Below are 47,591 nucleotides of genomic sequence, written 5' to 3' on the forward strand. Positions count from 1 at the left end.
CTCGCTACTCGCTACTCGCTACTCGCTACTCGCTACTCGCTACTCGCTACTCGCTACTCGCTACAGCATATCGACGGCTTTTTCTATCGCCGCTACGAGATTTTCAACATCATCCAGATTGTTATAAATACCAAATGAGATCCGTACTGTCCCTTTGACATTGAGTGCATCCATTAATGGGTGAGCACAGTGGTGTCCAGCACGTACTGCGATACCTTGCTGATCCAGCAGAGTAGCAATATCTTGATGGTGAACACCGTCCATCACAAAAGTAATCACGCTTGCGTTGGGCTGATACCCCAAAACCTGAATATCATCCAGTTTACTGAGTTCAAGATAAGTCTCGTGCTGTAGCTGGTGGATATGATTTTCGACATCTCGTTGAGCAAAACCACTTAACCATTCTATTGCGGTACTTAATGCTATCGCTCCTGCTACATTTGGCGTGCCCGCTTCAAACTTCCCTGGCAGTTCAGAAAATGTGGTACCAGAGAAAGACACGCGCTCAACCATTTTGCCACCGCCATGCCAAGGGGGCATTGCTTGGAGCAATTCTAGCTTGCCGTAAAGTACACCGATGCCTGCAGGGGCGTAGAGCTTGTGTCCTGAGAACACGTAGAAATCAGCCCCTAAAGCCGCAACATCAAGGGGTTCATGAACAATACCTTGCGCTCCATCGACCACAACAATCGCATTCATCTTGTGTGCATTCTCGATCACTTCTTCAATGGGCTGACGAGAACCAGTCACATTAGTTATCTGAGCCAGAGCAACAATCTTGGTTCGTTCATTCAAAAGGGCGTCAAAGGCAGTAAGATCAAATTCACAATCTGATGTCATTGGTACTTTCACGACTTTAGCACCAGTTTGTTCAGCCACAATTTGCCAAGGCACGATGTTGGCGTGATGTTCCATTTCACTGACTAAGATCTCATCGCCAGGTTGAAGCGTGCTTCTTGCGTAAGTTTGTGCGATCAGGTTAAGTGCTTCGGTTGCGCCGCGAGTCCAAATAATCTCTTTTGAAGAGCTTGCGCCGATAAACTGAGCGACCTTATCTCTGGCGGCTTCAAATTGACTGGTCGCGTTGGCTGTTAAGCTATGACTACCACGGTGAACATTGGCATTTTGTTTGGAGTAGTATTGGCTAATGGCATCAATAACCACCTGAGGTTTTTGTGTCGTTGCCGCGCTGTCTAAATAAATCAACGGTTGTTGATTGATGGTTTGTGATAGCGCAGGAAACTGCTCTCGGATGTGATTGATATCAAGCATCTATTCTTACCTAAAATCTTGGAAATTGTTGCTAGCGTTATGCTGAGCGGTATCGTTATTTTATCGCGACTTGTTAATCGTTGCTGACTAATCTTGATGATTCCAGCTATTTTCTCGTTCTTTAACCTGCGTAAACAGCTTTTGGTTAACAGGAACTTCTATCTGATGTTTGAGTGCTGTCTTTATTAGGTGTCCGGTAATGAAGTCGATCTCTGTCTTGCGCTCATAAAACATATCTTGCTGCATGGAAGAGTTGTTTTGAGCCGTGGCTTGAATAACGTGTTTTACGCTTGTTTCTAATTCGTCGAATGAACAAGTAATGCCTTCCGCCTGCATCACTTGCGTGAGTTCTTTAATTATAGAACTCAGAGCTTCGCTAAATCTTTTGTCAGCAAGCTCTCCGTTTTTGATTTGTTCCAGCCCAGTCAGTGGGTTGATCGCACAATTTATGGCGAGTTTAGCCCACAGCGCCGTTGTTATTTCTGGATTCCAACTCACGGCAGGGAAGGCATGTTCCAACACATCAACTAAAAAAGTGCACTGTTGACCCTTGAGGTTAAAAGCACCCAATTGAGTTTGTCCGAACCCTGTATGAGAAACATTATTCTTGTCGGGTTTGAATGCCGCTTGTGTGGTTGTAGCCAATACTACTGGGTGAGTATCAATTTGAGTTGCTATCTGAGCGACCGCCCCCATACCGTTGTGCATGAACATGAGAATGGTGTCAGGGTCTAGGTGTTGAAGCAGTGGAGTGGTTGCTTCTTCTACTTGCCAAGCTTTGACCGTGAAGATCACTAGGTCACTTTCTGATAGCTTCTCGATATTGTTGTTACTGAAGGAAAGTGAAGCTTGTCCATCAAGTGATAAGTCAATTGAGTGGTCCGTGGAACGACTCCACAAAGCCACATTATGACCTGCTTGAAGCAGTTTTATTGCCCATAAAGAGCCTATAGCCCCAGGGCCAACAATAGTGATGTTCACAGCAATACCGAGATAAGAAAGTGGTGCTGCAAGGATAGCGAGGCATTAAATGAAAGCAATAAAAAATGGCACCCGAGGGTGCCATTTTGGAAACTTTCTTAGAAGTTCGATTAGAACTTGTAAGTTACTGCGAAGTAGTGACCTACGCCTGAAGTAGAGAACTGGCCGTATTGTGGGTTAGCACTATCAATTTGAGCACCATCTCTTAGACCGTATACATCTTGGTATAATTTAAGACCGTAACCTACAGCAAATTGGTCATTGTGCCAGTAAATACCATTGAACATAGCTCCGCCGTTGCTCGACTGGTTGTATGAACTATCACGACCAAACTCGTAATCGATGTAACCTTGGTAAGCAATGAATGAACCGTTATCGAAGTTTACGAATGGCTTAAACCAGTTTGTAGAAAATTGGTAACCGTTCCAATCTTTCGTATTTAGATCGTACGTAGCGTAAAGATTGAATTGCATTTTACCAAACCAAGGTACCATTACGTCTGAACCGATACCTGTTTTAGTTGCGTAACCACCGTCAGCTTTGCCATCGATAGTTGTGTAGTTTGCAACGTATAGTTCTTGTACTGGACCAAAAGAAAGGTCTTTACCAGTTAGGCCATCGATAGACATACGAGGCGCAAATTTAACAAACAGTTGATCGTCTTTTGCTTTATCGCTGCCGCTATCGTTAGTTAGGTTGAATACATCAATGTAACCGTAAAGATCGAAGATACCAGAGCGTCCACCAAACTCCATTTCAAGATAAGTATGATCTTTGTCTTGAGGCTTCTCATCGATAGTGTGCATGATATTAAACTGCATCCAGTTGTAATCATTCTTGTGAGTATCGCCGTCAGAATAATCAGCCGCCATTACTGGAGCAGAAGCTGCTGCAAGTAGGCCAAGAGTTAAAAGTGATTTACGCATAATGGAACTCTCTATGTTTGAAATAAGTAACCCGCTAATCCGTGCGTGTTTATATGTCCGAATGCCGAGCATAATAGCGATTTTGTTCTCAAATAAAAGTGAGACAGAGTGAAAACTATGATTATTATGGTGAGCGTGATCACACTAACGATCTAAATGATGGAACTTTAATGTTGCTATGCATCTTGATGAATCCCTACTTCTATTGATTTTGTGAAATTCGATTATTTTGTGTATAAATTGGTGAAATACCGCTCTAAGCAAACGATTCTACCAAAAATCGTGACATGCATATCAAAATCAACAGTATTCCTTTCCAAGGGTTTTCGTGCTGAAAAGTGACTAAATCAAATCGCCCTCCATCCTGTATTTGATCTATTTTCGACCAAATTCGTAATGGTGTTGGAATCAATTGATGAACAATTCATGTGATGACTAGCCTGACTTTTAAATCTGTTTGTTTTTTCATCGCTGATAATATTGAGACCGTTCATTGCACCAATTTTGAGGCAACATTTAAAGATCTGCTCCTGAGCTTATCTTCTGTGTGACGAACTGGTCGAACTTTTTGGAGAGAAGACCAATGAAATATTCACCTATACTCGCTGTAGCGATGTCAGCCCTATTCATTGTAGGGTGTAATGATGACGATCAACCAACAACCCAGCTGCAAGCTGTTCACGCATCGCCAGATGCTCCACTAGCTAATGTGTTAGTTAATAGTCAGGCTCGTTGGACTGGGGTTGATTATGCTCAGGCGTCGGGTTACGCCTCGGTAAACCAAGGGCAGACAACTCTACAGGTCGATGTTCAACTCCCTGGAGATGGTGTGGCGACAGTGATTCCGCCAAGCCAGTTCGATTTAAGCGGTGATTTAGATTACACGGTGATGGTGATCGGTGATGCTGACGGTTCCAACAACCCAGTTGAGGCTCTCGTTGTGACACGACCTGCAGCTGGAACGGCGACGAGTTCGAGTTTGGATGTGCAAGTTGTTCACGCGGCAACTGGAGTTGGTGATGTGAATCTATACGTTACAGCGCCGAATGATCCTCTAGGCGCACCGATTGGAACTTTGGGATACAAAGGGTTCACTGATGTGCTAAACATACCTGCAGGACAATATCGAGTGAGATTAGAAACCGTGAGTGGAAGTGCTATCGCGTTTGATTCAGGAGAGATCACTCTCCCTGCTGGTAGCGAGCTGACCATTGCAGCCGTGCCAAGAGCGGATTCAACCAGTACGTCTCCGGTGAAGCTGATGGTAATGGATGGCAAAGGTTCATCTATAATTTACGACATGGCAGAATCTGCAGAAGTGAGAGTAGGGCATTTAGTTGATGGTGCACCCTCTGTGGATGTGTATGTAAACTCGGCTAAGTTTGCTCCTCTTGATGCTCTAATGTTTAAAGAAGTTCGTGGCTTCTTAGATTTGGCAGCAGGCAGTTACGATATCGATATTTATGAAACAGCAACCACCTCTCCAACATTCATTGATGTTGACGGTTTAGCGGTGTTTGCCGGAATGGATTACAGTATCTATGCCGTGGGGACGGTAAGTCCTTTCAATTTGGAAGCGCTAGTTGTTCCAGAAAATCGACGCTCTGTTGCAACCAGTGCAGTATTGAACATTACTCATGCTGCAGCTAATCCAATTGCAGCTTCGGTTGATATTTATTTAACCGAGAACGTGGGAATTTCTGGAAGTACGCCTGCGTTGAGTAATGTGAAATTCAAAGACTTCGCGAATGGTATTTATGTAGCTGCGGGAACTTACTATGTGACGATTACGGTGGCTGGCGATCCATCTACTGTTGCTATTGACTCCGCGCCTGCGAGCTTAGTTAACGGTGTTGTGTATCAAGTAGTGGCGATTGATGATTCGATGGGAACGGGATTTAACTTAATAGTAAGTGAAACCACAGATTAATCCGTTAAGCGTCTGCAAATAGAAAATAGAAAATAGAAAAGAGAAGAGGGTAGCTCAATGCTCCCCTCTTCTCTTTTGCTTTTTTTTTCTTTTATTCGTGGTTGTTTTTCGCTTTTTCTAATAAATCAGTGAAAAAGTGGCGTAACGAATAGAGCATGATCAAACTCGGAATCACCATTAATGACGTCAGTATAAAGAAGGTTGACCAATCATTGAGGTAATCGACGAGCTCGCCACTGAATGAAGCCAGTGTTGTTCTACCGAAATTGCCTAAGGATGCTAATAAGGCATATTGCGTCGCTGAGAAAGCTTGGCCAGTCAGTAAGGTTAAAAAAGAGACAAATGCTACCGTCGAAAAGGCGGTTGTGAAGTTGTCGACAATGATAGTTGCCAAAAACAGAGTTTCACTAGGGCCTGCCTGAGCGATCCACGCAAACATTAGGTTGCTGGCTGCCATTGCGATGCCACCAATCATTAGTCCGCGTACAATACCGAATTTCACATTGAAGATACTGCCGAGCAAGGTGAAGAATATCGTCGCGCCCCAACCGATTAACTTAGAATAGTGGCCAATCTGTTCATTGCTAAAGCCTATCTCTTTATAGAAGGTGATAGACATTCTACCCAAGAAGGCTTCACCTATCTTAAATAGGAACACAAACAGTAGAAGGGTGATGGCAACTTGAACTCCGTTTCGTTTGAAGAAATCATAAAACGGTTCTAGCACTGTAACGCTGAACCAAGCGACGACTTTTGAACCCACAACTCTGTTGTGACGTTGTTGTGCTTGCTCTTGTAATGCTTCACGTTGTGTATTGGGTTCTCCGACAAAAAGAGTAAACAGCATTAACACGACAACTACACCAGCCATGCCGTAATACACACCATTCCAACCGATTGAGTCAGCATTGATAAAAGCAAGATAACCTGGAAGAGAATAGCCAGTCCACCATCCCATCACGGCCATTGCGGATGCTTGTGGCAACTTTGATGCTTCCGATTTTGGAAATGAATCAATACGGAAGGCATCTATTGCGACATCTTGAGTTGCTGAGGCGATAGCTATTCCGAGAGCAAGCATAGAGGTGAACATCAAGTCATTGGCTGGGTTTACTCCAGCAATGAACAGGGTACAGATCAATACCAAGCTTTGGCACAAGAATATCCAACTGCGTCGTTGGCCTAATATCGCGTGTAAAACTGGCAGTTTGACTCGGTCTACCAACGGTGCCCATAAAAAGTTAATAGCATAGACAGCAAACACACTGCCGAAATAACCGATCGCAGCACGAGTTAAACCGGCATCTTTTAGCCAACCAGACATGTTGGATCCAATCAGAACCCATGGGAAGCCACTCGAACAACCGAGCATAAACACCCAAAGTAGACGTTTGTCTAAGTAGCTGCGGAAAGTTTGCATCCAAGAAAGAGAGGGGGTGCCTGATGACATGGGGCGTCCTTGTATAGAAAACGCCCTTAAGAATAAGGGCGTTACATTGGATTACTTAAGAAGGGTCACTTTAGTGATGACGATTGGGTCGACAGGAATGTCTGACATGCGGCCCATTCGCTTGGTTGGAATTGTTGCCATCTTCTGAACAACGTCAAAACCATCGGTTACTTTACCAAACACAGCGTAACCAGGATTACCGCCTTTCGCGTTTAAGAAATCGTTGTCTGCAAAGTTAATGAAGAACTGGCGAGTTGCAGAATCTGGTGCATTGGTGCGAGCCATTGCGATCGTTGCAGTATCATTCTTCAGGCCATTGCTGCCTTCATTTTTGATAGGCGCATAAGTTGCTAATTGCTTCATATCTTGATCGAAGCCACCACCCTGAGCCATAAAGCCCGGGATCACACGGTGAAACTGAGTGCCTTCGTAGCTACCGTCAGCAACATATTTCAGAAAGTTATCAACACTAACCGGTGCTTGCTCTTGGTTTAGCTCGATAGTGAAGCCGCCTAATGTTGTTTCTACGTTCACTTTAGGACCAGCCCAAACGCTCACGCTCACCAGCATCAATGCGATAGAAGATAGAATGCGCCCCATTAGAAACGTTCCTTCATGTAAGTTTGCAGCTCTTGGTCATTGGCAATCTCTTTAAGAACTAAGTCGATAACATCGTTTAGTACCATTGCGATATCGTCATTTGATGCACTTAATGCACCTGTGCGAGTTGCTGTACCATTGAATGTCTTAACTAGCTTGCCTTCAGGCGTTTCAGCGGTTACTTCAAGAGTTACTTTACCATCCATTTGGTTTTCCATGATGGTGTGCTTGACGGTAACAAGCGCTTCTTGAATCTCTAAAACAATTGAGTTTTCACTGTTAACGCTTGCACGAAAACCTTGAGACTCCAATTGTTGAGCAATAGCGTTTTCTAGAGAAATACGCATGTTTTGCTTAGCGTGAATTGGCTGAATGTTTGAACGGCCACTATCAACCAATGCAACATATTGAGCGGCACGAACATCTTTACTGGTTAGTGTGTATGTTTTGCCTTGTACAAGGTTGCTTGAGCTTAGTGAAGCTTCTGGCATTACGTTGATCTGTTCTTGCTGAGGGGCTGAACATGCTGTCAAAGCCAAAATAGAAGCAGCCAAAATCAGTTTTTTCATTCCTTTATCCTTTCTAAATTCACACCAGGAGCTCGGTATCTTAAATTCTTGTGACGTCGTTTCTGCTTATTTATTAAAATTCGCAGGTTCTCTTGTTGCTTGTAATATCTCAAATTTCTGGTTTAGTTCAAGCGTTTCAACGTTTGCTTCACCAAATAGTCTTGCTAGTTTGACATCGTATCCGAGGTGTCGGTTACCAATAACAATTAATTTGCCTCCGTTGCTAAGAACATGCTTTGCATCACAGAACATTTGCCATGCAATGTGATCTGTAATCGCTTGTTGTTGGTGGAACGGAGGGTTACACATAACTAAGTAAGTGCTGTTTTTCTTAAAACCATCTAAACAGTTATTGGCGATGAACTGGAAATTACCTTCTTCGCCAAGGTTATCCTTAATATTTTGGCGCGCTGATTCCACTGCCATAAAGCTTTCATCAACACAGGTGATACGCGCTTGTGGGTTTAATTGCCCAGCTTTTACACTCAATACACCGTTGCCACAACCTAGGTCGATAATATGACGCAGTTCAGGATCTTGAGGGATGTGCTCTAGCATATAGCGAGCGCCTTGATCGAGTGCCTCGCCTGAGTAAACGTTCGGTAAATTTTTCAGGCGAATATCTTCACCGTCTACATCCCATTCAACAAAAGGCTCGACCGTTTGAATCGGCTGACAATTTGGTGAAGAGATAACCAAGCGATGTTTCTTCTTCGCTAGAGAAGTTTTGGTTTCGCCTAGGTATTTTTCGAAAATATTAAGTGTAGATGTGTGGATGTCTTTTACTTTGTTTACACCGATGACTTGGCAGCCTTCTGGCAACGCTTGGCGTAGTTGGCTCAATTGCCATACTAGATGACGGTTTGTTTTCGGTAGTTGCATGATCACAAGGTCGATACCGTGTGGGATATCATCCATCGTATTCAGGAAGTTCACACGGTTACTTTGATTGCGCTGCAAGTTTTTTAGCGCACCGCGATGAGAGATAAACGAGTCGCTCATCATGGTGACATCATGATCTTTAGAGAACCATGCCGACAGGGCACCAAAGCTATCGTTCATGATCAGGATGTGTTTACCCGGTTCCAGATTCATCTCTTCAACGTGACTAATAATGTATTCGTCGCCCGCATCCCAAGCTTGAAGGGTTTCATTTGAACGGTTGGGGAAACGATGTAAGGTCAAAGTTCTATCGAGAAGAGTAAGTTCGGTTTTCATAGCTTGAGATACTTATGTAAGAAATAACAAAGATATTGTCTCAAATGCAGCCTGAACAAGATAGAAAAAACTCAACCAAACCTAAGTCGTTCGTTATGAAATACTCAGACAGTCGACCAGTTAGGGTTTATACTTCCCCCACAGATAATGCCAATACGTTATTAAGGAATCATAATGATCCAAGAAGTTATCGAAACAAAATTGCACAATGAGTTTTCACCAAGTCATTTAAACGTGGTCAATGAGAGCTACATGCACAATGTTCCGGCTGGTTCTGAGAGTCATTTTAAAGTGATTGTTGTCAGCGATGCGTTTGAAGGCTTGCGCCTTATTGGTCGTCATCGAGCGGTAAATAAAGCACTTTCAGAAGAGCTAGCGAATAATATTCACGCACTATCTATTCACACTTATACAAAAGATGAATGGATGAAGCAACTCGATAACGTGCCAGACAGCCCTATGTGTATGGGCGGTGGTAAGTAATAAAACTAACTGATAGAAGAGGTGGCTATGCTGCCTTTTTTATCGCCAGGCTGATGTGTTTTTAGGGTTTATATCACTCAAATTGATGTCAAAGTAGGCGTCTTTAAATACCCACAATGAGTAATGTTTTTATTAACAGTGTTTCAACATAACTCGTAAAATATTAGTTTGTGACAGAGTATTAATCTCTTGTTTAAAACACGATTCAAAAGCCATTTTATCTGTGCGGCTCGTCAAATTTATACATATTTGAGAGTCCATATGCTTCAAATCTCACCAAATTAAGGCCGTATTCAAGTTATTGGTCATGGCATCAAGTTGTCAAAAAATGCTAGAATACGGCACCTGATAAATCTCACATAATCTTTGTGATGAGTTTATTGATGTAATGTTGCGATTTTGGTATCTCTAATTTACCAAAACCGGACACTGTAATGTCGTGTCTAAGGGCGATTTTAAAACGTCCCGAATTTACGCAATTAAAAGAATCTTTTTCCCGATAAAGTAGTGCAAGTGCGTATGATTACAATAAAGAAGGGTTTGGATCTTCCTATCGCAGGAACTCCATCCCAGGTGATTAATGATGGTAAGTCCATCACTAAAGTCGCCTTGCTTGGCGAAGAGTACGTTGGTATGCGTCCTACGATGCATGCTCGCGTTGGTGATGAAGTGAAGAAAGGCCAAGTTCTTTTTGCAGATAAAAAGAACCCAGGTGTTGTATTTACTTCTCCAGCAAGCGGTAAAGTTATTGAAGTGAACCGTGGTGCCAAGCGTGTTCTTCAATCAGTAGTGATTGAAGTAGCAGGCAATGAGCAAATCACGTTCAATAGCTATGAAGCTAACCAACTAGTAAGTCTTGACCGTGAAACGGTTAAAACTCAGTTAGTTGAGTCTGGCGCATGGACCGCTTTGCGAACTCGTCCGTTCAGCAAGGTTCCAGCAGTTGATTCTGAAACTCAGGCTATTTTCGTTACTGCTATGGATACTAATCCGCTAGCAGCTGAGCCAGAATTAATCATTAACGAGCAGTCTGATGCTTTCGTTGCTGGTTTAGATCTTCTTTCAACTCTGACTAACGGTGAAGTGTACGTTTGTAAAAAAGGTACTAGCTTACCTCGTTCAGCTCAGTCTAACGTTGAAGAACATGTTTTTGATGGCCCACACCCTGCAGGTCTTGCAGGCACGCATATGCATTACCTATATCCGGTAAATGCACAAAATGTAGCGTGGAGCATTAACTACCAAGATGTTATCGCATTCGGTAAGCTTTTCCTTACTGGTGAGATTTACTCTGAGCGTGTTGTTTCTCTGGCTGGTCCAGTGGTGAATAACCCACGTCTAGTTCGTACTCAAATTGGTGCTAGCCTTGAAGAGTTGACAGACAGCGAGTTAATGCCAGGCGAAGTTCGTGTGATTTCTGGTTCTGTACTTACGGGTACTGAAGCAACCGGTCCACATGCTTTCCTTGGTCGTTACCATCAGCAAGTTTCTGTTCTACGTGAAGGTCGTGATAAAGAGCTATTCGGCTGGGCTATGCCTGGTAAGAACAAGTTCTCTGTTACTCGTTCATTCCTTGGTCACCTGTTTAAAGGTCAGTTGTTCAACATGACAACGACTACAAACGGTAGTGACCGCTCAATGGTTCCAATTGGTAACTACGAGCGCGTAATGCCTCTAGATATGGAACCTACATTGCTGCTTCGTGATCTATGTGCAGGCGACATTGATAGTGCTCAAGCACTTGGTGCGCTAGAACTAGACGAAGAAGATGTAGCATTGTGTACCTTTGTATGTCCAGGTAAGTACGAGTACGGTCAACTACTTCGTGAATGCCTAGATACGATTGAGAAGGAAGGGTAATTTTCATGGGCCTTAAAAAGTTTCTTGAAGACATCGAGCATCATTTTGAGCCAGGTGGTAAACACGAGAAGTGGTTTGCGCTTTACGAAGCAGCAGCGACAGTGTTCTACACGCCAGGTCTTATTACAAAGAAAAGCTCGCACGTTCGTGATAGCGTTGATTTAAAACGTATCATGATCATGGTTTGGTTCGCGGTATTCCCAGCAATGTTTTGGGGTATGTACAACGCGGGTGGCCAAGCTATCTCAGCACTTAACCATATGTACGCAGGCGCTGAACTAGCATCTGTTATCAGTGGTAACTGGCACTACTGGCTAACCGAAATGCTTGGAGCCTCCTTAGGAGCCGATGCAGGTGTTGGCAGCAAGATGCTACTTGGTGCGACATACTTCCTACCTATCTACGCAACGGTATTCATCGTTGGTGGTTTCTGGGAAGTTCTGTTCTGTATGGTGCGTAAGCACGAAGTAAACGAAGGTTTCTTTGTTACTTCTATCTTATTTGCGCTTATCGTTCCGCCAACGCTTCCTCTATGGCAAGCAGCACTAGGTATTACCTTCGGTGTTGTTGTGGCGAAAGAGATCTTCGGTGGTACGGGTCGTAACTTCCTGAACCCTGCACTTGCTGGCCGTGCGTTCCTATTCTTTGCATACCCTGCACAGATTTCAGGTGACGTAGTTTGGACTGCTGCAGATGGTTTCTCTGGTGCAACTGCTCTTAGCCAATGGGCTCAAGGCGGCGGTAGCGCACTAATGAACGTGACATCAGGTGAAGCAATCACTTGGATGGACGCATTCATTGGTAACATCCCAGGTTCTATCGGTGAAGTATCAACTCTAGCACTTATGATTGGTGCAGCGATGATCGTTTACATGCGTATCGCTTCATGGCGCATCATTGCTGGTGTAATGATCGGTATGATTGCTGTGTCTACGCTGTTCAACGTGATCGGTTCTGATACTAACGCAATGTTCAGCATGCCTTGGCATTGGCACCTAGTTCTAGGTGGCTTCGCATTCGGTATGTTCTTCATGGCGACTGACCCAGTATCAGCTTCATTTACCAACAAAGGTAAGTGGTGGTACGGCATCCTAATCGGCGCAATGTGTGTAATGATTCGTGTAGTTAACCCTGCATACCCAGAAGGCATGATGCTTGCGATTCTATTCGCAAACCTATTTGCTCCTCTGTTTGACCACGTTGTAATCGAGAAGAACATTAAGCGGAGACTAGCGCGCTATGGCAAGTAATAACGATAGCATTAAAAAGACGCTGTTTGTTGTTATCGCATTGAGCCTAGTGTGCTCAATCATCGTTTCAACAGCTGCAGTTGTTCTTAAACCTAAGCAGCAAGCTAACGCAGTTCTGGATCAGCAAACTAAGATCCTTGAAGTTGCGGGTATTGAGCTTGCAGGTGATATCCCAGCACTCTACGCAGAGAACATCGAACCTCGTCTAGTTGATTTCGCTACTGGCGATTTCGTTGACGGCGATGCTGCTGCATACGACCAACGTAAAGCGGCAAAAGATCCAGCTCAGTCAATCAAGCTTTCAGCTGAAGATGACATCGCTAAGATCATTCGTCGTGCTAACACGGGTACTGTATACCTAGTGAAAGATGGCGCTGAGACTTCTAAAGTTATCATCCCTGTTCACGGTAACGGCCTTTGGTCAATGATGTACGCATTCGTTGCGGTAGAAACTGATGGCAACACAGTTTCTGGTATCACTTACTACGAGCAAGGTGAAACTCCTGGACTTGGTGGTGAAGTTGAGAACCCAACTTGGCGCGCTCAATTCGTTGGTAAGAAATTATTCGACGAAAACCACAAACCTGCTATTCAGGTTGTTAAAGGTGGCGCTCCTCAAGGTTCTGAGCACGGTGTAGATGGCCTTTCTGGTGCAACACTGACTAGCGTTGGTGTTCAACATACATTTGACTTCTGGTTAGGTGATATGGGCTTTGGTCCGTTCCTAGCAAAAGTTCGTGACGGAGGTCTGAACTAATGTCTAGTGCAAAAGAAATTAAAAAGAGCATCTTAGCGCCTGTGTTGGATAACAACCCAATCGCGCTACAGGTTCTTGGTGTGTGTTCTGCTCTTGCAGTAACCACTAAGCTAGAAACAGCATTTGTTATGACTATCGCGGTAATGTTCGTTACTGCTCTGTCTAACTTCTTCGTTTCTTTGATCCGTAACCACATTCCTAACAGTGTGCGTATCATCGTTCAGATGGCAATTATCGCATCATTAGTAATCGTGGTAGACCAAGTGCTTAAAGCATACCTATACGATATCTCTAAGCAGCTATCTGTATTCGTTGGCCTAATCATTACTAACTGTATTGTAATGGGTCGTGCTGAAGCATTCGCAATGAAGTCTGCGCCAATCCCATCGTTTATCGACGGTCTTGGTAACGGTCTTGGTTACGGTTTCGTTCTTATCACTGTTGGTTTCTTCCGTGAGCTTCTAGGCTCTGGCAAACTATTTGGTATGGAAGTACTACCTCTAGTGAGCAACGGTGGTTGGTATCAGCCAAACGGCTTGATGCTTCTAGCACCTTCAGCATTCTTCCTAATTGGTTTCTTGATTTGGGCAATTCGTGTGTTCAAACCAGAACAAGTAGAAGCGAAGGGGTAAGGTAGTCATGGAACATTATATTAGTCTGCTAGTTAAATCGATTTTCATCGAAAACATGGCGCTTTCTTTCTTCCTAGGTATGTGTACATTCCTAGCGGTTTCTAAGAAAGTTAAAACTTCTTTTGGTCTTGGTGTTGCGGTAGTTGTAGTACTTACAATCGCTGTTCCTGTAAACAACCTTGTTTACACACACATCCTGAAAGAAAACGCGCTTGTTGAAGGGGTCGATTTAAGTTTCCTTAACTTCATCGCATTCATCGGTGTTATCGCGGCACTTGTACAAATCCTAGAGATGGTTTTAGACCGTTTCTTCCCACCTTTGTACAACGCACTAGGTATCTTCCTTCCACTGATCACAGTTAACTGTGCAATCTTTGGTGGTGTATCTTTCATGGTAACTCGTGATTACAACTTTGCTGAATCTGTTGTTTACGGCTTCGGTTCAGGTGTGGGTTGGATGTTAGCTATCGTTGCTCTTGCGGGTATCCGTGAGAAGATGAAGTACTCTGACGTACCTCCAGGTCTTCGTGGCCTTGGTATCACGTTCATTACTGTTGGTCTGATGGCGTTAGGCTTTATGTCTTTCTCTGGTGTTCAACTGTAGGGTAAGCACCCAGTAATAAGGAATAACAAATGCAAAGCATTATTCTTGGCGTAGCGATGTTTACCATTATTGTATTGGCTCTAGTTCTAGTGATTCTTTTCGCTAAGTCTAAGCTAGTACCATCAGGTGACATCACTATTGCTGTAAACGGCGACCCTGAAAAGGCGATCGTTACTCAGCCTGGTAGCAAGCTACTTGGTGCCCTAGCTGGCGCTGGTATCTTCGTATCTTCTGCTTGTGGTGGCGGTGGCTCTTGTGGTCAGTGTCGTGTAAAAGTTAAGTCTGGTGGTGGCGACATCCTTCCAACTGAACTTGATCACATCACAAAAGGTGAAGCTCGCGAAGGCGAACGTCTAGCATGTCAAGTTGCTATGAAAACTGACATGGAGATTGAACTAGACGAAGATATCTTTGGTGTGAAGAAGTGGGAATGTACTGTTATCTCTAACGATAACGAAGCTACTTTCATCAAAGAATTGGCTCTAGCTATCCCTGAAGGTGAAGAAGTTCCGTTCCGCGCGGGTGGTTACATTCAGATTGAAGCTGAACCACATCACGTGAAATACGCAGATTACGATATTCCTGAGGAATACCGTGGTGACTGGGATAAGTTCAACTTGTTCCGTTACGAGTCTATCGTTAAAGAGCATTCGATCCGTGCTTACTCTATGGCTTCATACCCAGAAGAGAAAGGCATCATCAAGCTTAACGTGCGTATCGCAACTCCGCCGCCAAACAACCCTGACGTAGCTCCTGGTGTGATGTCTTCATACATCTGGTCTCTTAAAGAAGGCGACAAATGTACTATTTCTGGTCCATTTGGTGAGTTCTTTGCTAAAGACACAGACAATGAAATGGTATTCATCGGTGGTGGTGCAGGTATGGCGCCAATGCGTTCACATATCTTCGACCAACTTAAGCGTCTTAACTCTACTCGTAAGATGTCTTACTGGTACGGTGCACGTTCTAAGCGTGAGATGTTCTACATTGAAGACTTCGACGGCCTAGCAGCTGCAAACGAAAACTTCGTGTGGCATTGTGCTCTGTCTGATCCTCAACCTGAGGACAACTGGGACGGTTACACTGGTTTCATCCACAACGTATTGTACGAAAACTATCTGAAGGATCACGAAGCTCCTGAAGACTGTGAGTACTACATGTGTGGTCCACCAATGATGAACGCGGCTGTGATCGGCATGCTGAAAGATCTTGGTGTAGAAGATGAAAACATCCTACTAGATGACTTCGGTGGTTAATCCATTTAAGTGATTGATATTATGGCTGACTCTTACGAGTCAGCCATTTGTTTTTCTAAGACTACTCGTGACAACAAACTGGCTTATATAAGAAAGAGTAAGGCATTTAAAATACCTATTTTTCCTTATATAAATCCTCAACATTAGACAGGAGTAAGCAAGTGAGAATTTGGCTTGTTGCATTAACTTCTTTTATTTTTCTTGCGGGCTGTGAGCAGGCAAGAGAGCAAGTGCATTTAAGTGGCCCAACAATGGGGACCAGTTATAACATTAAGTACATCAATGGCGATGAATTTCCTGAGTCTAAAGAAGTTCATACCGAGATCGATCGTCTACTTGAAGAAGTGAATGATCAAATGTCGACTTACCGTGAAGATTCAGAGCTGAGCCGTTTCAACCAACACAAAGGTGCGGACGCATTCGAAGTGTCTGAACAAACCGCTATCGTTGTGAAAGAAGCGATTCGTTTGAACGGTCTTACTGAAGGTGCGTTGGATGTGACGGTTGGTCCATTAGTTAACTTGTGGGGTTTTGGTCCAGAAGCGCGTCCTGAAGTGGTTCCATCAGACGAAGAGCTTGCGGCTCGTAAGGCTAAGGTTGGTATTCACCACTTAAGCGTTGAAGGTAATAAGCTAAGCAAAGATTTGCCTAACTTGTATGTTGACCTTTCGACCATTGCAAAAGGTTGGGGCGTGGATGTCGTTGCTGACTACCTCGATTCAATTGGCATTCATAACTACATGGTAGAAGTGGGCGGTGAAATCCGTTTGAAGGGCTTAAACCGTGAAAGTGTAGGTTGGCGCATCGCCATCGAGAAGCCAAGTGTTGACGAGCGCAACATTCAAGAGATCATCGAGCCTGGTGATATGGCGATCGCAACGTCTGGCGACTACCGAAACTATTTTGAGCGTGATGGTGTTCGTTATTCACACATCATCAACCCAGAAACAGGTAAGCCGCTTCATCATAAAGTGGTTTCTGTAACCGTTTTAAATCCGTCTTCAATGACTGCAGACGGTTTATCTACTGGCCTTATGGTCTTAGGTGAAGAAAAAGGACTGGAAGTCGCAAACCAACATAACATCCCAGTGTTCATGGTGGTAAAAACAGCTGATGGCTTTAAAGAAATTGCTTCAGAAGCATTTAAGCCATACTTAGGTAAATAAGGTAAGCGAGATAATTATGAATACATTTCTGATTACATTTGGTGTTTTTCTTGCAGTAATCGCAGCGATGTCAATTGGCTATATTATCCAAAAGAAAGTTGTGAAAGGTAGCTGTGGTGGCTTAGGTGCTGTTGGTATTGATAAAGTATGTAACTGCCCTGAACCTTGTGATGCGCGTAAAAAACGTGAAGCACGTGAAGCATACCGTGAAGAGAAACTGGCAGAACGTCAACAAAAAGAAGCGGCTTGGAGTAAAGACCGTATCGCTTAATTGGTGACAGTCATAGGGGAATAGAGTTGTCTATGCCCTTAGAATAAGAAGCTCAAGATTATCGTCTTGAGCTTTTTTTGTTTGAGTGAACTGTCTATTTTGGAATGCTAAAAACGGAAACAAAAACGAATTTCTAGTGGTCGATTTGCATGTTATTGCGCGCAAAGACCAGTTGGTTCCTACCTTGTTCTTTTGCAGTATAAAGTAGTTCGTCCGCGGCTTTTATTTGCTCATCCAAACTGCCAACTAAGTCGCTTAACCCGATACTCATGCTGACTTTAATCCGTTGTGAGTCATGAATAACTTCTTGGTTTTGTATCGCAATCCTCATTGACTCTAGCGTGTCGACAAATTCTTCAAATGGTCGGCATGATTGAATGCAGAACTCTTCACCGCCGAAACGAACGGCGACATCATCTTTAAAATGATTTTTGATGATCTTTCCGACTTCAATGAGTACCGCATCGCCACCATCATGACCGTAGGTATCATTCACCTTTTTAAAGAAGTCTATATCCATCATGGCGATGCTGCGATGTTCGCAGCCTTTACATGTTTGATTGAATAGATAACGACGGTTCCAAAGCCCGGTCAGAGCATCTTCATTTGCATGACGAAATAGTTCATTGGTGGCCTCTTTCATATCGAGTAGCTGATGAATACGGCAGAAAAACTCTTCTTGGTTAAATGGCTTGTAAAGGAAGTCGTTGGCACCAGCCTTAAGGAAACGAGCTGTCATGGTTCGGTCGTCACTGCCAGATAGCCCAAGAATAGCGAGTTGATTACGATCATGGTGTACTCGAATGTCACGGGTCATCGAAATGCCATCTTTGTTTGGCATGTCATGATCGGTAACGACGAAAGTGATGTCGGGGTCGTTTTGGAGAAGCTCTAGTGCTTGTTCGCCATCTTCCGCTTGAATCGTTTGAATATATTGGTGCTCAAGAAGTTGCACTACATATCGACGAACAACCGCAGAATCATCAACAACCAAGGCTTTATGATATCGGTTATTTGAGATTCGATTAACCAAAGGAAGCAAATAACTGACTGATGACATGCTGTCTTTGAGGATGTAATCAATCACACCCTTCGCGAGTACTTGTTCTCGAAGTGTGTTGTTGAACATGCCGGTTAGGACTATGATTTTTTGTTGATAGCTGAGTACCAAATCAATGATCTCGCCATCTTGACCATCGGGTAAGCAGTAATCGAGCACCGCGCACAAGAAATCCGTATCTTGTTCTAAGATAGCTTTAGCTTCAGCCACTGATTCAGCCAGCGCAACCTCATAGCCATCATTTTTAAATTGCTGGTACAGGTAGTTTCTGAATGCACGACTATCTTCGACTACTAGTATTTTATCACTCAAAAGTTATCCCTACTTATAGGTTAAATACTCTCTAACAATACTATCAGAATAGTAAGTGGCTAATGAAGTTAAAGCTATTTAGCTGGGCTCCAGATCATTTTAAATCTGAGAATAATTGATTATACTGTTTATAAATACAGTTGTAAGGTTGGGTTATTCCTAGATGTGTAGTGCGAGTGAAGAGAAAGTAAGAAAGATAATCCACGTTGATATGGACTGTTTTTACGCAGCTGTTGAAATGAGAGATAATCCTGCTTACCGAAATCGACCACTTGCAGTTGGGGGGCATGAAAAGCAGCGTGGCGTTTTGAGTACCTGCAATTACGAAGCTCGCAAGTTTGGTATTCGTTCTGCAATGCCGACGGGAAAGGCGCTGCAGCTTTGTCCCAATCTGTTGGTTGTTCCTGGGAGGATGTCGGTCTACGTCGAGATATCGAAAAAGATTCGCGAGATTTTTTCTCGATATACATCCATCATTGAACCCCTGTCTTTAGATGAAGCTTTTCTTGATGTCACGGATTCGACGCTGTGTCGTGGCTCGGCAACACTGATTGCCGAATCGATTCGTCGCGATATCTGGAATGAACTTAACCTGACCGCTTCTGCTGGTATTGCGCCGATTAAATTTTTGGCGAAGGTGGCCTCGGATCTAAACAAGCCCAATGGTCAGTTTGTAATACCTCCACAGGATGTTCAATCAGTGATTGATGAGCTGCCACTCGAAAAAATCCCAGGCGTTGGCAAGGTCAGTATTGAAAAGCTCCATCAAGCTGGCTTCTTTACTTGTAAGGACATTAAGGAATCTGACTATCGAGATCTATTGCTCAGGTTTGGCCGTCAAGGCGCATCACTCTGGAAGCGCAGCCATGGTATTGATGACAGAGAAGTTATTATTGAGCGCGAGCGAAAATCGGTAGGCGTAGAGCGCACCTTCACCCAAAACATTTCAACCTACGCAGAATGTTGGCAGGTAATCGAAGACAAGCTGTTTCCTGAACTCGAAACTCGCTTAGAAAAAGCCAGCCCAAGCAAAGCGATCATCAAGCAGGGCATTAAGCTCAAGTTCGCCGACTTTCAACAAACCACGATTGAACACATCCACGCCTCTCTCGATCGTGAACACTTCAAAGAACTGTTAAGTGAAATACTGAAAAGGCAACAGGGGAGAGAAATACGTCTGCTTGGTTTAAGCGTAATGCTGCAACCAAAAGACCAAATGCGTCAGTTGAGTTTTTTTTAGGGGAAGAGGCTGAGAGGTTAGACTTAGAGGTGTTGTTAAAAGTGTCGGTGTTTGAATACCGACTAGATTTGATAACCTAGTCGGTTTTTTCTAAACAAGGAAATTAGCTTACCTAGGAAGCTGTTTAACTCGCGCTAAGGTATCACTGAATGGTTGTTGCTCTAGCTTTCCGTATCCAACCATTTTGCTGGCTTTAAGCTTGGTTGAAAGTGGAGTCGCGATTCCGCATAGAAAACGAGTAATGGCTTCGTCGGTGATCAATTGTTGACTCTTAGATACGAATTCATGAATCCATGTCATTACGGTCTCGTCGTCAACGGGTTCAACATCGACGGTTGGTAAAATTGCCACTTCACCACGGCATACAGAGCAGTGACCACACTTGGCTGGCGCTTTATCATCGGCGAAGTAACTCGCAAGGCAAGAGCTTAGGCAGGTATCAGCCTCAAAGAAGCTCAGCATTTGGTTAAGGCGGTTTATCTCACTGTTCTCTTTTGCCTTAAACAATTCAGTTAGACGTTCCGATAACTGCATCATGTCTTCAGTGGTGTTGTGGATCGCATACACATCTGTGATCTGCTTACTTTCTAACTCAATCCAACCTTGTTCATTGAAGTAATCGATAGCCGCAATCACACGCTGACGATCTGCTTGAAAGTGAGTCCAAAGGGCATCGAAATCGACTTGGCACCAAACTCTGGCTTGAGGAGAGCATTGGAAAATTGCTTCTACAAAATGGCGACGTTCGCTTTGGAATTGCTCGGTGATCTGCTGCTTAGTACGTATGAATTTAAATTTGTAGTCAGCAAAGTAGCTGTATTTAGGCTCAATCACGCCTTCAATTTCAAGATACACCAATAGCGTTTTTAGTGGTAACTGACGAATGTTGGACTCACGCGATAGTTGGTTGAGCATGATTTCCCATTGGTTTGCGCCAGAAGCCGCAATGTTTTGGTTTTCGTATATTTCTTTTAAGACCGTTTGAATTGATATGTTGTCTGGCGTGTCGCCAAAGACGAAGTTCTCTAGTGTACTTAGACCATATTTGTTGGCGAGAAGAATACATTCAGACGCTTGCCCATCTCTGCCTGCTCTGCCTATCTCTTGCGAGTAGTTTTCGATCGATTTCGGTAAGTCAAAGTGAATCACTCGGCGAATGTTGGACTTATCGACACCCATACCAAAAGCAATGGTTGCCACGATACAGCTCACTTCATCATTCATGAATTGATGTTGAATGGCATCTCGGTTTTCAGGCTTAAGACCGGCATGGTAAGCCACGGCATTAACGCCAGCATTACGGAGTTGTTGAGCCACCATCTCTGCTGTCTGTTGAAGGGTGACATAAACAATAGTCGGAGCGAGAGAAGCTTGGTTAACGACATTGCACAAGGTTTCTAGTTTGCTGGTTTGTTCGCAAGGTTGAATCGACAGATCAAGATTTTGACGATAGAAACCCGTAACCACCACGCGCTCCTCATCGATATCAAACTTCGACTTCATATCTTGGATAACCGATGTCGTTGCAGTAGCTGTCAGTAGCAGTACTTGTGGAATATTGAGCTGCTTTTGGTATTGGGGAAGCTTCAGGTAGTCTGGTCTGAAGTTGTGTCCCCATTCTGATATACAGTGTGCTTCATCAACTACGAGCATAGAGATGGGAACTTGGGAGATAAACTGACGAAAGCGTTCATTCTTCAAGCGCTCAACAGAGATCATTAGGATTTTGGTGTCCCCGTTACGCACGGATTGCATCACCTGTTGTGTGGTTTGTCTGTCTTGGCTTGATTCGATTGCAGCCGCGCTTATTCCCTTACTGTGTAAGAAGTTGAGCTGGTCTTTCATTAAGGCTAACAATGGTGATATCACTAAGGTTAAGTGCGGCAACTCTAATGCTGGCAATTGATAGCAAAGCGACTTGCCTGAGCCTGTTGGGAATATAGCGGCAGTCGAGTGACCAGATAGAACATTATCAATGACTTGCTTTTGCCCATTACGCAGTGAGTCGAATCCGAATACTTGTTTTAGCTTCTGCTCAATCATTTATGTTCTACCTGAGTTATTAAGTGTCGTATTGATGTTAAAGCGGGCGCCTATTGATGATTACGTCGCTTGATGAATCAAATGTCTTGCACCTGATTGTACCTAATTCTATTCTGTAGCTCCTATAGAAAAGCACCCCAATAGTATGAATAAGTCTGAGCTTCGCCAAATAATCATAGAGCAACTCGAATCCCGATTACGTATCGCACAATCTGCGACTCAACGCGCTATTGATGCGGCGACCGATGAAGAGACTGTGCCTGAGCATAAGTACGATACATTGGCACTAGAAGCTTCGTATCTTGCCCACGGTCAAGCAGTAAGAGTGCAAGAGTGTGAAGGTGACATTCAGTGTTATCGTAACTTAGTGCTGCGTGATAGTGAGAAGATTACAGTGAGCAGCTATGTAGTGGTCATTGACGAGCATGATCAATATAAACACTTTTTCATGGGGCCGAGAGTCGGTGGGCTTTCTGTTACGTGGAATAACAATGAAGTTGCTATCGTGACGGAAAATGCACCTTTTGGTCAGGCTCTAATGGGGAAAGAAGTCGGTGATGAGATTGAGTTTAAGGTCGCAGATAAACAGTTTTGCTATGAAGTAATATCTATCGACTAACTGAGTAACGGATATATATAAAACGTTTCTCTGACAAAGAAGCATATACCAAGGGTATAGTAATCTGTCAGATTGATGAGAGGATGTTATGAAAAACAATGTATTTATGAAAAACAAAATGTTTATGAAGAACAATGTATTAATCGCATCGTTAACAGCGGTAATCTCTGTTGTGAGCCTGCCAACTTTTGCTGCTCAGTGTCGAGTTGATTTGAAAAATGAATTGCGAATCGATGACCAGAAAGTCGAAATCCATCAAGTGAATGGTGATACTGCCGTTTTTGATGGTAACAACGACTTATATATCCATGGTGAGAAGGTTGAGCTTGATGCCGACCAACAAGCGGCGATTGAGAAATACCGCGAAAAAATGAGTGAGTACTTACCAAGAGCGAAACAAATGGCTAACGATGGTTTAGCGTTAGCGAATGATGTTATTGATGACATTGCTGCTAGCCTAGATTCACCGGAATCATTTGATAATGTAAAAGAGTCAATGAAAACCTACTTTGATGAACTGGAAGCTCGTTACTACAAAGATGGCGAGTTAGTGTTACCAGCAGACAGTTTTGATTCGATGGCCAATGGTTGGTCTGAAGATTTCGAGAAGGCTAAGGAGATCTTTAACCAAGAATTTATCTCTAGCGCTTTTAATGCGATGTCAGAAAAAATGAAACAAGATGGTGGCTTAAATCTTACTGAATTGGCTGACAGCATGGCTGCATTAAAGCTTAAAGTTGAAGAGCGCATGAAAGAACACTCTCAACAAGTGCAAGAGGAAGCGAATGAGTTCTGTGATTCTCTTGATGAGATGGCAGAACAAGAGCAACAGCTGCATGAAATCATTCCGAACCTAAAAGACTATCAAGTCTTCACGATCTAATCTGAATCTAACTATAAGTCACAAGAGCACCATTTGGTGCTCTTTTTGTTCGTATAAATTGAACAATACGACGAGTAATCATCTCAATTCAATCCATTGTTTCTCTAGTCCTGAACCTTGCTTTACTGCTTTTCGGTAAACGATAAGACCAGTTATTTGTTAATTTAATGGTTCTAAATAGCGTATTTGTTGTAAAAACTAGAAGATCGCTCATTTATTAGTTGTGCCTATCATTGCTTTTGATTACTGTACTTCTCAACTAGTTCATTGATTTTTAATGCGGGCAATATGGACCAACAATCTTCCTCTTCAAGAGAGCACTTTAGCTCTCGTTTGGGTTTTATTTTAGCAGCGGCGGGTGCAGCTGTTGGCTTAGGTAATATTTGGGGTTTCCCAACCCAAGTCGCCAGTAACGGGGGTGGTGCTTTTCTGCTTGTTTACCTAATTATGATTTTCGTGGTTGCTTTCCCGATGCTGGTGGTTGAGATGGCTATTGGTCGACATGGCCAAGCAAATCCTGTCGATAGCATGCGTTCTTTGACTACAAACCCGTTAGGCAAGAAAGTCGGTGAATTTGTCGGTTGGATTGGGTTGAGTGTTCCAAGTGCAGTGCTAGCGTTTTATAGCATTGTCGGTGGTTGGTTGATCTGCTTCCTAATTGGTGCTGTCGCTGACCTGATTGGTCTAGAGGCCGCTGCTGATTGGTTTAAAGGCTTCAGTGTTGAGCGCAATGTTTTTGGTACCGTCGCATTCTATGTGCTGACTATCTTGATTGTTCAGGGCGGTGTTAAGCAGGGGATCGAGAAATGGTCGACCCGTTTGATGCCTGCGCTATTTGTGTTATTTGGCTTATTGTTTGTTTACATCATGACGCAATCTGGCGCGATGGAAGGCCTAAAGCATTACCTCGTTCCAGACTTTGAGAAAGTGTGGGATAGAAAACTGATTTTGGCAGCTATGGGGCAGGGCTTCTTCTCGCTCACTATTGGTGGTTGCTCGATGTTGGTTTATGGCTCTTACTTAAGTAAGAAAGAGAACCTGCCAAAAATGGCAATGAACGTTACCTTAGTTGATACCGCGGTTGCTTTTATTGCGGGCTTAGTCGTGATGCCTGCCATGTTTGTTGCGATGCAAAAAGGTGTTCAAATCTATGCTGAAGATGGCTCATTACTGAGCTCTGATACCCTAGTATTTACGGTTCTGCCTTTGATGTTTGATAGCTTAGGTATGCTGGGTCAGGTCTTCGCAATTGTGTTTTTCTTATTGCTAACGATTGCTGCACTTACTTCATCGATTTCAATGTTGGAAGCCCCTGTCGCTCTTGTTAGTGAGCGTTTCAAGATCAGACGAACGCCAACAAGTTGGGTAATTGGTGGTGCTATCGCATTGTTCAGTGTGGTGATTGTTTACAACTTTGCTGCGATGTTTGGCATGGTAGCGATGATTGCGACTCAGTACCTTCAACCAGTCGCTGCACTGATGTTCTGTGTGTTTGGTGGTTGGGTATGGAGCCGAGCGTCAAAAGTGAAAGAGCTTGAGCAAGGTTGTCCTGACTTTCAACTTGGTTGGTTTGGTAAGGTTTGGCCAATGTATGTGAAGTTCGTGTGCCCAATTTTAGTCGCAACGGTTATCTGGGCATCTTTTGGCTAGTAGACCATTTAACATCTAGATGATTAGACTTGCAGTTCAAGGCCACTCTTAATGAGTGGCTTTGTTGTTTTTGTATCGAACAAGCTTGTTCGATAGAAAAAAGGCGCTGAACATAAAATTCAGCGCCTTTGTATTGTTCGTTAAGCAATCGTGATTACTTAATTTCCATACCTTGTGCTTGCAAGTCTGCATGGTAAGAAGAACGTACAAACGGACCACATGCTGCGTGAGTGAAGCCTAGCTCTAGAGCAATCTCTTTCAACTCATCAAACTCAGAAGGCGGCACGTAACGTTCAACTGGCAAGTGGTGACGGCTTGGTGCTAGGTACTGGCCTAGTGTCAGCATTGTTACGCCATGTTCACGAAGATCTTTCAATACTTGAACGATCTCTTCTTTCGTCTCACCAAGGCCCATCATCACACCTGATTTGGTTGGGATGTTTGGATGCTGCTCTTTGAATTTTCTTAACAGATCAAGAGACCACTTGTAGTTCGCACCTGGACGCGCTTTACGGTATAGACGCGGCGCCGTCTCTAGGTTGTGGTTGAAAACATCTGGTGGATTGTCTTTCATTAGTTCAAGCGCAACGTCCATACGACCACGGAAGTCCGGAACCAGTGTTTCGATACGAATGTTTGGGTTTTGCTCGCGAATTTCACGGTTACAATCAGCAAAGTGTTGAGCACCGCCATCACGTAAGTCATCGCGGTCCACTGAAGTGATTACAACGTACTTCAGTTTCATGTCTTTAATCGTCTTAGCCAGTTTCTTCGGCTCTTCGGCTTCTGGAGCATTTGGTCGACCATGGGCAACATCACAGAACGGGCAGCGACGAGTACAGATAGCGCCAAGAATCATAAACGTTGCCGTGCCGTGGTTAAAACACTCAGCTAGGTTAGGGCAAGACGCTTCTTCACAAACTGAGTGCAGGTTGTTTTTGCGCATTGCAGATTTGATTTCTTGAATACGATGGCTGTCTGAAGGAAGTTTAATCTTCATCCATGCAGGCTTACGTAAAACTTCTTTCTGTTCAGCAGGCATATTCTTTACGGGAATTAATGCCATTTTGTCAGCGTCACGATATTTAACGCCTTTTTCCATTTGGATTGGTTTGCTCATGATTTTATGCTTCTGCTGTAATGTTACTGGTGGCTTGAATGTCTACTTGGTCATAGCCGAGTAGTTCTACGAGCTCTTGTATTAACTGTTGCTCAACGTTTTCTAGTTCACTTGGACCGCCGAGTTGGCTTACTTGCGCCATTTCCATTCCTTGGTAACCACATGGGTTAATACGTTGGAATGGAGACAAGTCCATATCGACGTTGAGTGCTAACCCGTGGAACGAGCAGCCGCGTCGAATTCGTAATCCAAGTGAACAGATTTTCTTGCCATCGACATAAACACCAGGAGCGTCAGGTCGGGCAGTTGAATCTATATTGTAAGCTTTCAGAGTATTGATTACGAGGTTCTCAATATGAGTAACCAAATCACGCACTCCGAATTTCTTGCGGCGGATGTTTATCAGGAAGTAAGCGACTAACTGACCGGGCCCGTGGTACGTCACTTGGCCACCGCGATCGCTTTGTATCACAGGGATATCACCAGCATTTAATACATGCTCAGCTTTACCTGCTTGTCCTTGAGTGAAAACTGGGTTGTGTTCAACCAACCAAATTTGGTCTACGTCTTCATCCGTGCGTTCGTCTGTGAACTTATGCATGGCTTTCCATACAGGTTCGTAATCCTGACGACCTAATTTTTTTACGATTAGCTTATTTTGCAAAGCGGCACTTCCTCAAGGATTAATAAAGTGAGCGCATTATAAACGCGAAACAGGTTTCTAACTACAGACGGACAGCAAGGTTTTTCAACTTTCTTTGTATTTATTGAAAATTAAGTTGAGCGCTTTGGAAGAGGAGCGAGGGTTTCAAACAAAAACAACGGCAATAAGCCGCTGTTTTTCATGCGTAATCGAAAGTTACAGAACCATACGAACGATTTCGATTTCGCCCAGTTCTTTATATAGCGTTTCTACTTGCTCAATTGAAGTCGCAGTAATATTGATAGAAACAGAGTGGTAGTTACCTTTCGCACTCGGTTTTAGAGTTGGGCTGTAGTCACCAGGAGCATGACGCTGGATCACTTCTAGCACTAGTTCTGTAAGTTCTGGCTTAGCGTAGCCCATAACTTTGTAAGTGAATGAACAAGGGAACTCTAAGAGGTCTTTTAGTTTTGCATCAGAATTGATGTTCATGATTAGCTCCAAAAGGCTAGACTCTCGCAAATTGGCGAAATGTCGATAAAAAGCGTGTTCGGTCAACAGACACGAGTAATAAGGCGGAATATTACGTGTAAATATCACCGAACTCAAGATCAACAAAAGCCGCACATGGCGGCTTTTGTTTCGCTAATGAGCAAATCATGAACCTACTCATTAGGTTAGCTATACAGCAAGCTTAGATTTTGCGTAGAACAAACTGTTGACTGGTTTAGAACAACCCTTTAAACAGCAGTACTAGGTAATCCCACAGGCGGCTAAATAGGCTGCCTTGGTCTACATCTTCAAGTGCAAGTAGTGGGTATTCAGCAACGTCTTCACCGTCGACTTGGTAGAATAGTTTACCCACAACGTCGCCTTTACTGATTGGTGCTTCTAGCTCTTTCTCAAGCACGAAGCTTGCCTTCAGGTTCTTAGCTTGGCCACGAGGCAGAGTAACGAACGTATCTTCGTCGACACCTAGTGCAACCGTGTCCTTGCTACCCATCCAGATTTTTTCTTCAACGAATGTCTCGCCAGCAGTATGTGGTGCCACTGTTTCGAAGAAGCGGAAACCGTAGCTAAGCAGTTTTTTGCTTTCTGTTTTACGAGCGTTCGCATTCTTGGTGCCCATCACAACCGCAACAAGACGCATTTTGCCTTCTGTTGCTGAGCTTACTAGGCTGTAACCTGCGTTGCTCGTGTGGCCCGTTTTAATGCCATCAACGTTCATGCTCTTATCCCATAACAGACCGTTACGGTTATACTGGGTGATGCCGTTGTAAGTGAATTTCTTTTGTGAGTAGATACGGTACTCATCAGGAACGTCGCGAATCAGCGCCTGACCTAGTAGCGCCATATCGTAAGGCGTTGAGTAAAGGTTAGGATTGTCTAGACCGTGCACGTTAGCAAAGTGCGTGTCTTTCATGCCGATAGAGCTCGCCCATGCGTTCATTAAGTCAACAAATGCATCTTCAGAGCCGGCAATATGTTCAGCCATCGCAACACAAGCATCGTTACCTGATTGAATAATGATACCGCGGTTCAGCTCTTCAACTTTAACGGTTGTACCAACTTCAATGAACATCTTAGATGAATCAGGGAAGTTTTTAGCCCAAGCATTTTCACTGATAACAACATCGTCGTTTAGGTTGATGTTGCCACGCTCTAGCTCTTGGCCGACTACGTAGCTCGTCATCATCTTGGTTAAACTTGCTGGAGAAAGTTGAGTGTTCATCTCTTTCTCTGCGAGTACTTTGCCTGAATGGTAATCCATCAGAACAAATCCCTTAGCAGCGATTTGAGGAGCGTCAGGAACAATAATAGGAGCGGCGAATGACGATGTTGCTATCGTTGCAGAAAGTGCAACTGAAGTAGCAAAAATCGATTTAACAAGTTTATTAGATTTAATCATTTTGAATGCAATTATTAGGTGAACTATTCATATATTAACAGAATCACTCTGTCACACCAGAGCGCTGATTACCAGAAGTAACTGTTAGATAAATTAGCGAGTTAGCGTGTGTTTTTTTATATAAGCTGACGGGTAACCCATTAGCTTAACTTGTTCTAATTTTTCTTGAGTCAGAGCATAGTCATGAAATGGGCCAAGCATCAGGCGGTAGTTATCATCATTTGGCTGCAAGAACGTTGCTACAGCTAACTTTTCGCCTAGATCTTTGGCTAACTTCTCGGTTCTATCTTCATGTGGGGAAGTGGCTACTTGAATAATAAATTGAGGTAAAGCCGCCTTTTTATTTGCGTCGGTTGGCATAGCCACAGTGATGACTTCTATCTCAATATTTGCCGTGCCTGTTCTCAATACATCGAGTTTGTATGCCGCGGCATAACTAAGGTCAATGATTCGCCCTTCATGAAATGGGCCTCGGTCATTGATGCGCACAATCGTCGTTTTGTCATTGTCGGTATTCGTCACTTTTACATAGCTCGGAATCGGCAATGTTTTGTGTGCCGCAGACATCGAATACATGTCGTAGATCTCGCCATTCGACGTTAAATGACCATGAAATTTCTTACCGTACCAAGAGGCTTTGCCTTTCTCAGTAAACCCTTCTGTCTTCTTTACGATCTTGTAGTCTTCGCCACGCAAAGTGTAATCCGTGTTACCACCTAAACTATAAGGTTCATACTGAGGGTGAGCATCCTCGAGATGCTCTACTGAGATCGGTGCGTCTGGTGCAATATCTGAATCTATATCGTAGCGGCCTGTTGGTTCTGTCGAAGAACAACCGTTTATAACAACGGCTAGGCTCACTATAGACACTAGTTTTTTTATTGGCAGCTCATTAACCAAAGATGTTTTTATAGGAGTTACTTTAACAGACATCAATTAGGTCGCCTTTGAGAATGCTTTTCTGTGTGTATGGATTGACATTAAAATACCGAAACCGGCCATAAGGGTAACCATAGAGGTACCGCCATAGCTGACCAGAGGTAGAGGGACACCAACCACAGGTAGAATGCCGCTTACCATACCAATGTTTACGAAAATATAGACGAAGAAACTCAGTACGATACTGCCGCCCATCATTCGCCCAAATGCTGTTTGAGCTTGGCTTGCAAGCACTAAGCCACGGCCAATAATGAACAGGTAGATAGCGAGCAAAAACAAAATACCAATCATGCCCCACTCTTCGGCGATGACCGCAAAAATAAAGTCGGTATGGCGCTCTGGAATGAACTCTAGTTGAGATTGAGTACCTTGCAGCCAACCTTTTCCTGATATACCACCAGAGCCAATTGCAATCTTACTTTGGATGATGTGATAGCCTGCACCTAATGGATCTGATTCAGGGTCAAAAAGGGTTCTTACACGAACTTTTTGATATTCACGCATCAAGAAGAACCATAAGATTGGAATAAACCCACCCAGTGCAATCGCGGCACTGGCAATGATCTTCCAACTAATACCTGCCAGGAATATCACGAAGATACCGGATGCTGCGATGAGTATCGATGTGCCTAAATCGGGCTGTTTAGCGATAAGGATTGTAGGTACAAACACCATCACTAATGAGATAGCTAAAGTTTGGAAAGTGGGTGGCAGTGAGCGCTTACCAATAAATCGAGCCAGCATCAAAGGTACTGCAAGCTTCAATAGTTCAGAGGGTTGGAATCGAATAAAGCCGAAGTTTAACCAGCGCTGTGCACCTTTAGAGGCCTCGCCAAAGAACAACACTCCGAGTAGTAGAATAACGCCGCCCGCAAACAGTAGTGGAGCCAAGGTCTCATAAGTACGAGGCGAGATTTGCGCTAAAAAGATCATCACACCTAAAGACAGCACCATACGCATCGCTTGGCGATCCATCATCGCAAGGCTTTGTCCGCTTGCGCTGTACATGATCAATAGGGCAAAGCCCATTAAAACCAGAATGCCAAGCAATAGCGGAAGGTCGATATGCAGCCGTTCAAATAGGGCTCTATTTCGTCCAGTTGAAGGATCAAGTTTCATTATTTTATTGGCTCACTTTCATAATCTTCTGCAAGAATAATATGGTCTAAAATTCTTCTTACAACTGGGCCACCATTTGATGAACCACCACCGGCATTCTCCAAAACGATAGTTACGATCGCTTCAGGATCTTCAAAAGGCGCATAACCGGTGAAGAGGGCATGATCGCGTAAATGTTCTGCGATTTCATCTGCGTTGTATTCTTCATCTTCTTTTAGACCGAATACTTGTGCAGTACCTGATTTACCAGCAGTTTGATAAGACATTTTTTGGAATGAGCGTCTTGCTGTGCCTTTCTTTCCGTGGTTTACCAATCTCATGCCTTCTTGCGCGATATCCCAGTATCTCTGCTTAACACCAGTTACCGGAGGGTACGTTTCGATTTCAGATATCGTTTGTTCATCGAACGGTTGACCGTTCTCAATTGTCGCGCGTAGTAAATGGGGAGCGGTTACCTCTCCTTCATTGACCAATACTGAAGTCGCTTTTGCAATCTGCATTGGTGTTGCTGTCCAGTAGCCCTGGCCAATACCGACAGGGATGGTGTCACCTTGATACCAAGGTACACGGTGTCTGGCCATTTTCCATTCGCGAGTGGGCATATTCGCTTTGCTTTCTTCGTAAATGTCGATGCCAGTGTAATCACCAAAACCGAATAACATCATCCATTTAGATAAGCGATCGATGCCTAAATCAAATGAAATTTGGTAGAAGAAGGTATCAACCGATTCTTCAATGGCTTTCTCTATGTCAACGACACCGTGTCCCCAACGTAACCAGTCGCGGAACGGCTTCGTTTTTGAGTTTGGAATCTTCCAATAGCCTGGGTCATTACGCGTCGTGTTCGGAGTAATTACGCCTTCTTGCAGAGCTGCGACGGCAATGAAGGGTTTGATCGTCGATGCTGGCGGATAAATTCCTAGCGTTGCACGGTTAACTAAAGGTCGGTCTTTGTCTTGAAGCAGGGCATTATAACCTTTCGAGGAAATACCATGCACAAAGGCATTTGGGTCGTAGCTTGGGCTGGAAACCATGGCTAATACGCCATTGTCTTTCGGGTCGAGAACCACGGCTGAACCACGACGTCCATCAAGCAGTTTATGCACGTATAGCTGAAGTTTGATATCCAAGTTGAGCACGATATCTTTCCCCGGAGCCGAAGGTACAAATTTAAGAGTGCGGATCACTCGTCCACGGCTGTTTACTTCGACTTCTTGATAGCCAGCGGTGCCGTGTAGCATGTCTTCGTAATAGCGCTCAATGCCGAGTTTACCGATATCGCGGGTGGCTTGGTAATTGGCGTCTTTCTCTTCACGAACCAAGCGCTGCATATCACGGTCGTTGATGCGAGATACGTAGCCAATCACGTGAGTTAACACATCACCATAAGGGTAGAAACGTTTTAGCGTCCCTGTCACTTCAACGCCTGGGAACTTATGTTGATTTACAGAAAAGACCGCCACTTGTTCTTCGGTAAGCTGATTAAGAATAGGTACTGATTTGAAGCGACGTGAATTACGACGATCACGATTAAAACGTTCGATACGCTCCGGTGGTATGTCGATTAACGCTTGTAAACGAACAAGCGTATCTTCCATGTTTTTGACTTTTTCTGGGGTGATCTCCAGATTAAAAACAGGCCGGTTTTCTGCAAGAAGTACACCGTTGCGGTCGTAAATTAAACCACGATTGGGTGCGATTGGAACGACCTTGATGCGGTTGTCGTTGGAGCGGGTTTTATAGTCCTGATATTGATTAACTTGGATGTTGTAAAGGTTCACAACCAGCAAGCTCATCATCACTATAATCCCTGCAAACGCAACAAAAGCACGACTAGTAAATAGTCGTGCTTCTGCTTTGTAATCACGAATTTGGCTACGTTTACGTAACATTAACGCTTATTCTCGATGATAAGGGTGGTTAGCAGTGACGCTCCAAGCTCGATACAAGCTTTCAGCCATGATAACGCGTACTAATGGGTGAGGGAGAGTAAGTGCTGACAGAGACCAGCTTTGGTCTGCTGCCGCTTTACATGCTGGTGCTAATCCTTCAGGCCCGCCAATAAGGATAGAAACGTCACGGCCATCCAGCTTCCAACTTTCCAATTGCTCTGCGAGTTGAGGCGTATCCCACTTTCTTCCTGGGATATCGAGTGTGACAATGCGGTTGCCTTTCGGAACTGCAGCTAACATTGCTTCGCCTTCTTTTTGAAGAATACGTGCAATATCGGCATTTTTACCGCGTTTTCCCGCAGTGATTTCAATGAGTTCTAATGGCATATCATGAGGGAAGCGGCGTTTATATTCTTTAAAGCCTTCTTCAACCCACTTTGGCATTTTTGTACCAACTGCGATTAACTGGATCTTCAAAGCTTAGCCCCAAAGTTTTTCTAGTTGGTACAGTTCACGATGCTCTTCTTGCATAACGTGAAGCATGCTTGTGCCCATGTCTAGAACAACCCATTCACCTTCTTTTTGGCCGTCCATGCCAAGGGGATTCATGCCAGCCTTGCGCACTTCATCAGCAACGTGCTGTGCAATAGAGGCAACATGGCGCTTAGATGTACCAGTACAAACAATCATGTAGTCAGTAACACTTGATTTGCCTTCTACATCGATAGTCACAATCGATTCTGCTTTCATGTCGTCGGCTTTGTCTGCAAGAAAATCTTTTAGTTCTTCACGTAACACGGGGTGTTCCTTTAATCTGAGTTTAGCTTTTTAGGGTCTGTTGACCCTAGAATATACCACGCTTTTATGCGTGAGATGGGATTGAAGCTGAAGGGATACAAAACTCTACGCTTAACTGATGAATTAGTGGCCAAGGCGACTGTTCATATTGGGTTTTTGTCATCAATTCAGCTTGAGTGAGCAACGCAAACAGGGAGTGTAATCGAGAAATCGAAACTCTTGTTAGCGCGGCGTTATAAAGAGGTTTTTTTGATTGCCAGATACGGTGCTTTTCAAATACCTGCGCGATTGGCATCTGCTTCATTTGTTGCTGCATTTGTAATAGCAGAGCAAGCTCACGTTGTATGCTACGCAGCAAGATGACGGGTTCGACACCTTCGGCTTCTAACTGACGCAGGATTCGCTGTGCACGGTTGCCTTTGCCTGCTAATAACGCATCACTCCAATGGAATGGCGTAAAGTGGTTGTGTCGACTCAGCGATTCTTCTAAACGTACTAATGTGAGCTTTCCATCTGGGTATTGGAGAGCCAGTTTTTCTAGGCTTTGGGTGAGCGCAAATAGATTACCCTCATGCCACTGCGCCAACATTTGTATCGCTTCAGGATCCGGTGATAAGCCGATCTGACGACAGCGTGTTTGAACAAACTGAGGTAATCGGCTGACATCAGGAGTTAAACAGCTTACCCAATGCCCTTGATTAGAGAGTGCTTTAAACCACTTAGCACTCTCTTGAGCCTTAGTTAGCTTAGTGCCAATCAAGATCAATAGAATATCGTTGTGTATATGCTCAGAGATTGCGAGTAATTCTTTTGCAATCGACGCATTGACCCCGGACTCTGGCAATTCAAGTTCGATGACCTGACGACTAGAGAATAGGCTCAATGCTTGAGTGCAGTCGTAGACTTGATTCCAGTCGAGACTGCTATCAATAGCAAAGCGGTGGCGTTCTTCAAAGCCTTGCTCTTTGGCTGTCTTTTGAATCGCTTCTCGGCTTTCCTGCAGCAGTAAAGGTTCGTTACCAAAAATTAGGTAAACGTTGCTTAACTGCTTAGCAAGTTGCTCAGATAAACGATCAGCAAAAATACGCATTAAATAAACCTATTGCTCGACAGTTACGCTAGGCTCAGCATCAGGTACTGCACTTGCGTCGACCTCAACATCGTCAATTTCGATGTTTTTGATGTTGTACTGTTTTTCTAGCTCTTTTACTTGAACCTGTTCAAGCTCTTCTAGGTTCATATTTCCTGCGGCAATAGTCGCTTTCAGTCGGGCCATTTGACGAAGGATTTGGCTTGTTGCAAGCTTGCGCATTTCGTCTTCAATCATGTCACGCTCAACCGATTTTGCGAGTGCCGTTAGTGGGTTGTCTAAATAGCTGCGGGTTACGCTAGTTGAGAAGGTATTGGCCCCTAATTCTGGGATCGTTACGCGGTATGAAGCGTTAAGCGTCAGCTCTTTCTCAGCGGCACGAGTATTTTGGTATAGCGACAAAGTACGTTCCCCAACTCCTTCACCAAGAATATGTAGGTTAGGGATATTTTCAGCTGGTGGCACTATTTCTACATCATTCATACGTAGCTGGCTTTTCATCATACGTGTAAACGTACTGTATTGGTCGTAACTGGTTACTGAGATCTTGTTGAGCTCTTCTGGCACAGAGTAATCACCACGCAGGTGAAAACCACAGGCGCTCAGTAGGCTAACGGTTAGAACAACAATAGTAACTTTCAATGAAGATAGTGAATTCAGGCGCATTATTTGATGGCTCTCATGAAGGTAGAATACTTATTTAAAGGCTTTAGTTCGTTTGAGTTGTTAGGCTCAAGTCTAAAGCGCTTAAATAAGTAGACAGGGCTATTAGCTACCCTGTCTACAGACTGCTTTTGATGAATTAAGTTCGTTAATTCTTCAGTAATTGCACTGTGCTAACGAAATTAGTTAGCAACGATGTTTAGAAGCTTACCAGGTACGAAGATAACTTTACGGATAGTTAAGCCATCTAGGAACTTCTTAGCGTTCTCATCGTTTAGACCAAGTTCACGAACTTGCTCTTCTGTCGCGTCAGCAGCAACCGTTAGTTTTGCTCGTAGCTTACCGTTGATCATTACCACGATAGTCTTCTCGTCTTCAACTAGCGCTTTCTCGTCAAACGTTGGCCATGTTGCTGAGTCTACGTTTGATTCACCAAGCGCAATCCACATTTCGTAAGAGATGTGTGGCGTCATTGGGTAAAGCATACGTACAACTGCTTTTAGCGCTTCATCAAGGATTGCACGATCTTGTACAGATTCTTGAGGTGCTTTCGCTAGCTTGTTCATCAGTTCCATGATTGCAGCGATTGCCGTGTTGAACGTTTGGCGGCGGCCAATATCGTCCGTTACTTTCGCGATAGTCTTGTGGATATCACGACGAAGTGCTTTTTGGTCACCAGACAAAGCAGAAGCATCAACAGCTTCAGCCGCACCTTTAGAAGAGTGAGCGTGAACCAGTTTCCAAACACGCTTAAGGAAACGGTTTGCCCCTTCAACGCCAGACTCTTGCCACTCAAGCGTCATGTCTGCAGGCGATGCAAACATCATGAATAGACGTACTGTATCAGCGCCGTACTTGTCTACCATCTCTTGTGGGTCGATACCGTTGTTTTTCGACTTAGACATTTTGATCATGCCTGAGTGTTCAACGTCGCGGCCTTGGTTGTCGACTGCTTTTTCAATACGACCTTTCGCGTCACGGTCGATAGTCACGTCAGTTGGAGCAATCCATTCCTTCGTGCCTTTCTCGTTCGTGTGGTAGAACGCGTCAGCCAGAACCATGCCTTGACATAGTAGTTGCTTGAACGGTTCATCAGACGTTACGTAACCCGCATCACGAAGAAGCTTATGGAAGAAACGAGAGTAAAGCAGGTGCATACAAGCGTGCTCAATACCACCAACGTATTGGTCAACTGGCAGCCAGTAGTTAGCTTTCTCTGGATCTAGAATGTCATCAGCTTGTGGTGAACAGTAACGCGCGTAGTACCATGAAGACTCCATGAAAGTATCGAACGTATCAGTTTCACGTAGCGCAGGTTCGCCATTGAATGTGGTTTCAGCCCAAGACTTATCCGCCTTGATTGGGCTAGTTACGCCATCCATTACCACGTCTTCTGGAAGAATAACGGGCAGTTGGTCTGCTGGTACTGGGTGAACTTCACCGTCTTCTGTCGTTACCATTGGGATTGGAGCACCCCAGTAACGCTGACGAGAAACGCCCCAGTCACGTAGACGGAAGTTTACTGTCTTCTTACCTTTGCCTTCAGCTTCAAGCTTCGCAGCGATTGCATCGAATGCTTCTTGGAATGCAAGACCATCGAATTCACCAGAATCGAACAGTATACCTTTCTCAGTGTAAGCCGCTTCAGACACGTCTAGCTCAGAACCATCTTCAGGTTTGATCACTGGGATGATATCGATGCCGTACTTAGTTGCGAATTCGTAGTCACGTTGGTCGTGAGCAGGAACCGCCATTACCGCACCTGTGCCGTAATCCATAAGAACGAAGTTAGCTACGTAAACAGGAACAACACGACCGTTAAGAGGGTGGATAGCCGTTAAGCCAGTATCCATACCTTTCTTTTCCATCGTTGCGAGTTCAGCTTCAGCCACCTTGGTGTTACGACATTCTTCAACGAATGCTGCAAGATCAGGGTTGTTCTGTGATGCTTTCTCTGCAAGAGGGTGACCTGCAGCGATACCAACATAAGAAACACCCATTAGTGTATCAGGACGTGTTGTGTACACTTCTAATGGCGCTTCTTCACCGTTAACAGCGAAAGATAGCTCAACACCTTCAGAGCGGCCGATCCAGTTGCGCTGCATGGTCTTAACCATTTCAGGCCAACCTTCAAGGTTGTCTAGATCGTCTAGTAGCTCTTGAGCGTACTCAGTGATTTTAATGAACCACTGTGGGATTTTCTTTTGTTCTACCGGAGTATCACAACGCCAGCAGCAACCGTCTTCTACTTGCTCGTTTGCAAGAACCGTTTGGTCGTTTGGACACCAGTTAACAGAAGATGTCTTCTTGTAAACTAGGCCTTGTTCGTAAAGCTTCGTGAAGAACTCTTGTTCCCAACGGTAGTACTCAGGAGTACACGTTGCGAATTCACGTTTCCAGTCGTAACCAAAGCCTAAAAGCTTAAGCTGGTTTTTCATGTATTCGATGTTTTCGTAAGTCCACGGAGCAGGCGCTGTGTTGTTTTTTACAGCTGCGTTTTCTGCAGGTAGGCCGAATGCATCCCAACCGATTGGCTGCATTACGTTTTTGCCTTGTAGACGTTGGAAACGAGATACCACATCACCGATGGTGTAGTTACGCACGTGACCCATATGCAGTCGACCACTTGGGTACGGGAACATAGAAAGACAGTAGAATTTTTCTTTATTTGGGTCTTCACTTACAACGAAAGTCTCGCTGTCATCCCAGTGTTGTTGAACCTTTTTTTCAATCTCTTGCGGGTTATATTGTTCTTGCATCGATGGTATCCGGTTATCTTGGAATTTGTGAGTTCGGTTAGAACAGAATCTTACAGATCGTCATAGAATACCTAAAGGAGCTTAGTACAACAATAGTTATACCCTTCATACTTGCAGTTGCAGCACGGTTGATTGCGTAAATTCAACCAAATTACTTAGGACAGCTATACTTAAGGGTATGAATTGCATTTGTTTGTTAGGAACTGGTCGCTTAACTACGGCCCCGTTCACTAAGATAAAGCTTAGTCATCTTAAGGAGGTCGTTATGCCGAAGAAAAAAGCACTCTATGAAGAAGTCGTCGAAGAGGTGATAGAAACGCTGAAGCATAGCCCTGAAGAGCTTAACAACAAAATCGAAACGTCGGGCAAGTTTGCGAAAGCTGCCAATGACATGACCAAAGATGAGCTATCATTAATCTCGGCCTATGTGAAGTCGGACTTAAAAGAGTTTTCCGAAAGTTATGAAGAGAGTAAAGGTGGTCCATTTTATTTGATGATCACAGACTCTATTTGGCAAGGATTGCTAGATATCACTGATCGCACTAAGGTGGAATGGGTTGAATTGTTCCAAGACTTAGAACATCAAGGGTTGTATCAAGCGGATGAGGTTATCGGGCTCGGGACGCTTGTCTGTGATGAGTGTGGGCATCAAACCGAATACAACCACCCGACCAATATCATTCCATGTATCAAGTGTGGGGCGACAGGGTTTAGCCGTAAAGCACTTAAGCCGTAAACACTTAAGTCGTAAACACTTAAGTCGTAAACACTATAGCCATAGCACCATCAACTTTACACCGCAGTAATAAAAAAGGGTTGACCCAATCAGCCAACCCTCAAATCACTTTCTTCGAATTTCTAATCTAGCTCTTTGGCTTTCTAATTACCCAGCTAATCACCAAGCTGAGCATCGCCCAGATATACAGTGGCCAAGTACCAACTGCGTGAAAAGGCGTTTGCCCATCAGTTGAAATGAGATCAGCTTTTAATACGGCCGTTTCAAACTGAGGTATTTGCTTGATGATGTTGCCTTTGTAATCGGTTACTGCCGTCACACCATTGTTGGTCGAGCGAATAACTGGCTTACCAAGCTCCAGAGCACGCATCTGTGCGATTTCCATATGTTGCAGTGGACCAATCGAACGACCAAACCACGCATCGTTAGAGAGCGTTAAAATAAAGTCCGTCTCATCAGTCACGCTTTGTCTAACTTGATCATTAAAGACGATCTCATAACACAACGCAGGTGCTAAGTGACGGCCATTTGCCACGATGTTTGGTTGAACAAAATCGCCACGGCTAAATGATGACATCGGCAAGTTGAAGAACGGTGCCAATGGGCGCAAGATATTTTCAAACGGCACAAACTCACCAAATGGCAATAGGTGATGTTTATGGTAGCGTTCGTCTGGATCGTAGCTGTATTCACCGTATGGATTGACACCTAGAGAAAGAACGCTGTTGTAGTACTTCTTATCTTCAGACTGATTGAGTACGCCAGTGATGATTGAGCTGTTGTTCATCTTCGCTGCGCTATCTAAGTTACGTAAGAAAGATGGAATTTCAACTTCGAATGCTGGAATAGCGGCTTCAGGCCAAATGATGATATCGGCATCCCAGTTTTCTCTACTTAGATCTGTGTACTTCATCATCGTAGGCCAGCGGTGGCTTGGTAGCCATTTACTGTCTTGATCTACATTGCCTTGAATCAATACCACTGAGGTTGTTTTTTCAGGGTTCGGTGTCACCCAATCGATATTTCGAATGCCAAAACCTGCACTGAATACGATTGCAGGGATGATGCCAACACTCCATGCTTTATTGATAACCATATAAGCGAGTGCAGATGCAGAGACAATGACTGCCAGAGTAATTAACTCGACACCGCCAATCGGTGCAAACGAGCCTAGTGGAGAATCGATTTGGCTGTAGCCAAGCCAAAGCCAAGGAAAGCCCGTCATTACCCAGCCACGTAGCCAATCACTGATTAACCACAATGCAGGAGCTGCGAGGAAAAAGCGGCTTAGGTTATTAGCAGGGAAGTACTTGTTTAAGCTCCAGGTAAATAGGCCTGAATAAACCGCTAGGTAGCCAATGAGCAAAGCCATCAAAAACAGGTTGGCTGCCAGTGGCATGCCGCCAAAATGATCGATGCTGACGTATACCCAGCTGATACCTGTTGCGAATTGGCCTAAACCCCATCCGTAGCCAATCCAAAGCGCACTTTTAGGAGAACGGTTGTGGATCAGTAACAGCAACAAAGCTGGGCTGAGAATAGCAAGAGGCCATATAGAGTATGGAGCGAATGAAAGGGTGGTTATAGCGCCAACAAAAACGGCCGCTAGCGGCCGTAATAGGCGATGAATAAAGGTCTTAGTCATCTAATTTCTGTCATCTCTTTAGAGAGAAGTTGTTATTCTTCGATAGTCGGAAGAGGTTGTTCGTCAGGTATCGTTACCTGTAGCTGAATCACACGACGGTTATCTGCAGACGTAATTTTGAAATGGTAGTTTTCGATTTCTACAATTTCGCCACGAACTGGCAGGTGACCGAGTGCTGTCATAACCATGCCGCCTACCGTATCCACTTCATCGTCACTAAAGGCAGTGTTAAACGTATCGTTGAACTCTTCAATAGTGGTTAAAGCTTTAACAGAGAAAGTATGCTTGCTCAGCTTACGAATATCTAGCTCTTCTTCATCGTCGAACTCGTCTTCAATTTCACCAACGATTTCTTCGAGGATATCTTCAATGGTTACCAGGCCAGAAACTCCGCCAAACTCATCGACAACGATAGACATGTGGTAGCGCTCTTCTTGGAACTCTTTGAGTAGGCGATCAACACGCTTACTTTCAGGAACAACCACGACAGGGCGAATCACTTGTTCGATATCAAATGGGGCACTTTCTGAACCCAAATACTTAAGTAGGTCCTTCGCTAATAGAATGCCTTCAACATGGTCTTTATCTTCACTGATCACTGGGTAGCGAGAGTGTTGAGCATCAGTAATAAGCGCAATCAATGTATCTAAATCATCGGTGCGTTCAACTGTAACCATTTGAGAGCGAGGCAGCATGATATCGCGTACTCGCATCTCTGAAATTTCCATTACACCCTCGAGCATGTCGCGCGTGTCGTGGTCAATTAGGTCATTAATTTCTGAGTCGCGGATTACATCTACGAGCTCTTGGCGATCTTTAACTTCACCTTGAAATAGTTGGCCTAGGCGTTCAAAGAAGGACTTTCTACTCGGACCTTCAGATTTTTTACTTCCCTCAAAAGTGGGGGGGTTACCTTCGTTCATGATTTCTCAAAAAATAACGCTATCAGAAGTGTGATAGCACACGTTACAACTCAGATTCCTGCGAAAATCACAGGTTCGATGAGTTATTGTTTCTCTGCAACCTACTTTACTAGAATCGATTTACTTTTCTAGAATATACGGGTCTTCAAACCCCATAGTTTGCATGATTTCTGTTTCGAGTGACTCCATCTCTTCAGCTTCATCATCTTCGATATGATCATAACCTAGCAGATGCAGACTGCCATGTACAACCATATGAGCCCAGTGTGCTAGCAGAGGCTTACTTTGCTCTTCTGCTTCTTTTTCGACAACTTGGCGGCAAATAATGAGGTCACCCAGTAGATCTAATTCCACTCCTGGTGGTGCTTCAAATGGGAAAGACAGCACGTTAGTTGGCTTATCTTTTCCACGATAGTCATGATTGAGCTGGTGGCTTTCTTGTGTATCAACAATACGAACCGTCAACTCGGCACTCTCTTGAAACTGAGGAATTGTCTTGTCTAACCAAAGTTGAATATCTTGCTCAGTTGGAAGACCTTGCTCATTTTCGACTGCTAATTGCAGGTCTAGTTCAATAGACATCTATTTATCACCTTGCTCTGCAATGACAGAACTATTTTGTGTTGCTAATTGTGTCGTAACAGCTTGCTGAGCCTCAAGAAGCTTGGCCTCGCGCTCTTCACGCTTACGTTGTTCAAACTCTTTGCGCTCTTTCTGGTCTTTTGCTTCCCACTTCTCGTACGCGTTGACGATACGAGCAACGACAGGGTGACGAACGACGTCTTCAGACATGAAGAAGTTAAAGCTAATATCATCCACTTCACTGAGCACTTCAGTTGCATGACGTAGGCCTGATTTTGCACCACGAGGTAAATCGATTTGCGTAATATCACCTGTGATCACAGCGCGAGAGTTAAAACCGATACGGGTTAAGAACATTTTCATCTGCTCTACCGTGGTGTTTTGGCTCTCATCAAGAATGATAAACGCATCATTCAATGTACGACCACGCATGTAAGCCAGTGGAGCAACTTCAATCACGTTACGTTCAATCAGCTTCTCAACTCGCTCAAAGCCAAGCATTTCAAACAGTGCATCGTAAAGCGGACGCAAATATGGGTCTACTTTTTGGCTTAAATCACCCGGTAGGAAACCAAGCTTCTCACCAGCTTCAACAGCAGGACGAGTCAGTAGGATTCGACGAACTTCTTGACGTTCAAGTGCATCAACCGCAGCCGCAACAGCTAAGTATGTTTTACCAGTACCAGCAGGTCCAATACCAAAAGTGATGTCATGAGTGACCATGTTCATTAGGTATTGTGCTTGGTTTGGCGTGCGAGGCTTGATGACGCCTTTTTTAGTCTTAATGGTCACTTCTTTGCCGTAGTCGATTTCAGACTCGACGTGTTGCTCCAAAATACCAGACTCAGTGACGGCCAGATGCACTTGCTCTGGTTCGATATTGATTATGTTGCCTTTAACTGGAGCCGTTTCAACATAGAGGTGTTTGATGATGTCTAAAGCGGCGGCTGTAGTGTGAGGCTTACCGACAATCGTGAAAAAGTTGCTACGGTAATTAATCTCAACGCCCAGACGACGCTCAAGATGCTTGATGTTGTCGTCAAATGGTCCGCATAAACTTGCCAAGCGCTTGTTGTCTGCTGGCTCTAGATTTATCTCTAAGGTAACGATTTTATTGCTCAAATTAGCCTCTCATTTTGTGCCACTCACTCTTAAATATAAAAAAGAGCAAAAAGCCCGATTTAGACCGGGCTTTTGATGGTGATATCCCTATTTCTAAGATGGTCACTTAGTTAGGTAATTTCAAGCTTTGTGTTTGCGCTTTGTGCTCAAACAGTTGTATTGCCTATGGTGTAAATGTCGCTACACCTAGCTCGTCTTCACGTTTTGTTTTTTCCATCATTTCTGCTGGAGTCATAACAACGCGTAGACCCATGTCTTTTTCTGTGCGAACTAGCTCACCACGTAGTGAGTTAGTGTAAACCTCTGTGATCTTCACATCTACGAACTGGCCGATTAGGTCGGCAGAACCTTCGAAGTTCACAACACGGCTGTTTTCTGTACGGCCGCGAAGTTCCATTAGGTTCTTTCTTGATGGACCTTCAACAAGAATACGTTGCTCTGTACCTAACATTAGACGAGAGAAGCGCATAGCTTGTGTATTTACCGTTTGTTGCAGTTCGTATAGACGATCTTTCTTCTCTTGTGCTGGTACATCACATGGGTAATCTGCCGCTGGCGTACCTGGACGTGGAGAGAAAACAAAGCTGAAGCTCATATCGAAATCAACTTCTTTAATTAGCTTCATTGTATCTTGGAAGTCTTGCTTAGACTCACCAGGGAAACCAACAATAAAGTCAGAGCTGATTTGAATGTCAGGACGAGCTTTACGCAGTTTACGGATAATAGATTTGTACTCGATAGCCGTATGTGGACGCTTCATCATCGTAAGAATACGGTCACTACCACTTTGTACTGGTAGGTGAAGGAAGCTCACTAGTTCAGGGGTATCTTTGTAAACTTCAATAATGTCGTCACCAAACTCAAGCGGGTGGCTTGTTGTGAAACGAATACGGTCGATACCGTCGATAGACGCAACTAGGCGAAGGAGCTCTGCAAATGTGCAGATGTCACCTTCGTGAGTAGGGCCTCGGAATGCGTTTACGTTTTGGCCTAGCAGGTTTACTTCACGTACGCCTTGCTCTGCAAGTTGTGCAACTTCGAATAGCACATCATCCATTGGACGACTAACTTCTTCACCACGAGTATATGGAACAACGCAGTAAGTACAGTACTTAGAACAACCTTCCATGATAGAAACGTAGGCTGTTGCGCCGTCTGCTTTTGGCTCTGGCAGGTTATCGAACTTTTCGATCTCTGGGAAAGAGATGTCCATTACTGGCTTTTCGTTAGACAGTGATGACTTAATCATCTCTGGCAAACGGTGTAATGTTTGTGGGCCAAAGATTACGTCTACGTAAGGTGCACGTTGACGAATGTGATCACCTTCTTGAGTCGCTACACAGCCACCCACACCGATCACCACACCTTCTTTTTTATCTTTAAGCGTTTTCCAACGACCAAGCTGGTGGAATACTTTTTCTTGCGCTTTTTCGCGGATAGAACAAGTATTCAATAGTAGTACGTCTGCTTCCTCAGGTACTTCAGTTAGCTCATAGCCATTTGCAGCGTTAAGCAGGTTGGCCATTTTTGATGAATCATATTCATTCATCTGACAGCCCCAAGTTTTAATTAGCAGTTTCTTACTCATTATATGTTCGCTCGATCGTTAGTTTAATTTAAGGGAGCAAATCGCCCATTATTCATCCGCTAGCTCCGTTCGTCATAATTCGGTATTCAATTTTATGACAGGCTCTAGCGGCAAGCGGCGTATTGTACTGGTTTCAAAACCGACTGACTAGTAGTCTGAACAAATCTCTTATGTAGTGGTTTTTATTATCGTCAACGCCATATGCCATAAGGGGTAACCCTTCTTTCTAATAAGGTTTTTGGTTACAAGTTCGTTATGAAAAAGTACAATCAAAAACAGTCAAAGAATCAAACTGATAAGTACAAAATATGAACAGTTACGATATTGTCGTCGTCGGTGGCGGCATGGTTGGTGCAGCAACAGCAATCGGTTTTGCAAAGCAAGGTCTGAGTGTTGCGGTGATCGAAGGTTTTGCCCCACAAGCTTTTGATGAGTCGCAAGCGATGGACATTCGTGTGTCAGCGATTTCTCAAGCATCGGTCGATTTGCTTGAAGATCTTGGTGCATGGCAAAGTATTGCAGCGATGCGCGTCTGTTCTTACAAGCGATTGGAAACTTGGGAACATCCAGAGTGTCGTACTCGGTTTGATGCAGCATCACTGGACCTTCCTCGTTTGGGCTATATCGTTGAGAATCGATTAATCCAATTGGGTTTATGGGCTCAGTTTGATGCCTACGACAATCTCGAACTGTTATGTCCAGAAAAGCTCGATGAGATTGAGTTTGGTGAGACCAATATAGTCAAGCTTCAGTCGGGTACTCAGTTGTCCGCGAAGTGGGTGGTTGGCGCTGATGGCGCAAATTCAGCCGTCCGTCAGCAAGCAGGGATTGGTATTACGGCTTGGGATTACCGACAGCACTGCATGCTTATCAACGTAGAAACAGAACAGCCTCAGCAAGATATTACTTGGCAGCAATTTTTACCAAGTGGTCCTCGTTCATTTTTGCCTTTGTGTTCTCTAGTCTCTGACGATCAAGAAGTCGGGCAGGGCTCGTTAGTTTGGTATGATTCTCCACTGCGTATTAAGCAATTGTCAGCAATGCCCCCTGAAAAACTACGTAATGAAGTACTTACTCACTTTCCTAAAGAGTTAGGTGATATCAAAGTTTTGAACTCGGGTTCTTTTCCTCTGACACGACGTCATGCTCAATCATACTCAAAGAATAACTGTATTTTAGTCGGGGACTCTGCACATACGATTAACCCTCTAGCAGGGCAGGGTGTTAACTTGGGTTTTAAAGATGTGGCAGCACTATTGGATATCACCCAAGAGAAAGGTGAATTGAATCAATCTGTGGCGAGACGCTATGAAGTGATCAGAAGAGGTGACAATCTAATGATGCAAAGTGGCATGGACTTTTTCTACAAAACGTTTAGCAATGACATTGGCCCACTTAAGTTTGTGCGAAATGCAGCACTAAAGCTAGCAGAAAACTCAGGGCCGATTAAATCACAGGTACTTAAATACGCTTTAGGGTTGTGATTGGTTAGTCCAAATTATTGAGTTATAAAAAGAAGGAGAGCTGAGGCTCTCCTTTTTTGATTTCGTGATAGTGCTTAGTGCTTAGTGCTTAGTGCTTAGTTCTTAATACTATTGCGTTACACACACAGGTGCATCGATGGCTAAAGAGCATCCAGTATAGGTGAGGGAGCCATCTTCAATATCTCGTTTGAATGATGTGAGGTTGTTGGAATGCTGGTTTGCGGCGATAAGCCATTGCCCGTCTTTAGTGATATGAAAGTCGCGAGGGAACTTACCTTCAACATCGTAACTATCCATAAAAATGAGCTTTTGAGTGACGGAGTCTATTCTAAAACAACTGATTCTGGATTGATGTCGGCAAGACACATAAAGGAATTGCTCATCTGGCGATAGCTTAATCGCAGCTGCGGCTTCTCCCTTCTCCATATTAGGCAATGCATCAATCTCTTCCACTACATTCCAAATGCCTAAAGACTTTTCTAAAATCAATATTGTTTCAGAGAGCTCACACACCACATAGGCTCTATCTTCAGCTTGATTAAAGATTAAGTGACGAGGTCCATTCCCTGTACGCACTTTGATAGATTGCATTGGCTCATCAAGGAACTCTTCTTGCTCTTCGTCAAAGCAATAGAAGTTGATTCGATCGGCTCCGAGATCGACGGTGACAAACTGCGGAGAGTTCTTTAGGAAAAGGCTTTGATGAGCATGTGGGCCCGTTTGTCTTTCTGCATTAGGTCCAGAACCAACCATTTTGATTGTTTTGAGCCGTTTATCGATATTGCCATTGATACTTAAACTAAAGATATCGAATGTCCCTGATGAATATTGCGATGTAATAGCAAACTTATTGTGGGGATCTATCGTGATATGACAAGGGTGATCTCCTGAGATTGGCCCAGTATTTGACGCTATTGTTGAATCAACATTCGGTATATGAATCAGTTGTGGTTGCATCTTTTGGTCAACTTCAGAAGCTGTGTAGACCCCCAACTTTGTCGTGGTAATAAACGAGGGATTAGTGCAGGCCGCTATAAGCTTTAAAGGCAACAGCGTTCCCGTTTCTAGATCTAACTGAGTTTGATATACACCTTGGCTATTACTTGGAGAATCTGTGTAGCAACCGATCGTTAAAGGGAGGGTTTTCATAGGCAGTCATACTCAGTTAGGAAATGGAGCAGACATTGTCTAATAAAATTGCAGTAAAAGTGAGGTTATAGGAGAGAATACTTGGTGACTTGGCTTGCAGATTTACATATTCCAGATAAAACAAAACCCAGCTAAAAAGCTGGGTTCTATTCAATGATGGTGCGGTCGGAGAGACTTGAACTCTCACACCTCTCGGCGCCAGAACCTAAATCTGGTGCGTCTACCAATTCCGCCACGACCGCAGCAAATCTTTATAGTTATATCGATATTGGTGATTCAATATAACGTTGTTTGTATTTTTTCTTTCATAAAGAAAGAATGGTGGCTACTGCGGGATTCGAACCTGCGACCCCATCATTATGAGTGATGTGCTCTAACCAACTGAGCTAAGTAGCCAT

General features: G+C 44.0%; 43 protein-coding genes and 2 tRNA genes. 16 read left to right on the forward strand and 29 right to left on the reverse strand.

All coding sequences use genetic code 11. The features are described from left to right. Nucleotides 1-60 precede the first annotated feature (60 nt). The 3 genes from csdA to ACED28_RS04430 form a co-directional block, all read right to left on the reverse strand. The gene (csdA, locus tag ACED28_RS04420) at nt 61-1,272 is read right to left on the reverse strand and encodes a cysteine desulfurase CsdA (RefSeq protein WP_371709380.1); all 1,212 of its coding nucleotides are present in this window, start codon (nt 1,270-1,272) and stop codon (nt 61-63) included. A gap of 87 nt (nt 1,273-1,359) precedes the next feature. Continuing rightward, a complete protein-coding gene (gene panE / locus ACED28_RS04425; protein ID WP_269337571.1) occupies nt 1,360-2,253 on the reverse strand; it encodes a 2-dehydropantoate 2-reductase in 894 nt (297 codons plus the stop codon). 110 nt (nt 2,254-2,363) lie between these two features. Then, entirely contained in the window at nt 2,364-3,251 is an 888-nt protein-coding gene (locus ACED28_RS04430) for an outer membrane protein OmpK (protein ID WP_012603361.1), read from the reverse strand. Between the two features lie 511 nt (nt 3,252-3,762). Between ACED28_RS04430 and ACED28_RS04435 the strand changes: the two genes are divergently transcribed. Next, nucleotides 3,763-5,109, forward strand: coding sequence for a DUF4397 domain-containing protein (locus ACED28_RS04435; RefSeq protein WP_371709381.1), 1,347 nt, complete (start codon nt 3,763-3,765; stop codon nt 5,107-5,109). Between the two features lie 91 nt (nt 5,110-5,200). On the opposite strand, the gene ACED28_RS04440 is transcribed toward ACED28_RS04435, so the two are convergent. The 4 genes from ACED28_RS04440 to ACED28_RS04455 form a co-directional block, all read right to left on the reverse strand. Further along, nucleotides 5,201-6,559 carry an MFS transporter gene (locus tag ACED28_RS04440; protein WP_012603364.1) on the reverse strand — a complete coding sequence of 453 codons (1,359 nt, stop codon included), beginning with the start codon at nt 6,557-6,559 and terminating at the stop codon, nt 5,201-5,203. 51 nt (nt 6,560-6,610) lie between these two features. Beyond that, the gene (locus ACED28_RS04445) at nt 6,611-7,159 is read right to left on the reverse strand and encodes a peptidylprolyl isomerase (protein ID WP_009848367.1); all 549 of its coding nucleotides are present in this window, start codon (nt 7,157-7,159) and stop codon (nt 6,611-6,613) included. Further along, nucleotides 7,159-7,728 carry a YajG family lipoprotein gene (locus tag ACED28_RS04450; protein WP_009848368.1) on the reverse strand — a complete coding sequence of 190 codons (570 nt, stop codon included), beginning with the start codon at nt 7,726-7,728 and terminating at the stop codon, nt 7,159-7,161. Before ACED28_RS04450 ends, ACED28_RS04445 begins: the two co-directional genes overlap by 1 nt. A 66-nt stretch (nt 7,729-7,794) precedes the next feature. Further along, nucleotides 7,795-8,946 (reverse strand): class I SAM-dependent methyltransferase, encoded by a 1,152-nt coding sequence (locus ACED28_RS04455; RefSeq protein WP_017098022.1) that lies wholly within the window; start codon nt 8,944-8,946, stop codon nt 7,795-7,797. A gap of 174 nt (nt 8,947-9,120) precedes the next feature. Between ACED28_RS04455 and bolA the strand changes: the two genes are divergently transcribed. The 9 genes from bolA to nqrM all read left to right on the forward strand — a co-directional run bounded on the left by bolA (nt 9,121) and on the right by nqrM (nt 17,225). Further along, nucleotides 9,121-9,429: a transcriptional regulator BolA gene (bolA, locus tag ACED28_RS04460; RefSeq protein WP_009848370.1), complete on the forward strand. Its 309-nt coding sequence runs from the start codon at nt 9,121-9,123 to the stop codon at nt 9,427-9,429. 519 nt (nt 9,430-9,948) lie between these two features. Next, the gene (locus ACED28_RS04465; protein ID WP_371709397.1) at nt 9,949-11,289 is read left to right on the forward strand and encodes a Na(+)-translocating NADH-quinone reductase subunit A; all 1,341 of its coding nucleotides are present in this window, start codon (nt 9,949-9,951) and stop codon (nt 11,287-11,289) included. A 5-nt stretch (nt 11,290-11,294) separates the two neighbouring features. Then, complete coding sequence (locus ACED28_RS04470; protein WP_304568690.1) at nt 11,295-12,539, forward strand: NADH:ubiquinone reductase (Na(+)-transporting) subunit B; 1,245 nt, start codon at nt 11,295-11,297, stop codon at nt 12,537-12,539. Beyond that, entirely contained in the window at nt 12,529-13,296 is a 768-nt protein-coding gene (locus tag ACED28_RS04475) for a Na(+)-translocating NADH-quinone reductase subunit C (RefSeq protein ID WP_017098020.1), read from the forward strand. Before ACED28_RS04470 ends, ACED28_RS04475 begins: the two co-directional genes overlap by 11 nt. Continuing rightward, nucleotides 13,296-13,928, forward strand: a complete 633-nt coding sequence (locus ACED28_RS04480) for an NADH:ubiquinone reductase (Na(+)-transporting) subunit D (protein WP_004735210.1) — start codon at nt 13,296-13,298, stop codon at nt 13,926-13,928. The genes ACED28_RS04475 and ACED28_RS04480 overlap by 1 nt, the downstream gene beginning before the upstream one ends. A 7-nt stretch (nt 13,929-13,935) precedes the next feature. Further along, nucleotides 13,936-14,532: an NADH:ubiquinone reductase (Na(+)-transporting) subunit E gene (gene nqrE / locus ACED28_RS04485; RefSeq protein ID WP_009848375.1), complete on the forward strand. Its 597-nt coding sequence runs from the start codon at nt 13,936-13,938 to the stop codon at nt 14,530-14,532. A 29-nt stretch (nt 14,533-14,561) separates the two neighbouring features. Continuing rightward, the gene (gene nqrF, locus ACED28_RS04490) at nt 14,562-15,788 is read left to right on the forward strand and encodes an NADH:ubiquinone reductase (Na(+)-transporting) subunit F (RefSeq protein WP_009848376.1); all 1,227 of its coding nucleotides are present in this window, start codon (nt 14,562-14,564) and stop codon (nt 15,786-15,788) included. A gap of 161 nt (nt 15,789-15,949) precedes the next feature. Next, nucleotides 15,950-16,954 (forward strand): FAD:protein FMN transferase, encoded by a 1,005-nt coding sequence (locus tag ACED28_RS04495; RefSeq protein WP_371709382.1) that lies wholly within the window; start codon nt 15,950-15,952, stop codon nt 16,952-16,954. A gap of 16 nt (nt 16,955-16,970) precedes the next feature. After that, on the forward strand, nt 16,971-17,225 hold the full coding sequence (gene nqrM / locus ACED28_RS04500) for a (Na+)-NQR maturation NqrM (protein WP_009848378.1): 255 nt from the start codon (nt 16,971-16,973) through the stop codon (nt 17,223-17,225). A gap of 133 nt (nt 17,226-17,358) precedes the next feature. On the opposite strand, the gene ACED28_RS04505 is transcribed toward nqrM, so the two are convergent. Then, nucleotides 17,359-18,597: a response regulator gene (locus ACED28_RS04505; protein WP_371709383.1), complete on the reverse strand. Its 1,239-nt coding sequence runs from the start codon at nt 18,595-18,597 to the stop codon at nt 17,359-17,361. A gap of 163 nt (nt 18,598-18,760) precedes the next feature. On the opposite strand from ACED28_RS04505, the gene dinB reads away from it, so the two are divergent. After that, entirely contained in the window at nt 18,761-19,837 is a 1,077-nt protein-coding gene (dinB, locus tag ACED28_RS04510; protein WP_371709384.1) for a DNA polymerase IV, read from the forward strand. A gap of 108 nt (nt 19,838-19,945) precedes the next feature. Here the strand turns inward: dinB and ACED28_RS04515 are convergent, their stop codons facing one another. Next, nucleotides 19,946-21,880 (reverse strand): ATP-dependent DNA helicase RecQ, encoded by a 1,935-nt coding sequence (locus tag ACED28_RS04515; RefSeq protein WP_371709385.1) that lies wholly within the window; start codon nt 21,878-21,880, stop codon nt 19,946-19,948. Nucleotides 21,881-22,025: 145 nt separating this feature from the next. Here ACED28_RS04515 and ACED28_RS04520 point away from each other — a divergent pair, with 145 nt between their 5' ends. The 3 genes from ACED28_RS04520 (at nt 22,026) to ACED28_RS04530 (ending at nt 25,032) form a co-directional block, all read left to right on the forward strand. After that, the gene (locus ACED28_RS04520; RefSeq protein WP_009848382.1) at nt 22,026-22,499 is read left to right on the forward strand and encodes a GreA/GreB family elongation factor; all 474 of its coding nucleotides are present in this window, start codon (nt 22,026-22,028) and stop codon (nt 22,497-22,499) included. A gap of 88 nt (nt 22,500-22,587) precedes the next feature. Then, nucleotides 22,588-23,382, forward strand: coding sequence for a YggN family protein (locus ACED28_RS04525; RefSeq protein ID WP_371709386.1), 795 nt, complete (start codon nt 22,588-22,590; stop codon nt 23,380-23,382). A gap of 288 nt (nt 23,383-23,670) precedes the next feature. Then, complete coding sequence (locus ACED28_RS04530) at nt 23,671-25,032, forward strand: sodium-dependent transporter (RefSeq protein WP_371709387.1); 1,362 nt, start codon at nt 23,671-23,673, stop codon at nt 25,030-25,032. A gap of 154 nt (nt 25,033-25,186) precedes the next feature. Here the strand turns inward: ACED28_RS04530 and lipA are convergent, their stop codons facing one another. From lipA to leuS, 12 genes are all read right to left on the reverse strand, one after another. Beyond that, complete coding sequence (gene lipA, locus ACED28_RS04535; RefSeq protein WP_009848385.1) at nt 25,187-26,152, reverse strand: lipoyl synthase; 966 nt, start codon at nt 26,150-26,152, stop codon at nt 25,187-25,189. A gap of 4 nt (nt 26,153-26,156) precedes the next feature. Next, nucleotides 26,157-26,816 (reverse strand): lipoyl(octanoyl) transferase LipB, encoded by a 660-nt coding sequence (gene lipB / locus ACED28_RS04540; RefSeq protein ID WP_012603371.1) that lies wholly within the window; start codon nt 26,814-26,816, stop codon nt 26,157-26,159. 195 nt (nt 26,817-27,011) lie between these two features. Beyond that, nucleotides 27,012-27,290, reverse strand: a complete 279-nt coding sequence (gene ybeD, locus ACED28_RS04545) for a DUF493 family protein YbeD (RefSeq protein WP_029223108.1) — start codon at nt 27,288-27,290, stop codon at nt 27,012-27,014. A gap of 232 nt (nt 27,291-27,522) precedes the next feature. Next, nucleotides 27,523-28,704, reverse strand: a complete 1,182-nt coding sequence (locus ACED28_RS04550; protein WP_012603373.1) for a serine hydrolase — start codon at nt 28,702-28,704, stop codon at nt 27,523-27,525. 93 nt (nt 28,705-28,797) lie between these two features. Continuing rightward, complete coding sequence (locus tag ACED28_RS04555) at nt 28,798-29,637, reverse strand: septal ring lytic transglycosylase RlpA family protein (RefSeq protein ID WP_135382076.1); 840 nt, start codon at nt 29,635-29,637, stop codon at nt 28,798-28,800. 3 nt (nt 29,638-29,640) lie between these two features. Further along, nucleotides 29,641-30,762, reverse strand: coding sequence for a rod shape-determining protein RodA (rodA, locus tag ACED28_RS04560; protein ID WP_009848472.1), 1,122 nt, complete (start codon nt 30,760-30,762; stop codon nt 29,641-29,643). Further along, entirely contained in the window at nt 30,762-32,654 is a 1,893-nt protein-coding gene (gene mrdA, locus ACED28_RS04565; RefSeq protein WP_371709388.1) for a penicillin-binding protein 2, read from the reverse strand. Before mrdA ends, rodA begins: the two co-directional genes overlap by 1 nt. A 6-nt stretch (nt 32,655-32,660) precedes the next feature. Continuing rightward, entirely contained in the window at nt 32,661-33,131 is a 471-nt protein-coding gene (gene rlmH / locus ACED28_RS04570) for a 23S rRNA (pseudouridine(1915)-N(3))-methyltransferase RlmH (protein WP_017096211.1), read from the reverse strand. A gap of 3 nt (nt 33,132-33,134) precedes the next feature. Continuing rightward, nucleotides 33,135-33,452, reverse strand: coding sequence for a ribosome silencing factor (rsfS, locus tag ACED28_RS04575; protein ID WP_009848475.1), 318 nt, complete (start codon nt 33,450-33,452; stop codon nt 33,135-33,137). 64 nt (nt 33,453-33,516) lie between these two features. Continuing rightward, nucleotides 33,517-34,542 (reverse strand): DNA polymerase III subunit delta, encoded by a 1,026-nt coding sequence (holA, locus tag ACED28_RS04580; RefSeq protein WP_017101913.1) that lies wholly within the window; start codon nt 34,540-34,542, stop codon nt 33,517-33,519. A 9-nt stretch (nt 34,543-34,551) separates the two neighbouring features. Beyond that, complete coding sequence (lptE, locus tag ACED28_RS04585) at nt 34,552-35,208, reverse strand: LPS assembly lipoprotein LptE (RefSeq protein WP_371709389.1); 657 nt, start codon at nt 35,206-35,208, stop codon at nt 34,552-34,554. Between the two features lie 179 nt (nt 35,209-35,387). After that, on the reverse strand, nt 35,388-37,964 hold the full coding sequence (gene leuS / locus ACED28_RS04590; protein ID WP_371709390.1) for a leucine--tRNA ligase: 2,577 nt from the start codon (nt 37,962-37,964) through the stop codon (nt 35,388-35,390). 265 nt (nt 37,965-38,229) lie between these two features. On the opposite strand from leuS, the gene ACED28_RS04595 reads away from it, so the two are divergent. After that, nucleotides 38,230-38,700, forward strand: a complete 471-nt coding sequence (locus ACED28_RS04595; RefSeq protein ID WP_371709391.1) for a zinc ribbon-containing protein — start codon at nt 38,230-38,232, stop codon at nt 38,698-38,700. A 127-nt stretch (nt 38,701-38,827) separates the two neighbouring features. Here the strand turns inward: ACED28_RS04595 and lnt are convergent, their stop codons facing one another. The 5 genes from lnt to miaB form a co-directional block, all read right to left on the reverse strand. Beyond that, nucleotides 38,828-40,345: an apolipoprotein N-acyltransferase gene (gene lnt, locus ACED28_RS04600; protein WP_371709392.1), complete on the reverse strand. Its 1,518-nt coding sequence runs from the start codon at nt 40,343-40,345 to the stop codon at nt 38,828-38,830. A gap of 32 nt (nt 40,346-40,377) precedes the next feature. After that, nucleotides 40,378-41,268, reverse strand: coding sequence for a CNNM family magnesium/cobalt transport protein CorC (gene corC, locus ACED28_RS04605; protein WP_371709393.1), 891 nt, complete (start codon nt 41,266-41,268; stop codon nt 40,378-40,380). 120 nt (nt 41,269-41,388) lie between these two features. After that, nucleotides 41,389-41,850 carry an rRNA maturation RNase YbeY gene (ybeY, locus tag ACED28_RS04610; protein WP_009848482.1) on the reverse strand — a complete coding sequence of 154 codons (462 nt, stop codon included), beginning with the start codon at nt 41,848-41,850 and terminating at the stop codon, nt 41,389-41,391. Next, complete coding sequence (locus tag ACED28_RS04615) at nt 41,851-42,972, reverse strand: PhoH family protein (RefSeq protein ID WP_371709394.1); 1,122 nt, start codon at nt 42,970-42,972, stop codon at nt 41,851-41,853. It lies immediately after the preceding gene. A 163-nt stretch (nt 42,973-43,135) separates the two neighbouring features. Beyond that, complete coding sequence (gene miaB / locus ACED28_RS04620) at nt 43,136-44,560, reverse strand: tRNA (N6-isopentenyl adenosine(37)-C2)-methylthiotransferase MiaB (protein WP_371709395.1); 1,425 nt, start codon at nt 44,558-44,560, stop codon at nt 43,136-43,138. 308 nt (nt 44,561-44,868) lie between these two features. Here miaB and ACED28_RS04625 point away from each other — a divergent pair, with 308 nt between their 5' ends. Next, nucleotides 44,869-46,044: a 2-octaprenyl-3-methyl-6-methoxy-1,4-benzoquinol hydroxylase gene (locus tag ACED28_RS04625; protein WP_009848485.1), complete on the forward strand. Its 1,176-nt coding sequence runs from the start codon at nt 44,869-44,871 to the stop codon at nt 46,042-46,044. A gap of 108 nt (nt 46,045-46,152) precedes the next feature. Here the strand turns inward: ACED28_RS04625 and ACED28_RS04630 are convergent, their stop codons facing one another. The 3 genes from ACED28_RS04630 to ACED28_RS04640 all read right to left on the reverse strand — a co-directional run bounded on the left by ACED28_RS04630 (nt 46,153) and on the right by ACED28_RS04640 (nt 47,589). Then, complete coding sequence (locus ACED28_RS04630) at nt 46,153-47,193, reverse strand: lactonase family protein (protein WP_371709396.1); 1,041 nt, start codon at nt 47,191-47,193, stop codon at nt 46,153-46,155. Between the two features lie 157 nt (nt 47,194-47,350). Beyond that, a tRNA-Leu gene (locus ACED28_RS04635) sits at nt 47,351-47,435 on the reverse strand. Between the two features lie 77 nt (nt 47,436-47,512). Continuing rightward, a tRNA-Met gene (locus tag ACED28_RS04640) sits at nt 47,513-47,589 on the reverse strand. Nucleotides 47,590-47,591 lie beyond the last annotated feature (2 nt).

This window comes from Vibrio sp. 1F253 (assembly GCF_041439295.1).
GTDB lineage: Bacteria > Pseudomonadota > Gammaproteobacteria > Enterobacterales > Vibrionaceae > Vibrio > Vibrio tasmaniensis_A.

Coding starts and splice junctions, on each gene's coding strand:
- ACED28_RS04520 (WP_009848382.1), top strand. CDS start 22,026: ATGAATAAGTCTGAGCTTCGCCAAATAATCATAGAGCAACTCGAATCC.
- ACED28_RS04465 (WP_371709397.1), top strand. CDS start 9,949: ATGATTACAATAAAGAAGGGTTTGGATCTTCCTATCGCAGGAACTCCA.
- ACED28_RS04470 (WP_304568690.1), top strand. CDS start 11,295: ATGGGCCTTAAAAAGTTTCTTGAAGACATCGAGCATCATTTTGAGCCA.
- rodA (WP_009848472.1), bottom strand. CDS start 30,762: ATGAAACTTGATCCTTCAACTGGACGAAATAGAGCCCTATTTGAACGG.
- ACED28_RS04525 (WP_371709386.1), top strand. CDS start 22,588: ATGAAAAACAATGTATTTATGAAAAACAAAATGTTTATGAAGAACAAT.
- lnt (WP_371709392.1), bottom strand. CDS start 40,345: ATGACTAAGACCTTTATTCATCGCCTATTACGGCCGCTAGCGGCCGTT.
- ACED28_RS04430 (WP_012603361.1), bottom strand. CDS start 3,251: ATGCTCGGCATTCGGACATATAAACACGCACGGATTAGCGGGTTACTT.
- ACED28_RS04450 (WP_009848368.1), bottom strand. CDS start 7,728: ATGAAAAAACTGATTTTGGCTGCTTCTATTTTGGCTTTGACAGCATGT.
- ACED28_RS04440 (WP_012603364.1), bottom strand. CDS start 6,559: ATGTCATCAGGCACCCCCTCTCTTTCTTGGATGCAAACTTTCCGCAGC.
- ACED28_RS04455 (WP_017098022.1), bottom strand. CDS start 8,946: ATGAAAACCGAACTTACTCTTCTCGATAGAACTTTGACCTTACATCGT.
- dinB (WP_371709384.1), top strand. CDS start 18,761: ATGTGTAGTGCGAGTGAAGAGAAAGTAAGAAAGATAATCCACGTTGAT.
- ACED28_RS04435 (WP_371709381.1), top strand. CDS start 3,763: ATGAAATATTCACCTATACTCGCTGTAGCGATGTCAGCCCTATTCATT.
- ACED28_RS04595 (WP_371709391.1), top strand. CDS start 38,230: ATGCCGAAGAAAAAAGCACTCTATGAAGAAGTCGTCGAAGAGGTGATA.
- ACED28_RS04480 (WP_004735210.1), top strand. CDS start 13,296: ATGTCTAGTGCAAAAGAAATTAAAAAGAGCATCTTAGCGCCTGTGTTG.
- ACED28_RS04515 (WP_371709385.1), bottom strand. CDS start 21,880: ATGATTGAGCAGAAGCTAAAACAAGTATTCGGATTCGACTCACTGCGT.
- ACED28_RS04550 (WP_012603373.1), bottom strand. CDS start 28,704: ATGATTAAATCTAATAAACTTGTTAAATCGATTTTTGCTACTTCAGTT.
- holA (WP_017101913.1), bottom strand. CDS start 34,542: ATGCGTATTTTTGCTGATCGTTTATCTGAGCAACTTGCTAAGCAGTTA.
- bolA (WP_009848370.1), top strand. CDS start 9,121: ATGATCCAAGAAGTTATCGAAACAAAATTGCACAATGAGTTTTCACCA.
- ACED28_RS04445 (WP_009848367.1), bottom strand. CDS start 7,159: ATGGGGCGCATTCTATCTTCTATCGCATTGATGCTGGTGAGCGTGAGC.
- ACED28_RS04530 (WP_371709387.1), top strand. CDS start 23,671: ATGGACCAACAATCTTCCTCTTCAAGAGAGCACTTTAGCTCTCGTTTG.
- leuS (WP_371709390.1), bottom strand. CDS start 37,964: ATGCAAGAACAATATAACCCGCAAGAGATTGAAAAAAAGGTTCAACAA.
- ybeY (WP_009848482.1), bottom strand. CDS start 41,850: ATGTCTATTGAACTAGACCTGCAATTAGCAGTCGAAAATGAGCAAGGT.
- corC (WP_371709393.1), bottom strand. CDS start 41,268: ATGAACGAAGGTAACCCCCCCACTTTTGAGGGAAGTAAAAAATCTGAA.
- nqrE (WP_009848375.1), top strand. CDS start 13,936: ATGGAACATTATATTAGTCTGCTAGTTAAATCGATTTTCATCGAAAAC.
- miaB (WP_371709395.1), bottom strand. CDS start 44,560: ATGAGTAAGAAACTGCTAATTAAAACTTGGGGCTGTCAGATGAATGAA.
- ACED28_RS04630 (WP_371709396.1), bottom strand. CDS start 47,193: ATGAAAACCCTCCCTTTAACGATCGGTTGCTACACAGATTCTCCAAGT.
- nqrM (WP_009848378.1), top strand. CDS start 16,971: ATGAATACATTTCTGATTACATTTGGTGTTTTTCTTGCAGTAATCGCA.
- nqrF (WP_009848376.1), top strand. CDS start 14,562: ATGCAAAGCATTATTCTTGGCGTAGCGATGTTTACCATTATTGTATTG.
- lipA (WP_009848385.1), bottom strand. CDS start 26,152: ATGAGCAAACCAATCCAAATGGAAAAAGGCGTTAAATATCGTGACGCT.
- ACED28_RS04625 (WP_009848485.1), top strand. CDS start 44,869: ATGAACAGTTACGATATTGTCGTCGTCGGTGGCGGCATGGTTGGTGCA.
- lptE (WP_371709389.1), bottom strand. CDS start 35,208: ATGCGCCTGAATTCACTATCTTCATTGAAAGTTACTATTGTTGTTCTA.
- ACED28_RS04555 (WP_135382076.1), bottom strand. CDS start 29,637: ATGTCTGTTAAAGTAACTCCTATAAAAACATCTTTGGTTAATGAGCTG.
- ACED28_RS04475 (WP_017098020.1), top strand. CDS start 12,529: ATGGCAAGTAATAACGATAGCATTAAAAAGACGCTGTTTGTTGTTATC.
- csdA (WP_371709380.1), bottom strand. CDS start 1,272: ATGCTTGATATCAATCACATCCGAGAGCAGTTTCCTGCGCTATCACAA.
- mrdA (WP_371709388.1), bottom strand. CDS start 32,654: ATGTTACGTAAACGTAGCCAAATTCGTGATTACAAAGCAGAAGCACGA.